Origin of the sequence: Limnohabitans sp. (assembly GCF_046052825.1) — a bacterium.
Classification (GTDB): domain Bacteria; phylum Pseudomonadota; class Gammaproteobacteria; order Burkholderiales; family Burkholderiaceae_C; genus Limnohabitans.
In genome coordinates this window covers 56,300-110,968 of record NZ_JAVLFP010000104.1, presented here as the reverse complement: position 1 = coordinate 110,968, position 54,669 = coordinate 56,300, and the positions used below count along the sequence as shown (strand labels likewise).

Sequence of the window (54,669 nt, the reverse complement as noted above, 5' to 3'; positions counted from 1 at the left end):
CGGTGCATGGGGTTGAGCATGTCCAGCAGCGACAGGTAGCGGTCCAGCGGCAGACCGTTCCAGGTGGGTGTGCCCACGTCTTCAAACGCCACATCGGGCTCTGCCCAGTTCACGTAGCGCACCTGGGCGCTGTCTGCATCGCGCACAAAGGTGCGCACCAAGCGTTGCGCGCTGCGCTGGCCTTGCAGGTGGGCCAGCAACGCCAGCAAAGGGCGTTCGCCGGCGTCCAGCGTGATGTAGTCCACAAAGTCAAACAGGCGCGGCTCAGACAAGTTGCGCAACTCGGTGTTGACAAAACCGCCACCCATGGCAATCACGGTGTGTGGGTGGTGCGCTTTGATGGTTTGCGCGATACGCAGCGCGGCATACACCGCCCCGGGAAACGGCACCGACAACAATACCAACTGCGGTTGGTGCTGCGCCATGCTTTGCAAGGTCAAGTCGTGCAGCACCTCGTCGACCAAGGTGGGCGCATCGGCCAAGGCTTGGGCCAAGGGCTCAAAGCTGGCTTGGCTGCTGGCCAGCGACTCGGCGTAACGCACAAACTCAAACCGTGGGTCCACCGCGTCGCGCAGCACATCGGCCAAATCGTTGAGGTACAGCGTGGCCAAATGGCGTGCGCGGTCTTGCTGGCCCAAGGCGCCAAAGGCCCAGGCCAACGAATCGCCACCTTCACCCTCTACGTCATACGCGTCCAGAGCAGCAAAGCGTAGGCCTTCAGGCAACAGACCTCGCCCGGCAATGCGGTGGCTCAGCGTGGCGTCGCGCCCTTGCAAAAAAGCAATCGTGGGGGCAATGGTGTGGTGGTAGCGCGTGAAGTGGTCGAGGAAAAAATTCACGCACGCACTGCGTGCCTCCACGGGCAAGGCCAGGGCACGCGCATGCACCCGCAGCAGGCCTTCGGGCGTGAACAAGGCCAGCACCAGTTTCAAGGCCAAGTCGTCTTGCACCGCATCCACCCCTTGGCCGCGCAAAAAACCCGTCAAGTACGCGGTGGACGGGTAGGGGGTGTTGAGCTGCGTCATCGGTGGGATGAGGCTCAACACGCGCAATGCGCGTGGGGCTTGAGGGCTGTTGTTCAAGGCAGAAGTGCTCGGTGCGGTGCGGTGGCCTTTGGCCTCGCCATGCGTTGCGTTCAGACGGGCAAGTAGCCTTCCACCGACAGGTAGCGTTCACCTGTGTCGTAGTTGAAACCCAACACGGTGGCACCGGCAGGCAACTCAGACAATTTTTGGGCAATGGCCGCCAATGTGGCACCCGACGAAATGCCCACCAGCAAGCCTTCTTCACGGGCGCTGCGGCGGCCGTATTCGCGTGCGGCTTCGGCGTCCACCTGAATCACGCCATCAAGTACAGCGGTGTCGAGGTTCTTGGGGATAAAGCCCGCGCCAATGCCTTGGATCGGGTGCGGTGCAGGCTGTCCACCCGAGATGACGGGCGAGGCCGCAGGCTCCACGGCAAATACTTTGAGCGCAGGCCATTTGGCCTTGAGCACGCGCGCCACACCGGTGAGGTGGCCGCCGGTGCCCACGCCTGTGATGATGGCGTCGAGGTGTGAAAAGTCGGCCAAGATTTCTTGTGCCGTGGTGCGCACGTGCACGTCGATGTTGGCTGGGTTTTCAAACTGCTGTGGAATCCAGGCGCCAGGTGTGGCGGCTGCCAGTTCTTGGGCGCGAGCGATGGCCCCCTTCATGCCTTTTTCACGCGGCGTCAAATCGAAGCTGGCGCCATAGGCCAACATCAGGCGACGGCGCTCGATCGACATGCTGTCGGGCATCACCAACACCAGCTTGTAACCCTTGACCGCAGCCACCATGGCCAGGCCCACGCCGGTGTTGCCCGAGGTGGGTTCGATGATGGTGCCACCTGGCTTCAAAGCACCCGATTTTTCAGCGTCTTCGACCATGGCCAGTGCGATGCGGTCTTTGATGGAGCCACCGGGGTTGGTGCGCTCAGACTTGATCCACACCTGGTGCGTGTCGCCAAACAAGCGCTGCATGCGGATGTGGGGGGTGTGGCCGATGGTGTCGAGAACGGTGTTGGCTTTCATGCGGGTCTCCTGGTCGTGTGTGATGGATGAATGATGATGGATGAATGTGGGGCAGATTGTGTCAGTGCCGGGCTTGATGGGTTCAGCGCTTGGCCATCAGTTGGTGTGCGAGGGCTTCGCCCACTTTGATGCCGTCCACTGCGGCCGACAAAATGCCGCCCGCGTAGCCAGCGCCTTCGCCAGCGGGGTAGAGCCCCGCCATGTTGGGGCTTTGCAGCGAGTGGTCGTCACGCGCCATGCGCAGCGGCGAGGAGGTGCGGGTTTCGACCCCCGTCATCACCGCGTCTCGCATGTCAAAGCCTTTGATCTTTTGGCCAAACACCGGCAAGGCCTCGCGCATGGCGGCAATGGCGTAGGAGGGCAAGGCGCTGTCCAAACTGACCATCTTCACGCCGGGTTTGTACGACGGCTCCACCGTGCCCAAAGCGGTAGAGGCGCGGCCCGCCACAAAGTCGCCCACCAACTGCGCAGGTGCTTCGTAGGTGCCCCCGCCTAAGGTGTAGGCATGCGATTCGAGTTGGCGCTGCAACACCATGCCAGCCAGCGGGTGAAAACCGCCCGGTGCGTCGCGGGTGTCGTGGCGCACGCTGTGCGGAATGTTGTGCCCCATGTCTTCGTCCAAGGCGGCTTCAAATGCTGCCGGGTCGGTGGGGTAGTCGCGTGGGTCAATGCCCACCACGATGCCCGCGTTGGCATTGCGTTCGTTGCGTGAGTACTGGCTCATGCCATTGGTCACCACGCGATGCGGCTCGCTGGTGGCTGCCACCACGGTGCCGCCTGGGCACATGCAAAAGCTGTACACCGCGCGGCCGTTAGCGGCGTGGTGCACCAACTTGTAGTCGGCGGCACCCAGCAAAGGGTGGCCGGCATGTTGGCCCCAGCGCGCACGGTCAATCACACTTTGTGGGTGTTCAATGCGCACACCCACCGAGAACGGCTTGGCTTCCATCGACACGGCATGGCGATGCAGCATGGTGAAGGTGTCACGTGCGCTGTGGCCCAAGGCGATCACCACGTGGTGCGCATTCAGTGTGTGGGTCTCGCCGCTGGTCAGATCAAACACGCGCAAGCCGCGCACTTGGCGTGGCTGGGTTGGGTTGTTGGTATGGAGGTTTGTGTAGGCTTGGGTGCTGGTGGCAGCCGGCGCGTCTTCGTACAGCAAGTCCACCACGCGCTGCTCAAAGCGCACCTCGCCCCCTAAGCGGATGATTTCTTCGCGCAGGCCTTCGACCACCTTCACCAGTTTGAAGGTGCCCACGTGCGGGTGCGCAGCCCACAAAATTTCTTCGGGTGCGCCAAAACGCACCAGCTCTTGCATCACCTTGCGGCCCAAGTGCCGAGGGTCTTTGATTTGGCTGTACAGCTTGCCGTCCGAGAAGGTGCCCGCACCCCCTTCGCCAAACTGCACATTGCTTTCAGCCTTGAGCACCTGCTTGCGCCACAAGCCCCAGGTGTCTTGGGTGCGTTGACGCACCGAGGTGCCGCGCTCGATCACGATGGGCTTGAACCCCATTTGCGCCAACACCAAGGCCGCAAAGATGCCGCAAGGCCCAAAGCCCACCACCACGGGGCGCTCACCCTCGGTGTCGCCCCAGTCGCCAGGGGCGTGGGCAGGGGGCTGCCAAGCCATGGCCGGTGTGGGGTGGATGTGGGGGTGCTGTGCGTGTTGGGCCAACAAGGCGGCCTCTTGCGTGGGGTCGGCCAGGGCGACGTCGACGATGTAGACCACCAGCAATTTTTTGCGCGCATCAAAGCTGCGCTTGAACACGTCCAAGGTGGCAATGGCAGAAGGTGCCAACCCCAAAGCCTGTGCCGCCATCTGCCGCAAGGTGTCTACGGGGTGGGGCACCGCATGGCGGTCAGCCTCGGTTTCTGCGGGCGCATCCGCTGCCCGGCGCTGGGGCAACGGCAAGTCGGACAGGGGGAGTTTGAGTTCAGAGAGTCGAATCACAAGCATGGGGCCCGTGGTGATCGGGCAAAGCGATGAGTGAGGCCGTGATTATCGGCGGATAATCGCCAGTGTGAAGCTCACCAGGCCGTCGCCGGTGCAGGCCGCAAGGTCAACGCGCAAGCGTTGGGCAGAAATGCCGCACTGGAGGAACGTCCGGACTGCATAGGACAGCGCAAGAGGTAACACCTCTCCACCGTGAGGTGAGGATCAGAGCAACAGAGACGAGCCGCTTGAGTGCGGGTGAAACGGGCAATCTCTGCGCGCAGCAATACCAAGTAGGCCAACGTTGAGGCGGTCCGCTGAGTTGGCGGGTAGGTAGCACCGAGCCGAGTGGGTGACCCTCGGCCCAGATTAATGACGGTCACGGGGTGGGCAACCGCCCTGCACAGAATCCGGCGTATCGGTGGGCTTCACACTTATTCTTAAACTGTCGTTAAAAAACCCCGCCACTCTTGCGAGTGGCGGGGTTTGATGCTTTTAAATCCTTAACTGGCTTGCGCCAGCGTGGGGATTAGAAAGAGTGGAATAGGCCAATGGCTGTGCCTTCGCGCTTGGCGAGGGTAGATGCAGTTGAAGCAACAGCGTTGTCTTCTGCCTTACCAGAGATGATGTAAGCCAGCGTGCGCTTGCTCAGGTCGTAGCGAACCCCCCATTGGCTAGACTTCAAGTCAGAAGTGGTTGCACCGAGTTCGTTCGTGATTTTGCCTGTGCCAGAAATTACGAAAGGACGGATGGCACCCAATGCGTACTCAGCACCAAATTGTTGGGCCTTGCTTTTGGTGTAAGTTGAACCCACAACTTCATCACGCTTACCGTTAGCCAAGCTGTATGTCAACTTGGCAGAGCCCAATTGGTAGCTACCAGCGAACTGGTCTAATTTGGCTTGGTAATTCTTAGCACCTGCACTGGCTTTGACTTCTGCACTTGCAGCAGCGAAGATGTTGGTGGCTGCACCAATGGCTTCGGCAGTCGTTGCTGAAGCATTGTTGGTCCAATCTGTGTGAGCGTAAGACGCATTCAAAGGACCATTCACATACTGTGCCAAGATGCTCCAACGGCGTTGTGTATCAGCCGTCTTACCACTGTTCGTTAATACAGTCGAGCTGTCAACGACTTCACGCGAAGCACCAGCGCCTTTAGACAAGGTGACTGTTGTGTTTGCAAATGTTGGCAAGATGTAGTTGATGCCGTTGGCACGTGTACCGCCGTAGTTGGCTTGATCGAGTGTGCCGTGTGCGAAGTCACCGCCAGGCTGCTCAGAGCCGAGGTGATAACCGCTGTTGGTGGACACTGTGTACAAGGCAGTGTATTGATAGCCCAAACGAACTTCACCCAATGCTTTGTCAGCATAGCTCACAAACGATTGACGGTTAGTTGCTGAGCTGTAAGCACGTCCAGGCATGTTTCCAGAAATTGAACCACCGTCAGGAATGGCCAAGCCGCCAGCAGCAGCGCGTGAGCTGAACAACTGACCTTCTGTCAAGTTGATGCCGTTTTCGATCACGAAACCTGCAGATTTACCGCCACCCAAGTCTTCCATACCGCGGAAGCCAATGCGGTTACCGGCTTGGTAGCCTTCTTGGATACCTTGCGTTTTACCCAACACGGTGCCGTTGCCAGCTGTGTGGGTTTTGGTTCCATAGGATACGTCAGCGATACCGTACAAGGTAACGCTTTGTGCGAATGCAGAGGTGGCTGCCAAAGCAGCCAGGGCAACGAGGGTTGTTGCACCATCAAACTCATTTTGCAAATTAAGTCATTGAATTAAAACAATAAATTAAATACAATGCCAAAATCATGAATTTTAATAAATTATGAACTATGAACAACAATTCAATTAAATCATCAAAAAGTATTAAATCTAAATATGAATGAATAATAATTAAAAAAAATCAGGAGGAAGATCGAGCATGGACCATTCTGTGGTGGGGGAACTTGCAGCCAACGAGGCTGACTTTGCGCCGCCTCGGTTTCGCAACGCGCCCATCAAATCCAGCGTCACCAGTGTGGAGGGCTTGCCCGATAAGCTGAAAATTTTCCGCATTGCCGGCAGCAAGTATTGGCAGGTGCGTTTGTACAACTTGGGGCGGTACATCTCGCGCAGTCTCAAAACCACCGACATCGACGAGGCCAAAGAGTTTGCACGCGTCTTTTTTGACAGCTTGCAAGAAGCGGGTGTTTACAAACTCAAAGTGCCCAAATCAAGCGCGTTGGGCGAGGCAGAAAACCAACGGCTTTTGTTCGATCTGGTTCAAGAGATCTTGCGCTCTGAAGAAGAAAAAGTGAAACGCGATGCCATCAAACATGGCTCGTACCTGATGACCAAAAACCGGCTCGAAGGCCACATCTTCACTTTCTTCAAGCAGCGTCCGTTGAACAAAATCAACACCATCACCTTGGAAGACTTTGTGTCGTATCTGACGCAAGAAGATTTATCTGCCGCCACGATTCAAGGCTATCTGGCGCATGTCAGAAAAGTATTGCTGTTGCTCAACCGCAAAGGGGTGCTGCAAGCCATACCCCCGTTCCCCAAGGTCACGTCGCAAGTGCATTCCAGAGGCGCCTTCACGGTGAGTGAGTACCAAGCGATTTTGAGAAAGTCCAAGCAGTTGCGCACGGTGGTGTATGCCAACTGGGTGGCCGATCGCAAGGTGTGGATCAAGAGCGCTTTCCACCAAATGCCTGTTGAGATGAATTGGTTGATTCGCTTCATGGTGTACACCTTCGTCAGACCCGGCGATATTCGGCAAATCAAAAACCGACACATCGAAATCATCCAAGGCAAGCACAACTATTTGCGGCTCAATTTACCCGAGGTCAAGCGTCACAACGCGGCCACAGTGAGCTTGGCGCCTGCGGTGAATGTGTACAAAAACCTGTTGGCCCACCAAATGGCCAGAGGCTATGGGCGCCCAGATGACTATGTGTTTTTTCCAGAAGAGACCAACCGACGTTTGATCTTGGACATTGTGGGTTGGTTGTTCAACTGGATCTTGTACGACCTCGACATCAAGCAAGGCCCGCATGGCATCGACCGCACCCTCTACAGTTTGCGCCACACCGCCATCACATTTCGCCTGATTTACGGCGGCAGCATTGACTTGCTGACCTTGGCCAGAAACGCCAGAACTTCTGTGGAGATGGTGGAGAAGTTTTACGCCAGCACCTTGTCTGCCGAGATGAACATTGCCTTGTTACACGGCAAGCGGCACTGAACGTCAATTAAGCAGACAACTCCCGGATTCGCTCCACATGCGCCAGCAACGAGCGCATGGCCACTGGCCACAAACGCGGTGGCACATCGTCGTAGGCCAGTTGCACCCAGTCGTCCATGCTGCCTTCGGGGTGGTGTTGCATGACGCCCAAAATTTTGGCCTCGCGCTTGAGGCGGTGGGCTTTGAGGTGGGCAATGCAGGCGCGAGCGTCATGGGGTTGGTCCCACAGATTGCCCAGCACGTAACCATGCGCGGGCAAGATGAACTCAATGCGGTCTTGCTCGCACGCCGCCAGCAGCTTGTCGAGCGAGTTCATGTAGTCGTTCATGTGGCCGTCGGGCGGGTCTACCACGGTGGTGCTGCCGTTGAGCACATGGTCGCCGCTGAACAACAAGCCGTCTTCTTCCAGCACCAAGCACAGGTGGTTGGCCGCGTGGCCGGGGGTGAGTAGCACGCGCAAGGTGTGGGTGGTGTCGCCGCTTTGCAGCACCAGCAATTCACCATCTTGCAGTTCGCGATCCGGCGTGAAGCTGCTGTGTGCACGGGCTGTGGGGGCTGAACTCAAGCCCAACACGGGCGGGCGGTGGCCATGCTGCTCGCACAGCGCTTGCAGCGGGGCAGCGCCGGGTGAGTGGTCGGGGTGGGAATGGGTGCACACGATGAGGCGGACGTTGCCGCCTGCGGCACGCCACAAGCGGTCCAGGTGTTCGAGGTCGGCAGGGCCAGGGTCGATGGCGATGAACCCTGTGTCGGGGTCTCCCACCAAATAGCTGTTGGTGCCAGGGCCGGTCATGACGCCAGGGTTGGGGGCAGTGAGGCGTTGCACATTTTTCAGCAGCCACACGGCTTGGTCGGTTTGCCAGTCGAGGTGGTGCACGATTTGGCCATCGGGGCTGGTCAAGGCCAGTTCGCCAAAAGGCGACTCGTGCTCCATGTGGCGCGACTCTTTGCCCGCCAACCAACCCGCACGGGGGCAACTGGTGAACCAAGGCTGCTCGTTGGCGCAAGCGGCCAACACGCTGTCGGCGTTGGTGAAGTGCTGCAAGCGTTCGAGCGTGCGGATGGTGGGAAAGATGATGAATAAGTCGCCGGCGGCATGGCGACTCAGGGCATCGGCGGGGCGCACCCACACCGGCTCGAATTGTTCTTTGTCGTCAGCCACCGGGGTTTGCCCCTCGGGCATGCGCGCCACCAAAAACGGCACGTCAAAGCGGCGCGGCAAGTCGCGGTCGGTGACCCAATGGGCCAGCAGAAAAACTTGGTCAGCCGCCAAGGTGAGGCCGTGTTGTTGACACTGGCGTGCAAAGTCGGCTGCGGGGGCATGGCGGTTCAGGGCGGCGATGTCGGCGTCGTCGGCCATGCGGCCATCGGCATGGCGCGCCAGCAAGATGCCTAGCTCTTCAAAGCTTTCGCGAATGGCCGCCACGGCTTGGGTCAACAGACCATCGCTTTGCGTGCTGCGACGCGCGGCCAGGGCGTGCGCTTGGGCATCGGCAGGGTCGATGCCGCCACCCGGAAACACGTAGGCGCCAGGCGCAAAGCTGGCGGTCATGGCGCGACGCGTCATGAGCACTTCCAGGCCTTGCGGGCCATCGCGCAACAACAGCACCGTGGCCGCAGGTCGCAGGGGAGCGCTGTCGCGCTGGGTGTGGAGGAGTTGGGTAGGTCTGACCATGGTCGGATTATGAGGAATGACAGCCTCGTATTTTCCCCATCCGTATTAGCCGCAGGCTTGGGGCCTCGTGGCTGACCAACAATTCTGGGATGAACATCAACCCATCCTTGGAGCGCCTCCCCATGAAACCTCGCACTTTGAAAGCCGCCATGGGGCTGGCTGTGGCCTGTGTCGCCTTGAGCCTGCCCATGTTGGCCCAAGCCCAAGCATGGCCGAGCAAACAAGCCATCAAACTGGTGGCGGTGTTCCCACCCGGTGGCTCGGTGGACCAGGTGGCCCGCATCATTGCGCAGCCGTTGTCGCAGCAACTGGGCCAAAGCGTGATTGTGGAAAACCGGGGCGGTGCCTCTGGCGTGATTGGCACGGCCGCTGTGGTGCAAGCCCCAGCGGACGGCTACACCTTTGCGGTGGTGTTTGACACCCATGGCGTGAACCCCAGCCTGAACGCCAGCATGCCGTTTGACAGCAAAAAAGACCTGCTGCCTTTGGTGCTGGTGGGCACCTCGCCCATGGTGCTGGCCACCAACGTCAACTCCGAATACAAAACCTTCGCCGACGTGATGGCGGCGGCCAAGGCCAAAAAGAATGTGAGCTTTGGCACCATCGGCAACGGCAGCTTGGGTCACTTGGCCATGGCTTTGCTGGCCAAGGATGCCGGTGTGGAGTGGACCCATGTGCCCTACAAAGGCGGCGGCCCGTTGATGAGCGATGCGGTGGCAGGCCATGTGCCTTTGTCCATTGGGTCGGTGTTTGTGACCAAGCCCCACATCGACAGCGGTCGCATGCGTCCGCTGGCGGTGACCAGCAGCAAGCGTGCCGCTGACTTACCCAACGTGCCCACCATCGCTGAGAACGGCTACCCGGGCTTTGAAGCCCCCGCGTGGTGGGCTGTGTTGGCATCGGCCAAAACCCCGCCTGAGATCGTCAAGCGCATGAACGAAGAGCTCAACAAAGTGCTCAAGAACCCCGATGTGGCTAAAAAGCTCGACGCACAAGGCATTGACATCTCGGGTGGCACACCTGAACAAGCCCGCACCTTCATCGAAAAACAAATGACCATCTGGGCCAAAGTGGTCAAAGACAACAACATCAAAGCCGATTGACGGCGCAGACGCGTCAGACGAAAAAGCCGCCCTTGGGCGGCTTTTGACTTCAAGGCATTGAAGCTCAGTGTTCGGGCGACACGCCCAGGGCCACCAAGAAACGCGCCACCATGTTGTAGGTGGCAATGGCGGTGGTCAACTCCACCAACTCGGTGGTGTCGAAGTGCGTTTTCAGTTGGTCAAACACCGCGTCTTCCACCTTCACGTCCAGGGTCATTTGCGCGGCGTACTGCACCACCAGGCGGCCGATTTCGTCCAGTCCGGCATCCGTGCTGGGGCGACGCGCATCGCCTTGCGTGATGCGGTTGAGCGCATCGAGTTCGGCTGGGGTGCCACCGGCTTTCAAGAAGTCGGGGGCATGGTGGTGGTACTCGTAGGTGGCGCCGGTCAGCAAAGCCACGGTGCAAATGCCCAACTCACGCAGCTTCCAGCTGGTGGGCAGGGCGGAGCGCACATTGCCCACATAGTGGTTCCAGCCGCGCGCCACAGGCTCGCTCCACAACAAGGCGCGGTCGAGGTTGATGAACGCGCCGCCGCGACGCTTCAAGACCGTGTCGATGAGGTCTTGGGGTTGGGGTTTTTGTTCGGGGGTCCAATCTGGAATGCGCATCGTGAGGCCTCGGTTAAAACAGGAATGACAAACAAGGCGGCGAGGATATACCGCGCGCCGTCTGTCCCTTGACCGCTGCGCGACAGCTGGCTGGCCGATAATCGGACTTATGCGAATTCGCTTTACCAAAATGCAAGGTGCAGGCAATGATTTCGTGGTCTTGGACGAGACCCGCGAACGTTTGAACCTGAGCCCCGCACACTACCGTTTCTTGGCCGATCGTCACTTTGGCGTGGGGGCCGATCAAATCTTGAGCGTGCGTCCAGCGCCGCAGCCCGATGTGGACTTTGAGTACGTCATCCACAACGCCGACGGTGGCGAGGTGGAGCAGTGTGGCAACGGCTCGCGCTGCTTTGTGCGCTTTGTGCGCGAGCAAGGCCTGACCGACAAAACCAGCGTGCGCGTCAAAGTGCATGGCGGCGTGATTGAGTTGCACCAACTGCCCAATGGACAGGTGAGGGTGGACATGGGCGCCCCGGTGTTCGATGCGCACCAAGTTCCCTTTGACCCGCACCATGCGCAAGCCGATGGGCCCCATGCCTGGTGGCTGACGCTCAGCGACGCCAGCACATGCCGCGTGGGCGTGGTCTCCATGGGCAACCCGCATGCGGTGCAGGTGGTGGACAACGTGAACAACGCGCCTGTGCTGACCCAAGGCCCGCTGATGGAACACCACGCAGCTTTCCCCAAGCGTGTGAATGCGGGCTTCATGCAAATCATCGACCGCCGCACCATCCGTTTGCGTGTGTTTGAGCGCGGTGCAGGCGAAACCTTGGCCTGTGGCACGGGTGCTTGTGCTGCCGTGGTCACGGGCATTCGTTGGGGCCTGTTAGACCCCGAAGTGCTGGTGCACACCCATGGGGGTGACCTCACCATTGCCTGGGCCGGTGGCGCCAGCTCGGTGCACATGACCGGCCCTGCAGACACTGTTTTTCACGGCGAAATCAACTTACCCGATACCTTATGACTGCCTCTGCCATGAACCCCATCACCGAAGACGACATCGCCAATTTTTTGGTGAACACGCCTGACTTTTTCAACCGCCATGCCGAGCTGTTGGCGGCGGTCCGCTTGACCAGCCCGCATGGCCAGCGTGCTGTCAGCTTGCAAGAGCGCCAGGCCGAGATGCTGCGCGAAAAAATTCGCGCCCTCGAATTGCGCATGATGGATTTGATGCGCCATGGCACCGAAAACGAGGTCTTGGTGGAGCGTCAACAGCGCTGGGTCAAAACTTTGCTGATGACCACCAACGCACGGGACTTGCCGCACACCATCGCCGATCAAATCCAACACGACTTCATGGTGCCCCAAGTGGCCATCAAGGTGTGGGGTGTGGCGGACAGCTTTCAGATCGAGCCTTTTGCGGTCGGTGTGAGCGACGCAGTGAAAGAGTTTGCGGCCGGTTTGACGGGCCCCTATGTGGGCTTGAACACCGCATTTGAAGCGGCGCAGTGGTTGGCCGAACCCAGTGCCGCGCAATCAGTGGCCTTGATTCCGCTGCGCGCCACCCAACTGGAAGACACGCCACACACGGCGGCCACGGCCCCGGTGATTGGGTTGTTGGTGCTGGCCTCGCCCGATGCCCAGCGTTACCACGAAGGCATTGGCACGGTCTTCATTGAACGCTTGGGTGACTTGGCCAGCGCGGCCTTGTCGCACCTGCGCTGAGCTGGCGCGGAGGGCCTGGCACATGGACTGGGTGGCCCGCTACCTCGACCATGTGCGTTTTGAAAAGCGCTTGGCCGAGCGCACGCTGGCGCTGTACACCCTAGACCTGCAAAAGCTTGCCGCCTACGCCGCCGAGGCCCAGGTTGCCCTGGATGCGGTGCAACCCACGCACATTCGCCGCTGGGTGGCACAGATGCACAGTGGTGGCCGAAGTGGTCGGGGCATTGCCTTGATTTTGTCGGGTTGGCGTGGCTTTTATGTGTGGATGGGGCGCCAAGGCCTGGTCCCCCACAACCCCGTGCAAGGCATTCGTGCGCCCAAAGCCCCTAAGCCTTTGCCCAAAGCCTTGAGCGTGGACGATGCGGTGCAACTCGCCGAGTTTGCCGGCGCCTCTGCCACGGACCAAGACCCTTGGCTGCGTTGCCGCGATGCGGCGATGGTGGAGTTGCTCTACAGCTGTGGCTTGCGGGTGGGCGAACTCACGGGCCTGGACGTACACGCCAGCACCCATGCCAAAGGATGGATTGATCTGCCAGCCGCCGAGGCCCATGTGTTGGGCAAGGGCAGCAAACGCCGCAGCGTGCCAGTAGGCCGCAAAGCCTTGGACGCTTTGCAAGCTTGGTACACCGTGCGCGCAGAGGGCTTGACGGCAGCCACCGCCGAACAGCCCGCGTTGTTCATTGGCCGTCATGGCACGCGTTTGAGTGCTCAGGCCATTTGGCAACGCTTGCGTCAGCGAAGTTTGCAAGCGGGGCTGGCTACGCCTGTGCATCCCCACATGCTGCGCCACTCGTTTGCCAGTCATGTGCTGCAGTCGAGCAGCGATTTGCGGGCGGTGCAAGAGCTGTTGGGACACGCCAACATCAGCACCACGCAGGTGTACACGCGCTTGGACTTTCAGCATTTGGCGCAGGCGTATGACGCGGCGCATCCACGAGCGCGTAAAAAGTAATTGCCCCGCCTCACTTTTAGGTTGCGTGGCGGTGCCGTGCGCTAGGTCTTATCCACGTGTTCGCGACCCTTAGGTGGACCGGTACACGCCACGCCAGCTGTAACCCGAAGCCAAGGTGTGGTGCGGGGCTCGATGCGGCGCCATCAGGCGCTTCGGCGACGTTAAGCCGCAGCGGGCCCCGCACCGCGCCTTGGCGCAGCGAATGAAATAAGCCAAGACCCAAGAGGCAAGAGCCGCAAAGCCCAATACCGAAGCAACGACAATAACGGGCTATGAAAACGATTCGACTCAAAGACGGCAAAGAACGCTCAGCCCTCAGAAGCCACCCCTGGATTTTTGACAGTGCCATTGCCAAAGGCGGTGCCGACCCAGGAGAGACCGTGCGCGTCGAGGCCCACAGTGGCAGCTTCTTGGGTTGGGCCTCCTTCAGCCCAAGCTCCAAAATTCGCGCCCGCATCTGGAGCTTTGACGAAAGCCAACGCATCGATGCCGACTTCTTCAACGCCGCCATCCGCCGCGCCATTGCGGCCCGCAGCCGGTTTGACATCCAAAGCAATGGCTTGCGCTTGATCCACGGCGAATCTGACGGTTTACCCGGCCTGATCGTTGACCGCTACGACGACACCTTGGTGGCCCAGTTCCTCTCCAGCGGCACCGAGCGTTGGAAACATGAGATTGCCGACGCCTTGCTGGCGCAAACCGGCCTCACCAAGCTGTTTGAACGGTCTGATTCAGGCGTGCGTGGCTTAGAAGGCTTGCAGCCCGTCACCGGCTGGCTGCGCGGCGAAGGGCCCACCGCCATCATCTTGCGCGAACACGAATGGCAGTTGTCACTCGACATCGCCGAGGGGCACAAAACGGGGTTTTATTTGGACCAGCGCGACAGCCGCAAGAAATTTGCCGACTACACCCGCCGCTTGCAGTTCCAGCGCGTGCTCAACTGCTATTGCTACACCGGGGGTTTCACGGTGGCGGCTTTGGCGGGCGGGGCGGCGCATGTCACGTCCATCGACTCTTCAGGCCCTGCCATTGAGCGTGCCCGCGCCAACGTGGCTTTGAATGGGTTTGACGCCGAACGCACCACCATGATGGACGCCGACGTCAACGGCTCGTTGCGCGAGTTCTACAAAGAAGGGCGCACGTTCGATGCCATCGTGCTTGACCCTCCCAAGTTCGCGCCGTCTGCTGCGCATGCCGACCGTGCGGCACGGGCCTACAAAGACATCAACCGTTTGGCTTTCAAAATTTTGGAGCCCGGTGGCGTGCTGTTCACCTACAGCTGTTCGGGCGGCATTGGTGCCGAGCTGTTCCACAAAATCGTGGCGTCTGCGGGCACCGATGCCCATGTGGACGGTTTCATCAGCGAGCGCATGCAAGGCGCGCCCGACCACCCCATGACCTTGACCTTCCCTGAGGGTGAATACCTCAAGGGTTTGGTGGTCATGAAGGCGGCCAACCTGGTGGACAGACCCAGCCGCGCCACAATACACGCCGATCCTGTTCTCTAAAAATCTCACAAGGCTTTCTCATGTTGATCCCCGCCACCATCCTGACCGGCTTTTTAGGCTCGGGCAAAACCACACTCTTGAAGCGCGTGCTGACCGAAGCCCACGGACAAAAAATTGCCATCATCGAAAACGAGTTCGGTGAAGAAAACATTGACAACGACATCTTGGTATCGGACACCAACGAGCAAATCATCCAAATGAGCAACGGCTGTGTGTGCTGCACCATCCGCGAAGACTTGCGCACCACGCTGCAACTGCTGGCCGCTAAAAAGCGCAAGGGGCTGCTTGACTTTGAACGTGTGGTGATTGAGACCACCGGTCTGGCCGATCCAGGGCCTGTGGCGCAAACCTTTTTCATGGACGATGAGATTGCCGAGAGCTTTTTGCTCGACTCCATCTTGACCCTGGTGGACGCCAAGCACGCGGCACAGCAACTCAATGACCGCCAAGAGGCGCGTCGCCAAGTGGGCTTTGCCGATCAGATTTTCATCAGCAAGTCCGACCTGGTGTCGCCTCAAGAGCTGGACGCTTTGCAGCACCGTTTGAAGCACATGAACCCCCGCGCACCGCAAAAAGTGGTGCATTTTGGCGAGGTCACCTTGGCCGAGGTGTTTGATTTGCGAGGCTTCAACCTGAACGCCAAACTCGACATCGACTCCGACTTTTTGTCGGATGACGCCCACCACGAACACCACCATGGTGAGCATTGCGACCACCCCTCGCACGCCCACGACCATGCCCACCATGACCATGAGCACGGCGAGCATTGCGACCATCCGTCGCACGCCCATGAACACGGCCAAGGTCACCACCATCACCACGACGATGACGTCAAGAGCTTTGTTTTCAAGTCCCAGCGTGCGTTTGACCCCGCCAAGCTGGAAGACTTCTTGGGCGCCATCGTCAACATCTACGGTCCCAAGATGCTGCGCTACAAAGGTGTGCTCAACATGAAAGGCACCGAGAAAAAAGTGATCTTCCAAGGTGTGCATCAGCTCATGGGCAGCGATTTAGGCCCTGATTGGGGCGCAGATGAGGAGCGCATCAGCAAAATGGTTTTCATTGGCATTGATTTGCCCAAAGACATCTTGTTGCAGGGTTTGGAAAATTCGCTGGTGTGAAAAATGGCCCGTGTGGTCTAGCGCACAGACTGTTCAGCCTTTGTGGCTACAATCCCGCGCGCCAGACCAAAGCCGTGCCGCGCCAGTTCTTGAATGCGGCACACTGGGGATGAGACCGGGTTGATTCAACTCAACAGGATGAAATAGACCCGATCAACCACCCTTCGCACAGCCACGTGCGGCAACGGCCTGCCAGGAGACAAACCGTGAACGCCAAAGCCCGCAAACCCGCTTCTAAAAAGCCTGCGCCTGCCAAAAAAGCGGGTAAAACTGGTGCAACGCCCAAAGCGGTTGCGAAAAAAATCGTGAAAAAACCTGTGCCTGCCAAACCCGTGGCCAAGGCTGCGGCCAAGCCGGTCAAGTCTGTGGTGAAAAAGCCTGTGGCCAAGAAGGCTGCCGCCAAAACGCCGCTGAAAAAGGCCGCCGCCAAGCCAGCCGTCAAAAAAGCCGTGCCGCCGAAAGCAGCGCCTAAGAAAGCCGCTCCTTCAAAGGTGCTCGCCAAGCCTGTCGTCAAAAAGGCGGTCAAATTGACGCCAGCCAAGCCTGTGTCTGCCAAGAAAGCCACGCCAGCCAAAGCCCAAGCGGTCAAAGCCGCCGTGAAGGTGACCGCCCCCAAAAAGGCAGCGGCCAAACCGGTGGTCAAAGCGCCGACCAAAACCCCCGCTAAAAACACAGCGAAAGCGCCTGTCAAAGCGGCGGCCAAGCCTGTTGCGCGCCCCGCAGCTGTAGTCAAACAGCCCAAAGCCGCCAAGGTCAAGGTGAAGGCTGACAAAGTGGTGGCTGCGCCAGCGCCTGTGGTGCATGTGGTACCCGTCATCCCCGGTTACACCCCGGTGGTGCACAAGAAAAACTCCAGAGCAGCCAAGATGGCTGCCCTGGTGCCACCACCGCCTGCTGCGGTGGTGGTGACCAACGCTGCCAAATCGAGCTTCATGCCGATGACCGCTCCTTCTGTTCCCTCGATCGTGCCTGTGATACCTCAAAAAGACGCCAAACTTGCCAACAACTGGAAAACCAAAACCGCAGATCAGCTCACCGATGCAGAAGTCATCGCCATGCCTGACAGCGAGTACATGAACGACATTCAAATGGCGTTTTTCCGCATCAAGCTGAGCAAACTCAGGGATGAGGTGCTGACCAACGCCAGCGAAACCACCGAGCACTTGCGCGAGGACACCGTTGTCACGCCAGACCCTGCAGACCGAGCCACGATCGAAGAAGAGCATGCGCTGGAATTGCGCACCCGCGACCGTGAACGCAAACTGCTCAAGAAGATCGAGCAGTCCATTCACCGCATCGATGGCGGCGACTACGGCTATTGCGATGAGACGGGTGAAGCCATCGGTGTCGGCCGCTTGCTGGCACGCCCAACGGCCACTTTGTCCCTCGAAGCGCAAGAACGCCGGGAACTGAAGCAAAAAATGTTTGGTGATTGATCATTTTTTTCATTTTGAATGCCACAAGCAGGCCAAACGCCTGCTTTTTTTTGGCCGACTTTTTCTTGATAAGCCACTTTGAGTGCTTGTGCTAAGTGCTTCATTTGTAACGTTTTTTGTCTTTCTGGATATTTCTCGAAACCGCTGTAAGTCCTTGATTTCATTGAAAAAAGTTAGAAATTGCCTCGTGAGATGAGGTTTTCCTGATACAGTGCAAATAAGTGCAATTAAGTGGGGGAAAGTGCCTTTGGCCTCTCCATTTGCCTGCTGTCGCTGTTTTTTAGGAAGGTAGCCCGTGTTTCAGGGAGCTTCATCGCTGAGTCTTGACGCCAAAGGTCGTTTGTCGGTGCCGACACGGCATCGTGACGTCTTGAGCGCGACGGCTGCTGGGCAACTCACCATCACGCGCCATCCCCATGGCTGTTTGATGGTCTTCCCCCGCCCCGAATGGGAGAAGTTCCGCGAGCGCATCGCGGCCTTGCCCATGAGCGCACAGTGGTGGAAGCGCATCTTCTTGGGTAATGCCATGGATGTGGAGATGGACGGTACCGGCCGGGTGTTGATTTCCCCTGAGCTGCGCACCGCGGCGGGCATCAGCAAAGACACCATGTTGCTTGGCATGGGCAACCACTTCGAGTTGTGGGACAAGGCCACCTACGAAGCCCAAGAAGCCCAAGCCATGCAGGGCGACATGCCCGATGTCTTCAAGGAATTCTCTTTTTAAAGGCAGACGGTGGACACGGCATGCACGCACACCACCGTTCTTTTGCGCGAAGCTGTCGAGGCCCTCGACATTCAGCCCGATGGAACGTACGTCGACGCGACCTTTGGGCGCGGTGGGCACAGCCGTTTGATCTTGTCCAAGCTCTCGCCTCAGGGGCGGTTGATTGCCTTCGACAAAGACCCCGAAGCGATTGCTGCGGCGCAGAGCATCCAAGACCCCCGTTTTTCCATCCGGCATCAAGGCTTTGCCGACCTGGGCGAGTTGCCGGTGGGCTCAATCGACGGGGTGTTGATGGATTTGGGGGTCAGCTCGCCCCAAATCGACACGCCCGAGCGGGGCTTTTCTTTTCGATTCGACGGTCCCTTGGACATGCGCATGGACACCACCCGTGGCCAGAGCGTGTCCGAGTGGTTGGCCGATGCAGAACTCCAACACATTGCGGAGGTGATACGTGAATATGGCGAAGAACGGTTTGCTCAACAGATTGCAAAGGCGATTGTTGCTCGCCGACAAGAACGGGGCGTTCCTACAAGCACCTCTGAACTGGCCCAGCTCGTGGCTGACACGGTCAAAACCCGCGAGCCGGGCAAGGACCCTGCAACGCGCACATTTCAGGCTTTTCGGATTTTCATCAACGCCGAGCTTGAGGAGTTGCAACAAGCGCTAGACGCTTCGTTGCAGGTGCTCAGCCCAGCAGGAAGATTGGCCGTGATCAGTTTCCACTCGTTGGAAGACCGCATCGTCAAACAATTCATCGCGAAACATTCACGCGAGGTGTATGACCGTCGCGCACCGTTTGCGCCGCCCCAAGTGATGGCGCTGGCGTCCATCGGGCGCATCAAACCCAGTGTGGAAGAGGTCGCCGCCAACACGCGTTCACGCAGTGCCATGTTGCGTGTGGCCAAGCGGCTGGGCGAGGGGACGGCGCCATGACGCGCATCGGCGTGGTGTTGTTTTTGGCGGTGCTCTTGAGTGCCTTGTTCGTGGTGCGCACCCAGTACGAGTCGCGCTCACTCACCACCGAGCTCGATCGTGCCACCAGCGAAGCGCGCCGCTTAGACATTGAATACGACCGCTTGGATGTGGCGCGACGCGCACAAGCCACACCCCTGCGGGTTGAAAAGCTGGCTCGCGAGCAATTGCACATGCGCACCATCACGCCGGCCATCACCCATTACGCCACGCTGCCTGCTGGGGTGGCTGCTTCTGTTCAGGGCAAGCCATGAGCCGTCGCAGCGTTCAATACGCCACCAGCCCTTTGCTTGCGAGCAAAACGCCCGTTTGGCGCAGCCAATTTGTGGTGGCTTGCATCGCCTTGGGCTTCATTGGCTTGGTGGCACGTGCAGCCTATGTGCAGGTGATTGACAACGCCTTCTTCAAGCGCCAGGGTGCGGTGCGTTTCATCCGAACCTTGGATCTGCCTGCCAACCGGGGACGGATTTTGGACCGCAATGGCCACATCTTGGCCTCCAGCGTGCCCGTGCCCAGCGTGTGGGCCAGTCCTGAAGATGTAGACCGTGACCCTGTCAAGCTCAAAGCCTTGGCCAAGTTGTTGGGCATGACGCAGGCCGAGTTGGACAAAAAGTTGCAAGACGAGGACAAAAACTTTGTCTGGGTCAAACGCCAAGTGGACGAGTCGGTCGGCAAAGACATTGACGCCCTCAAAATCAAAGGCGTCTACACCCGCAAAGAGTACAAGCGCATCTACCCTGAGGGTGAGGCGGTGGCCCACGTGGTGGGCTTCACCAATGTCGAGAACTTGGGTCAAGAAGGGGTAGAGCTCACCTTCAACAAAGAGCTGGGTGGCAAAGCGGGCACGCGTCGCGTGATCAAAGACCGGTTGGGTCGCGTGGTGGAAGACATTGGCGAAATGGTCCCGCCCATCGATGGCCGTGATTTGGAGTTGAGCATCGACAGCAAGGTGCAGTACTTTGCTTACGAAAAAATCAAAGAAGCCGTCATCAACAACAAGGCGGCGGCGGGCAGTGTGGTGGTGCTTGACATCAAGACCGGTGAAATTCTGGCCTTGACCAATTACCCCAGTTACGCGCCTGACAAGCGCGGCAATTTGACCGGCGCGCAGCTGCGCAACCGTGCGCTCACCGACACCTTTGAGCCCGGCTCCACCATGAAGCCGCTGGTGATTGGCTTGGCGCTGGAAAAAGGCATCGTCAAACCCGAGACCATGATCCAAACCGCACCGGGTAAGTTGCAAATGGGCTCGGCGGTGATTTCTGACTCGCATGCCCACGGCTTGATCAGCGTGAACGAAGTCATCCAAAAATCCAGCAACATTGGCACGGTCAAAATTGCGTTGCAAATGCAGCCCCACGACATGTGGGAAGTGTTCACCCAAGTGGGCTTAGGCCAGAAGCCGCAAGTGCCTTTCCCGGGTGCCGTCTCGGGCAAGGTGCGGGCCTACAAAACCTGGAAGCCGATTGAACAAGCCACCATGAGCTATGGCTATGGCCTGTCCACCAGCTTGTTTCAACTCGCCCAGGCCTACAGCGTGTTTGCCCGCGACGGTGAGTTGGTTCCCGTGAGCCTGCTCAAAACCCATGACAACATCAGCGGTGCACGCGTGTTCTCGGTTGCCAATGCCACCGCCGTGCGTCACATGTTGCACTTGGTCACAGGGCCCGGTGGCACGGCCCCCAAAGCCCAGACCATGGGCTACTCGGTGGGTGGCAAAACGGGGACCGCGCACAAGGTCGAAGGCCGTGGCTATGCGGGTAAAAAATACCGCGGTTTTTTTGTCGGCATCGCCCCGATCGACAACCCCCGCATCGTGGTGGCTGTGATGGTGGACGAGCCCACCAACGGGATGTACTTTGGCGGCGATGTAGCGGCCCCGGTGTTCAGTCAAACCGTGCAGCAGACGCTGCGCATGATGGGCGTGCAGCCCGACATGGCGGTCAAGCCCCAAGTGGTGGCCAAGGCTGAGAAGGAGGAGTTCTGATGCGACACCTCCACAGCCCCCAAGAAGCCGCCCAGTGGCTGCATGCCCAAGTGCGCGGCGAGTTGCACACCGACAGCCGCCGGGTCACCACCGGCGACGGGTTCATCGCCTGGCCCGGTGCTGCCAGTGACGGTCGTCGCCATGTGCCTGCGGCCTTGGCCCAAGGCGCTGCCGCATGCTTGGTCGAACACCAAGGTGTGGAGGCCTTCCAAGATGCCTTCCACGGTGCAAAGAAGCCGGGCGTGTCTGACGCCATGGCTGCGTCCCACGCGTTGGCCAGCTACACCGATTTGAAAGCTGCCAGCGGCCCCATCGCTGCGGCTTATTACGAACAACCCAGCCGCGCGTTGGACGTCTTGGCCATCACAGGCACCAATGGCAAAACCTCCACCGCTTGGTGGTTGGCCCATGCGCTGGGGTGCGTGGGTCAGCGCTGTGCGGTGGTGGGGACCTTGGGTGTGGGCGAAGTCGGCCAACTGGAAGTCACCGGCATGACCACGCCAGACCCCGTGTTGTTGCAAGCCCGCTTGCGTGACATGGTCACACAGGGTGTTCAGGCCTGTGCCATCGAAGCGTCCTCCATCGGCTTGGCCGAACATCGCTTAGACGGAACCCAAGTTCGGGTGGCCCTGTTCACCAACTTCACGCAAGACCACCTCGACTACCACGGCAGCATGGCCGGTTACTGGCAGGCCAAAACAGCCTTGTTCAACTGGCCGGGTCTGCAAGCCGCCGTGGTCAACACCGACGACGCCTATGGCGCGCAACTGGCCCAGCAGCTCAGCCTTCGCCAAGATCTGGTGCTCTGGACCGTTGGCATCGCGGCCGACGCCCCCCAGCCCGACGCGCCCATCACCGCACAGCACGCGCCTGCCACAGGCCTGAGTTTTGAGGCAGCAAGCCGGGTGCAGCATCTGCAAGCTACACAGGTGCGCCATGGCGCGCGAGGGCTGAGTTTTGATGTGCTTGAAGGCGAGCACCGTCACACCTTGCACACCAGCTTGGTGGGCCACTACAACGTGAGCAATGTGTTGGGCGTGATCGCTTGTCTGCGTGCCTTGGGCCACAGCCTGGCCCAAGCGGTGCAGGCCTGTGCCGATTTGCCCGCCGTGCCAGGGCGCATGCAAGCCCTGGGACAGATCGGGCAGCCTTTGGTGGTGGTGGACTATGCCCATACGCCAGATGCGGTGGTGCAAGCACTCCAGGCGCTGCGCCCCTTGGCCAGCACACGGGGTGGCGCCTTGGTGTGCGTGCTGGGTTGTGGCGGTGATCGCGACCAGGCCAAGCGTCCCCTGATGGCCGCAGCGGCTGAGCAATACGCCGACCGTGTGGTGCTCACCAGCGACAACCCGCGCAGCGAAGATCCCCAGGCCATCCTCACTCAGATGCTGCAGGGCTTAACGCGCCCGGCAGACAGTTGGCAGATGCTCGACCGAGCCCAGGCCATCGCCTGCGCGGTGCGCGAAGCCAGCGCACTCGACGTGGTGTTGGTGGCCGGCAAAGGCCACGAAGACCACCAAGACGTACAGGGCGTCAAACTGCCTTTCAGCGACGTGGCGCAAGCCCAAGCAGCTTTGCAGCAATGGAGGGCACATGTCTGACATGAACCTCAGCCTGCAACGCATTGCCAGTTGGTTGCCCGGCGCACATGGGGTGGGAGATGCCGCTGTCTGCATTCAACGGGTGCACACCGACAGCCGCAGCTTGCAAGCGGGTGATTTGTTTGTCGCCTTGCAGGGCGAGCGCTTTGATGCCCATGACTTCTTGCCCCAAGCCGCAGCCAGCGGTGCCGTAGCCGCGTTGGCCCAGCACGGGCTAGAGGCAGCGCAACTGCCAGGCGTGGAAGTGCCAGACAGCCGCCGTGCCTTGGGACAGTTGGCGCAGGGCTGGCGTGCCCAGTTTGACTTGCCCCTGATTGCCGTGACCGGCAGCAACGGCAAAACCACCGTGACCCAAATGATCGCCAGCATCTTGCGTGCAGGCTGGGGTGACAACGCCTTGGCCACCCAAGGCAATTTGAACAACGACATTGGCGTGCCCCAAACCTTGTTGCGTTTGCGCGCCCACCACCGCTGCGCGGTGGTGGAGCTGGGCATGAACCACCCGGGCGAAATTGCCGGCTTGGCTGCGATGGCGCACGCCAGCGTGGCCTTGGTCAACAACGCCCAACGCGAGCACCAAGAATTCATGGCCACGGTTGATGCGGTGGCGCAAGAAAACGGCGCCGCCCTCAGTGCGTTGCCCGCCACTGGGGTGGCCGTCTTTCCGGCGCACGACCGCTACACGCCCTTGTGGCAAAGCTTGGCTGGCGCGCGCCGCTGCATGCGTTTTGCCATGCGTGCCTCGCACGCGGGTGAAGCGCCTGCCGAGGTGGTGTTGCACCAAGCGGTGTGGGCCAACGACCACTGGGACGTCCAGGTGCACACCCCCGCAGGCCTGATGAGCACCCCACTGCACATCGCCGGCCGCCACAACGTGGGCAATGCCTTGGCCGCAACCGCGTGTGCCTTGGCCGCAGGTGTGACGCTGGATGTGATTGCCCAAGGCCTGTCGGCCTTTGAGCCCGTCAAAGGCCGCTCGCGTGCTTTTGGTGTGGTGTGCCAAGGACAAGCCATCACTGGGGTGGACGACACCTACAACGCCAACCCAGACTCGGTGCGCGCTGCCATCGACGTGTTGGCCGAGTTGCCCGGCCCGCACTTGCTGGTGTTGGGTGACATGGGCGAGGTGGGCACGCAAGGGCCCGAATTCCACCTAGAAGTGGGCCACCATGCGCGCGACTCAGGCATCGAACACGTGCTGTGTTTGGGCGATCTGGCCGCCTCGACCGCGCAGGCCTATGGCCCCACGGCGCGGCACTTTGCCTCGATGGAAGCTTTGACCGCGCAGGTGTTGCAAGCCTTGCCCCAGGTGGGCAGCGTGCTGGTCAAGGGCTCGCGCTTCATGAAGATGGAACGTGTGGTCGACGCCATCCAAGCCTGCCACGACAACAAGAACGACAAGAACAACCAGGAGACCGCCCCATGCTGCTGACGCTGGCCCAATGGCTGCAAACCCTCTCGCCAGAGTTTGGTTTTTTCCGGGTGTTTCAGTACCTCACCTTCCGTGCCGTGATGGCGGCAGTGACCGCGTTGATGATTGGCTTGATCGCCGGTCCGGCCGTCATCCGGCGTTTGACCGCCTTGAAAATTGGCCAACCCATCCGCGAATACGCCATGCAAAGCCACTTGGTCAAAAGTGGCACCCCCACCATGGGCGGTGTGTTGATCTTGATTGGCATTGCTGTGTCCACGTTGTTGTGGGCCGACTTGAGCAACCGCTTTGTGTGGATCGTGATGATCGTCACCTTTGGCTTTGGCGCCATTGGCTGGGCCGACGATTGGCGCAAGGTGGTGCGCAAAGACCCCGAGGGCATGCCGTCACGCGAAAAATACCTGTGGCAGTCCTTGATTGGTTTGTTGGCGGCCCTCTATTTGGTGTTCAGCATTTCCGAAAGCAGCAACCTGCGCGTGTTGGAGTTGTTCTACACCTGGGTCAAGTCAGGCTTTGATGTGAGCTTGCCGCCCAAAGCCGGTTTGTTGCTGCCCTTCATCAAAGAGGTGAGCTATCCCCTGGGTGTGTTCGGCTTTGTGATCATGACCTACTTGGTCATCGTCGGTTCGAGCAATGCCGTGAACTTGACCGATGGGCTCGATGGCTTGGCCATCATGCCGGTGGTGATGGTGGGGTCGGCCTTGGGCGTGTTTGCCTACGTGACCGGCAGTTCGGTGTATTCGAAGTACCTGCTGTTTCCCTACATCCCCGGTTCGGGCGAGTTGATGATCTTCTGCGCCGCCATGGCCGGCGCTGGCTTGGCCTTTTTGTGGTTCAACACCCATCCTGCACAAGTCTTCATGGGCGACGTGGGGGCATTGGCGCTGGGTGGCGCTTTGGGCACCATCGCGGTCATCGTGCGGCAAGAAATTGTGCTGGCCATCATGGGGGGCATTTTTGTGGTGGAGGCCTTGTCGGTCATGCTGCAAGTGAGCTACTTCAAATACACCAAGAAAAAATATGGCGAAGGGCGACGCATTTTGAAAATGGCGCCGCTGCACCACCACTTTGAAAAGACCGGTTGGAAAGAAACCCAGGTCGTGGTGCGTTTTTGGATCATCACCATGCTGCTGTGCCTGGTGGGTCTGTCGACCTTGAAGCTGAGGTAAGACGCCGATGCTGCAACTCCACAACCAATCGGTGCTGATCCTGGGCTTGGGTGATTCCGGCCTGGCGATGGCGCGTTGGTGTGTGCGCTGCGGCGCACAGGTGCAGGTGGTCGACACCCGCGAGGTGCCACCTCAGCTGGCCCTGTTGCGCGCCGATTTGCCGCAGGTCAGCTTTGTTCACAGCGCCTTCGCGGCCAGCTTGGTCGACGGTCAGGACGTGCGTGCCGTGTTCAAAAGCCCCGGCCTGTCGCCTCAGGCGGTGGCCCCGGTGTGGCAAGCGGCGCAAGCCGCTGGCTTGTGGGTGGGCACCGAATTGACCTTGTTTGCCCAAGCCTTGCACGACTTGCAAAGCACCCAGGCCTACCACCCCAAGGTGTTGGGCATCACCGGCACCAACGGCAAAACCACCGTCACCTCGCTCACCGGACAACTGTTGGAGCGGGCTGGACTGCGCGTGGCCGTGGCCGGCAACATTGGCCCCACGTTGTTGGACACCTTGGCGCAGGCCCTCGACCAAGCCGCTGCCGATGCGGCTGTGGCTCAGCAAGCTGAACAAGCGCAAGCGGCCAAAGAGCAAGCCGAGTTGGATGTCCAACAAGCCGCACAACACGCTGCGGATCAACTCGCCGCACAGCAGGCGGCAGAGCTGGCCGCACAGCAACAGGCAGAACACCTCGCAGCGCACGCTGCGCTGACCGACGAGGATGCGCAACACACAGCATCTGCCTTGGAAACACAGGGTGAGCTGTTGCCCGATGCGGCGTCTGAACCTGCTGCGCCATCTGAATTGGACGTTGCCGCCAGCACAGACGACCCGCCCTACGAGGTGGACTTGCCACCCTTGGTGCCGCCACCCCCACCGCCCGCAGACCACCCGCATCTGCCCCAGGTGTGGGTGCTGGAGTTGTCCAGCTTTCAGCTCGACGGCGTGGACAACTTCGAGCCCACCGCCGCCACGGTGCTCAACCTGAGCCAAGACCACCTCGACTGGCACGGCGACATGCATGCCTATGGCGCCGCCAAAGCCCGCATCTTTGGTGCCCAAGGTGTGATGGTGCTCAACCGCGAAGACCCGGTGGTGCTGGCGATGTTGCCGCAACCGGTGCGAGTCAAATTGCAACGCCCGCAGGTGCGTGCCCATGTGACCTTTGGTGGCGATCTGCCGCAACGCCCCGGTGACTACGGCATTGAAAACATGAATGGCATGACCTGGTTGGTGCGTGCCCTAGAGGCCGACGAGACGCGCCGCAAAAAGCGTGTCAGCAGCCCAGACGACGAAGAGGAAATTCACATCCAGCGTTTGATGCCCGCCGACGCGTTGCGCATCCGGGGCCGCCACAACGCCTTGAATGCCTTGGCTGCGTTGGCCTTGGCCAGCAGCACCGGAGCCAGCTTGGCGCCCATGTTGTATGGCCTGCGCGAATACACCGGTGAACCGCACCGCGTGGCGCCCGTCACCGTGCTGCAAGGCGTGGAATATTTTGACGACAGCAAAGGCACCAACGTCGGCGCCACGGTGGCGGCCATCCAAGGTTTGGGCGCTGACCGTCGCTTGGTGGTGATCTTGGGTGGCGACGGCAAAGGCCAAGACTTTGCGCCGTTGTTCAACCCCGTCAGCCACCATGCGCGTGCCGTGGTGTTGATTGGCCGTGACGCGCCTTTGTTGCGAGTGGCCTTGCAAGACAGTGGTGTGCCCTTGCACGACGCCGCGTCATTGCCCGAGGCCGTGACCTTGTGTCACCAACTCGCGCAATCGGGCGACGCGGTGTTGCTCTCCCCTGCGTGTGCCAGCCTGGACATGTTCCGCCATTACGCCCACCGCGCTGAGGTGTTTGTCGATGCGGTGCAGGCCCTGGCGATTGCGCATGGAGGTGCCCTGTGACGGCAGCCACTTTAGGCAACAAGCCAAGTCTGGGCGCGCGACTCATGCAGGGCCTCAACGCACGTGTGGCCCGTTGGACGGGCGCAGAACCCCATGCTGGCTTAGACGCTTTGCCGGTTCGCGTGCATGGCACCGAGTTCACCCGCACCGGGGCCGCACCCGTGGATGTCAAAGGCTTTGACCAGCCCTTGGTCTGGGTCACCTTTGCCTTGCTCATGGTGGGCTTGGTCATGGTCTATTCGGCCTCCATTGCCATGCCTGACAACCCCCGCACGGGCGCGTACTACACCCAAACCCATTTCTTGATGCGCCACACCTTGTCGCTGTGCGTGGCCTTTGTGGCTGCCTTGTTGGCGTTTCAGGTGCCGCTCAACACCTGGGAGCGGGTGGCGCCTTGGGTGTTCATCATCTCCATCGTGCTGCTGATGGCGGTGCTGCTGCCGTTCATTGGCAAAGCCGTCAATGGGGCGCGGCGCTGGATTGGTTTGGGCTTCATGAACTTCCAACCTTCAGAGTTGGCCAAGTTTGGCGTGTTGCTGTATGCGGCCAACTACATGGTGCGCAAGATGGACGTGAAAGAGAAGTTTTTCAAAGCCGTCACGCCCATGGGCGCGGCGGTGTTCATCGTCGGCTTGCTGTTGTTGGCCGAACCCGACATGGGCGCTTTTTTGGTGATCGCTGTCATTGCCATGGGCATCTTGTTCTTGGGCGGCGTCAACGCGCGCATGTTCTTCTTGATCGCGGCGGCCCTGATTGGCGTGTTCGGTTTGATCATTGCGTCGTCCGAGTGGCGGCGCGAACGCATCTTTGCTTACCTGGATCCGTGGAGCATGGAGCATGCGCTGGGCAAGGGCTACCAACTCTCGCACTCGTTGATCGCGATTGGCCGGGGTGAGATTTTTGGCGTGGGTTTGGGCGGCAGTGTGGAGAAACTGCACTGGTTGCCTGAAGCCCACACCGACTTCTTGCTGGCTGTGATTGGCGAAGAGTTTGGATTTGTGGGCGTGGTGGCCATCATTGGCATGTTCATGTGGTTGACCCGCCGCATCATGTACATCGGTCGCCAAGCCATTGCCATGGACCGCGTGTTTGCTGGATTGGTGGCGCAAGGGGTGGGCATTTGGATGGGCTTTCAGTCCTTCATCAACATTGGTGTGAACTTGGGCGCGCTGCCCACCAAAGGCCTGACCTTGCCGCTCATGAGCTACGGTGGCTCGGCCATCTTGCTCAACCTCATCGCCATCGCCGTGGTGCTGCGGGTGGACTTTGAGAACCGGGTCTTGATGCACGGAGGACGTCTATGAACGCGCCTCGCACAGCCCTGGTCATGGCCGGTGGCACCGGTGGCCACATCTTCCCTGGCTTGGCCGTGGCGGAGTTGCTGCGCAGCCAAGGCTGGCAAGTGCATTGGCTGGGTGCGCCTGCACCGAGCATGGAGAGCCAGTTGGTGCCGCCGCGCGGTTTGGCTTATGAAACGGTGCAGTTCTCAGGCGTGCGCGGCAAGGGCTTGGCCACTTTGGCTTGGCTGCCCTTCAAGTTGCTGCGCGCCTTCTGGCAAAGCCTGTGTGTGATGCGCCGTGTGCAGCCCGACGTGGTGCTGGGCTTGGGGGGTTACATCACCTTCCCCGCTGGGTTGATGGCCGCTTTGTGCGGCAAGCCCCTGGTGCTGCACGAACAAAACTCGGTCGCGGGCATGGCCAACAAAGTTTTGGCCACCGTGGCCAAACGGGTGTTCACCGCCTTCCCTGGCGTGATGCCCAAGGGGCAATGGGTGGGCAACCCGCTGCGCGAAGGGTTTGTCACACAAGCTGCCCCCGCAGAGCGATTTGCCCACCGCACGGGACCTTTGCGCTTGTTGGTGGTGGGCGGCAGCTTGGGCGCGCAAGCGCTCAACACGGTGGTGCCACAAGCGCTGGCCTTGATTCCGGTGAACCAACGCCCCCACGTGGTTCACCAAAGCGGCGCCAAACAAATTGACGCCCTGCGCGAGGCCTATGCCCAAGCGGGTGTGCAGGCCGAGTTGACGCCTTTCATTGACGATACCGCGCAGGCGTTTGCCGACGCCGATGTGGTGATTGCCCGCGCCGGCGCGAGCACCGTGACCGAACTGGCAGCGGTGGGTGTGGCCGCGATCTATGTGCCGTTTCCCCATGCGGTGGACGACCACCAAACCACCAACGCCCGCTTCTTGGTGGATGCGGGGGGGGGGTGGCTGATTGCACAAGCGCAACTGGAGCCGCAAGACTTGGCCAACCGTTTGCAATTTTTGACCCGTCGCACGCTGCAAGCCTGCGCAGAAAAGGCGTATGCCATGAGAAAAGTAGATGCCGCCCACACCGTGGTAGCGGCCTGTCAGGCTTTGGCCAGCGAGGGGCGTGTGCGATGAAACACGCCATTCGCCACATCCATTTCGTGGGCATCGGTGGGGCCGGCATGAGTGGCATTGCCGAGGTGTTGCTCAACCTGGGGTATGTCGTGTCGGGCTCTGACTTGTCGGACAGTGCGGCGCTCAAGCGTTTGCATGCCCTGGGCATTGAGACCCATGTCGGACACGCGGCCACGCACATCACAGGCGCCGACGCGGTGGTCACGTCCACCGCCGTGCAAGCCGACAACCCCGAGGTGGTGGCGGCACACGCCAAGCTCATCCCGGTGGTGCCCCGTGCGGTCATGTTGGCCGAGTTGATGCGTTTGAAGCAAGGCGTGGCCATTGCAGGCACCCACGGCAAAACCACCACCACCAGCTTGGTGGCCAGCGTCTTGGCCGAAGCGGGCATGGACCCGACGTTTGTGATTGGCGGGCGTCTCAACAGCGCCGGGGCCAATGCCAAGTTGGGGTCGGGCGAACACATCGTGGTGGAGGCCGACGAGTCAGACGCCTCGTTCTTGAACCTGTTGCCCGTGATGGCGGTGGTGACCAACATCGACGCCGACCACATGGACACCTATGGCCATGACTTCAACCGACTCAAGGGTGCTTTCATTGAGTTCTTGCACCGCATGCCGTTTTATGGCGCGGCCATTTTGTGCACCGACGATGCGGCCGTGCGCAGCATCTTGCCCGAGGTCTCGCGCCCCATCACCAGCTATGGCTTCAACGAACAAGCCCAAGTGCGTGGCGTGAATGTGCAGGCCGACAACGGGCGCATGCGCTTCACCGTGCAGCGGCGCAATGGCGTGACCTTGCCCGATCTGGACATCACCCTCAACCTTGCGGGCGAGCACAACGTGCTCAACGCTTTGGCGGCGATTGCGGTGGCGGTGGAGTTGAACGTGCCCGATGAGGCCCTGGTCAAAGCCTTGGCCGAGTTCAAGGGCGTGGGCCGACGCTTCCAGCGCCATGGCGAGGTGGCGGCCAAACACGGCGGCCACTTCACCTTGATCGAAGACTACGGCCACCACCCGGTCGAGTTGGCGGCCACTTTGGCGGCGGCACGTGGCGCTTTCCCAGGTCGACGCTTGGTGTTGGCGTTTCAGCCACACCGCTACACCCGCACGCGGGACTGCTTTGAAGACTTTGTGCAAGTCATGGTCCGGGCCGACGTGCTGTGGCTGGCCGAAATTTATGCCGCTGGCGAAACACCCATTCCGGCTGCCGATGGTCGCGCTTTGTCGCGTGCCATGCGCGTGGCAGGCCATGAAGCCCTGGTCTTTGTGGATGACATTCAAAAAATGGCCCAAGTCATTGCCGACAACGCCCAAGACGGCGATGTGGTGATGTGCATGGGCGCAGGCTCCATCGGTCAAGTGCCCGCCCAGGTGTTGGCACTGACCCCCACCCAGAGTTGATGGCATGAACCGCGTGAATCCAACATTCGATGTGCAAACCGCCAAAGTGGCGGTGTTGATGGGCGGCCACTCGGCAGAGCGCGAGGTCTCGCTCATGTCGGGCAGTGGCGTGCTCAAAGCGTTGCAATCCCAAGGCGTGAATGCCTTGGCGTTTGATCCGGCCGAGCGCAGCTTGGACGATGTGCAGCGCGAAGGCTTCACCCATGCATTCATCGCCTTGCATGGCCGCTATGGCGAAGATGGTTCGGTGCAAGGTGCGCTGGAGTTGCTGGGCATTCCCTACACCGGCTCGGGTGTGATGGCCTCGGCCATGGCCATGGACAAGGTGATGACCAAGCGGGTGTGGACGGCGGTGGGTTTGTCGACCCCCGGCTATGTGTGGCTCGATGCCGATGAACAAACCCCCGAAAAAGTAGCGGCTGTCCCCGCGCAACTGGGTTTGCCACTGATCGTCAAGCCGCCGCGTGAAGGCTCGTCGATTGGCATGACCCGTGTGACCGATGCCGCGCAGATGGCAGACGCTGCGGCCCTGGCCACGCGTTACGACCCCGATTTGTTGTGCGAAGAGTTCATCACCGGGGAAGAGTTGACCTGTCCCGTGCTGGGCAGCGGTGCAACGGCTTATGCCTTGCCTGTGGTGCGCATTGCGGCACCCGATGGCGCGTACGACTACAACCACAAGTACTTCACCGATGACGTGAAGTACCACTGCCCCAGCGGCTTGCCCGCTGAAGAAGAACAGGCGGTCCAACGCTTGGTGGTGGCGGCCTACCGTGCTTTGGGTTGCCGTGGCTGGGGCCGCGCCGACATCATGTTGCGCGCCAGCGACCGCAAACCCTTTTTGCTGGAGATGAACACCTCGCCCGGCATGACCAGCCACTCGTTGGTGCCGATGTCGGCACGGGCGGCAGGCATCAGTTACGAAGACCTGTGCTTGCGTTTGTTGGCCAGTGCCACGCTGGACCATCCGGGAGGCGTGTTGCGCCCATGAGCACCCGCTACACCACCCACATGCGCCCACGCCCCGCGGTAGACACCTCGGTGGTGGTGCCATTGGATGTGCGTTTGATGCATGTGGCGTCGTCGCTCATGTTGATCGCTGTGGTGGTGGCCGCTTTGGCGGCAGGGGTGTGGGCTTTGGTGCGTTTGCCTGCGTTTGCGCTGACGGGCATCACCGTGTTGGGGGATGTGGCACACAACAACGCCGTGACCTTGCGTGCCAATGTGGCAGCGCGTTTGACCGGAAATTTCTTCACTGCCGATTTGGCCCGCGTGCGTGCTTCCTTTGAGGCTGTCCCTTGGGTGCGCAGTGCCAGTGTGGCGCGCGAGTTTCCCAACCGCTTGCGCGTGACGCTGCAAGAGCACAACCCCGTGGCGTATTGGGGTGAGGACGGCGACTCGCGCATGGTCAACAGTTTTGGCGAAGTGTTCGAGGCCAACGTGGGTGAGTTGGATGACGAGAAGATGCCGCGCCTGAGCGGGCCCGACAGCCAGTCCAAGCAGGTGTTGGCGATGTACCGCAGTTTGGCCCCCGTGTTTTCGCAGCTGAGCTTGGCGCTGGAGAGTTTGGAGTTGACGGGTCGCGGCAGTTGGCGCGCCCGCGTGGCGCATGGCGCTGTGATTGAGTTGGGCCGTGGCAACACGGCAGAGGTGATGGTGCGCATGCAGCGTTTGGCACAAACGCTGGTGCAAGCCACCCAAAAGTTAGGACGCAAGGTGACGGCCATTGAGTCGGCCGACCTGCGTTACGACAACGGTTATGCGTTGCGGCTGCGCGGGGTGAGCACGACTGACGTGCCCGCTCTGCGCTGACGGATGGCGCAAGAGCAGAGAAAGAACGAGGCAGTTATGGCAAGAGATTACAAAGATTTGGTGGTCGGCTTAGACATTGGCACAGCCAAGGTCATGGTGGTCGTGGCCGAAGTCATGCCAGGCGGTGAGCTCAAACTCGCAGGCCTGGGTGTGGCGCCGAGCAACGGCCTCAAACGCGGCGTGGTGGTGAACATCGACGCCACCGTGCAAAGCATTCAGCAGGCCTTGAAAGAAGCCGAGCTGATGGCCGACTGCAAGATCACGCGGGTCTACACCGGCATCACGGGCAGCCACATCCGTGGCATCAACTCCACGGGCATGGTGGCGGTGAAAGACAAAGAGGTGACGGCGGCTGACGTGGCGCGTGTGGTGGAAACGGCCAAGGCCATCAACATCTCGACCGACCAGCGCTTGCTGTTGGTGCAGCCGCAAGAGTTTGTGATCGACAACCAAGATGTGCGCGAACCGATTGGCATGAGCGGCATCCGCCTCGAAGCCAAGGTGCACATCGTGACGGGCGCACAAAGCGCCGCAGAAAACATCATCAAGTGTGTGCGCCGTTGTGGCTTGGATGTGGACCGCTTGATGCTCAACCCCTTGGCCTCTAGCCTGTCGGTATTGACCGATGACGAGCGCGAGTTGGGTGTGGCCCTGGTGGACATTGGCGCGGGCACCACCGATGTGGCGATCTTCACCAACGGTGCCATCCGCCATACCGCGGTGATCCCCATCGCCGGTGACCTGATCACCAGTGACATTGCCATGGCCTTGCGCACGCCCACCAAAGACGCCGAAGACATCAAGGTCGAGTCGGGCTTTGCCAAGCAGTTGTTGGCCGACCCCGATGTGCAGGTCGAAGTGCCGGGCTTGGGCGACCGCGCGCCACGCATGTTGAGCCGTCAGGCTCTGGCAGGCGTGATCGAGCCACGGGTGGAAGAAATTTTCTCGCTGGTGCAGCAAGTCATCCGTGAGTCGGGCTACGAAGAGGTGTTGTCATCGGGCATTGTGTTGACCGGTGGCAGCGCGGTGATGCCCGGCATGGTGGAGTTAGGTGAAGACATTTTCTTGAAGCCTGTGCGTCGCGGCATTCCGCAGTACAGCAGCGCCTTGGCCGACATGGTGTCGCAGCCTCGCGCGGCCACCGTGATGGGCTTGCTCGAAGAAGCGGGCATCGACCGCATGCGCGGTGTCAAGGTGTCGCAAAAGGGTGGTTCGGTCAAATCGGCCATGGACCGCATCAAAGACTGGTTTGTGGGGAATTTTTAATCATGATTCCTCCTTCATTGCTTTATCTGGCGCGCGGCAGTCCGCCGCCAGGGCACCGTGGTCGACGATGGCGACCTGGTGCGGCACATGCACCGCCTACGTAGAAAGGGCGAGATGCACCACAACAAGCAAAACATGAATTCAAGGCAACTGCAAATTTTTAGATCGACAGGAGAAACAACATGAGCATCGAAATGATCGAAGTTGAAGCATTCAACTCAGGCACCCAAATCAAGGTCATTGGGGTGGGCGGTGGCGGCGGCAACGCGGTCGAGCACATGATCAGCTCTGGCGTGCAAGGCGTAGAGTTCGTCTCGGCCAACACCGATGCACAGGCCTTGCGCGTGAGCAACGCCCACCGCGTGATTCAGCTCGGCTCGACGGGCTTGGGCGCTGGCAGCAAACCAGAGCGCGGCCGTGAAGCGGCTGAGGCTGCGATTGACGACATCCGCATGGCGCTGGAAGGCACCAACATGTTGTTTGTCACGGCAGGCATGGGCGGCGGCACCGGCACCGGCGCAGCCCCCGTGGTGGCGCGGGTGGCGCGTGAGATGGGCATCTTGACCGTGGGTGTGGTGACCAAGCCGTTCGAATTTGAAGGCAGCCGTCGCATGGCCAATGCTGAAATAGGCCTGGCCGAACTCGAAGCCAACGTGGACTCGCTGATCGTGGTGCTGAACGAAAAGCTGATGGACGTGCTGGGCGACGACGCCAGCCAAGACGAAGCCTTTGCGTTTGCCAACGACGTGTTGAAAAACTCGGTCGGCGGCATTGCCGAAATCATCAACGTGGAAGCTTTGGTGAACGTCGACTTTGAAGACGTGCGCACCGTGATGAGCGAAACCGGCAAAGCCATGATGGGCACGGCAGTGGCCAATGGCCCAGACCGCGCGCGCATCGCCGCCGAACAAGCCGTGGCTTGCCCGCTGCTGGAAGGCGTGGACATGTCAGGCGCCAAGGGCGTGTTGGTGCTGATCACCGCAGCCAAAGGTGGCTTGAAGTTGTCGGAGTCGCGCGAGGCCATGAACACCATCCGCAAGTTCGCATCGCCCGAAGCGCATGTGATTTACGGCACCGCTTACGACGAAAACTTGGGCGACCAAATTCGCGTCACGGTGGTGGCCACGGGCTTGGCCGGTGGCCGTCGTGCTGCCCCTCAGTTGCAAGTGCTGCGCACGGGCACCGACGGCGTGGGCATGCCCATGCACGCCAACAACGCCTCGCCTGCGGGTGTGCTGGCTGCTGCCAGCGCAGGGCTGTCGGGTTTGGCGGCTGGTTTGGGGGTGGGGGCTGCACCTGCGGCCACGCAACCTGACTACGCCAACATGGCCGTCCCCAGCGTGTGGCGCACCAACCGCACCCAGGCTGCGGCCAAGGTGGACGCGCTGTCGTCAGGCGGCATGGACGACTATGAAATTCCAGCCTTCTTGCGCAAGCAAGCGGACTGAGTGTTTCATCGTTTCTATCAAGGCCATTGAAACAAACCCGGCCCCCTGCACAGGGGGCTCGGTAAAATTCGTCCTGTGCTGAAACAACGAACCCTTCAATCCCTCACCAAAGCGGTGGGCGTCGGCCTGCACAGCGGTCAGCGTGTGGAGCTGACCCTGCGCCCGGCGCAACCCGACACGGGCATCGTGTTCCGTCGGGTCGATTTGCCGCTGCCGGTGGACATTCCCATCAGCGCGGTGGCGGTGACGGACACCCGGCTGGCCTCGACCATCTCCAATGCGGGTGCCAAAGTGTTCACCGTCGAGCACTTGATGTCGGCATGCGCAGGTTTGGGGCTGGACAACCTGTACATCGACATCACGGCCGAAGAGGTGCCCATCTTGGACGGCTCGGCTTCGTCGTTTGTGTTCTTGCTGCAAAGCGCGGGCATCGTGGAGCAAAACGCACCCAAGCGTTTCATCCGTGTCACCCAGCCCGTGGAGGTGCGCGAAGGAGATGGTGCCAACGTGAAGTGGGCCCGCTTAGACCCCCACCATGGCTACAAGCTGAGCTTTGAGATTGACTTTCACCACCCGGCGGTGGACTCCACCGGCCAGCGCGTGGTGTTTGACATGGACACCGGTAACTATGTGCGCGACATTGCCCGTGCCCGCACCTTTGGCTTCACGCGCGATGTCGAAATGATGCGTGCCAATGGCCTGGCCTTGGGCGGCGGCTTGGACAATGCCATCGTGATGGACGACTACAAGGTGTTGAACAGCGACGGGCTGCGCTACGACGACGAGTTTGTGAAACACAAAATCTTGGACGCGATGGGCGACTTGTATTTGATCGGCAAGCCCTTGTTGGCCGCTTACTCGGCGTTTCGTTCAGGCCACGCCATGAACAACAAGCTGCTGCGTGAACTCTTGAGCCGCCCCGACGCCTACGAGGTGGTGACCTTTGAAGACGCGCGCAAAGCGCCACCGGGTTTGGCGCAGCTCGCGCCAGCTTGGTGAATATTCCCCGCTGGGGCGGTCTCAAAGTCATACCACCTGAGGCTGCTGGCCTGAAATTTACGCGTGCAAATGTGTAGACAAATGGGTATGATCTGTGCATGAAAGTGTCAGGTTTTGACTGGGACGATGGCAACTGGCCCAAGTGTGGCAAGCACGGTGTTTCAAAGTTGGACATTGAACAGGTGCTCAGGGGTTACCCAGCGGTCATGCCTGACCCGCATCCCGACGAACCTCGAATGCGGGCTATTGGCAAAACCCAACAAGGCCGTTATGTTTTTTTGGTCTTCATGATTCGCGATGCAGGCCATGAAACTTTGATACGCCCGATCAGCGCCCGTTACATGCACGCCAAGGAGATCGCTCATTATGAAAACCAAAGCTAAGACCCAACCCATGCCGTCGCTCAAAACCGACGCGCAAGCCGAGCAGTTTGTGGCGAAGGCCGATTTGTCGCAATACGATCTGTCGGGCTTCAAAGCCACACGGTTCGAATTTGAGCCCAAGGCGGCGGCGCTGAACATGCGATTGCCTCAGAAATTATTGGATGCACTCAAGCTCAAAGCGCAAGCGCAAGGTATGCCTTACACGCGTTATGTGCGCTTGTTGCTGGAAAACGATGTAGCTTGAGCGCTATGACACAGCGCCTGGCGAAGTGCTAGCAATCGGAGGCCGCTCAGCGACTGCGCCCCGCCTTGTACATGCCGCTGGTGGCGCGCGCCAAACCTGTGGCGGCCGCCAAGCGTGCCATCGAGTGCCCTGCATGGGCGTGGGTGATGGCCAGCCCTAGGGCGTCAGCCGCATCGGGGCCGGGCAAGCCCGGCAGATTCAACAACCGTTTGACCATTTCTTGCACCTGCGCCTTCTTGGCCAGGCCATGACCCGCCACAGCTTGTTTCATTTGCAAGGCGGTGTATTCCGCCACGGGCAGGTTGCAGGTCACCAAGGCCGTGACGCACGCACCACGTGCCTGACCCAGCAGCAAGGTGGCTTGTGGGTTGACGTTGACAAAGACAATCTCCACCGCCGAAGACTCGGGTTGGTAACGCGCCACCACTTCGTGGATGCCGTCGAACAACACCTTCAGGCGCTCAGGCAAGTTGCCTTGCACTTGCTTGTCGGTGCGGATGGTGCCGCTGGCGATGTAGTGCAGTTGCTGGCCGTCTTTTTCTACCACCCCAAAACCTGTGGTGCGTAAGCCGGGGTCAATGCCAAGGATGCGCATGGTCGTTCAAGGCAGTTGTGCGCCGCCCATGCGGGCCACGATGATGGCGGTGCGGCCGGCGAGGTACTCAGACTGCGGGAACTTTTGGTAATGCTTGGGGCGTGGCAGCATCACGGCCAAGCGGGCTGCTTCCCACGGGGCCAGTTGCGCCGCGGGCTTGCGAAAGTAATGCTGCGCGGCGGCTTCGGCACCGAAAATGCCTTCGCCCCATTCCACATGGTTGAGGTAGATCTCCAGGATGCGCCGTTTGTCGAGCATGGCTTCGAGCATGAGGGTCAGCACAAACTCTTGGCCTTTGCGCAGCAAGGTGCGTTCGCCAGAGAGGAAGAGATTTTTGGCCAGCTGTTGGGTGATGGTGGAGCCGCCCACCACTTTGGGTGGGCGTGATGTGTTCGAGGCGGCGCGGCTGGCTTGCAGCTCTGCTTTGGCATTTTTGACCCAAGCTTTTTCAATCGCGTCCCACTGCACGCCGTCGTGTTGGGCAAAGATGTCGTCTTCAGACACGATCACCGCGCGCTTGAGGTGGTTGGAGATGCTGCTGTAGGGCACCCAGTCTTGGCGCCAAGGCAAATGCCCTTGGGTGCTCACAATGCGCCAGGCCTCAGAGCGTTCAAAGGCGGTGGATTCAGGTGCCAGGCGCGCCATCAGGGCAATGCGTGCCAAAAAGAAAACTTGCAAACCCAGCCACGCGACGAGCACCAGCAACAGCCAACGCCACAGGGGGGAGGTGCGAGAGAACGTGATCACGGCGCGCCTTCCCCACCGCGTGTTTGCAAGGTGTTGTTGCGGCTGAAGATGAAGCGTGAGACAACGGCCAGTTGATCGGCTTGTTGGCGCATGGCTTGGGTGAAGCCGCCAAAAGGCCCGGCGCTGGTGGCAATGGCTTGGGCGCGACGGTCCAAGTCCGCCTGACCTGAGCCTTGGACCACTTCGGTGCTCAGCACACGTCCGTCGGTGTTGACAGTGATGACCATGGTGAGTTCACCGTAGAGTTTTTGTCCGCCGCGCTCTGGAAAGTACAAGGTCCCGCGCTCTTCAATCTTGCGCCGCAGGGCATCGTAGTACTGGGCATAGGCCGCTTCGCGGGTGGCGGGGCTGATGTAGTGCTTGCGCGGGCGTGCATTGTCTTGGTCGATGCGCTGTTCAATCTCAGCCAGCAGCTTGAGCAGTTGTCGGCGTTTTTCTTCCAGAACCTCTTGGGCTGGGTCGGCCTTTTTGGGTTGCGGTGGGGGCAGTTGGGCCAGCAAGTCTTTCACCTGTGCCAGCAGCAAAGCCTGTTGTTTTTGCAGCGAGGCCATTTGCTTTTGCATGGCGTCTGCACTGTCGCCCGCGGTGGTGGTGGCGGCCGAGGGCAGGGGCGACGCCGCACGTCCGCTGCGTTGCTCACCGCCTCCTGCCAGCTGAGTTTGTGCCAGAGCTTGGGCCTTGTCGGGCGCAGCAGACACCAGCCGTGTGTTGACCAAGATCACATCGAGCGGTGTGTCTTTGAACAAGCGATCAAACTGCGCGGGCGCTGCAAGGCGCAAACTCAGCAGCGCAGCGTGCACGCCCATTGAAATGGCCAAGGCCCATTGCAAACGGGTGACGCGCTGCAAGACGCTCACGCTGGGGCCACCTCCGCAGCCGATGCATCGCCCATGTCGACCGCAATGGCGATGGGTCCGGCGGCTGCGCTGTCGTCTTCGTCTTCTGCGGGCTCGGCACTGTCGTTGCTTTGGGGCTGGTCGGCGTCGAGCAGGGACATGAAGTGGCCGCTGACGTCCAGGGTGATGTCGTCGATCGCACCCAAGCGCAGTTGCACGCGCGCACCGCGCTGAAGCTCACTGTTGCCCAGCACGGGCAAGACCAGTGGCAGGGTGTCGGCGCGCGCCATGGGCGGCTGGCCTGGGAAAGTTTTGAACACCGTGGCGGTGAGCTCGGTGATGTGGTGCTGCTTGAGGTATTGCAGCGTCCAAAAGCGCTCCATGCCCGCCTGGTAGCCGTTGTAAGCGCTGTAGGCACTGTCAAAGGCCGAGATGATGGAGAACAACTCGGCATCTTTGGGCTTGAACGGTGCAGCCAAAGCGGCGGTGTTGCCATGTTTGGCGCAAGCAATGATTTGCCATTGGTTGACCAGGTCGGTGTAGCGGCGCAGGGGCGAGGTGCTCCAGGCATAGCTGGGCACGCCAATGCCGGCGTGGGGCAGTGCTTTGGTGCCCATGCGCACTTTGACACCCGGCAACAGACTGGCTTGGCTGCGGTAGATGCCGGGCACGCCCAGTTCGTTCATCCAGTTGCCCCAGGTGCTGTTGGCCAGAATCATGGCTTCAGCCACCATCAGGTCGAGCGGCGCGCCGCGTTGGCGCACGCTGATTTGTACCTGTTCGTGGCCAGTGGGTGCGAGCCCATGGTTGCGATCTTGGTCTGGACCGGCCACAAGCCGGAAGTTGTAGTCGGGCCGATTGAAGTTTTCGGGCTTGCCGCGCACCACCTCGCGCTGGGCTTTGAGGTGTTGGGCCAAACGGAACAAGAACGCCAGTTGTGCGCGTGGCATGGCGGGTTCTGGTGTGCCTTGGGTGTGTTGGAAGCTGGGGTCGTTGAGCCAAGCTTCGGTGACGATGGCATCCAGCTGGTCGTGGCGCAGGTTGGCCGCAATCGGCACGCGCTCGACGCGTGTGGCGGTGTGTTGAATGCTCAGCGTGGCTTCGTCAAAAGTCACATACAGCGACACCGCCGGGCAGTCACGCCCCTCTTGCAGGGTGTAGGTTTGCACCACCGCATCGGGCAGCATGGTGACTTTGTAGCCGGGCATGTACACCGTGGACAGACGTTGGCGACCCAATTGGTCGATGGCGTCGCCTGGTTTCAACGCCAAGCCGGGTGCCGCGATGTGAACGCCCAGAGTGACGTGCCCCGTGCCCAAGCCCTGCACCGACAAGGCGTCGTCGATCTCGGTGGTTTGGGAGTCGTCGATGGAGTAGGCCTGCACCTGGGCCAGTGGCAGTTCGTCGGCAATGGCGGGGGCTTGCATGGGAGCGAAGCCCGTGCCTTTGGGAAAGTTGTCGAACAAAAAACGCTGCCAGTGGAACTGGTAGGCCGAGGTGATGGCACCGGCTTGTTGGAGCAGGGCCAGGGGTGCGGTTTGGGTGGCGCGCGCGGCGTCGACCACGGCTTTGTACTCGGGTGCGTTTTTGTCGGGCTTGAACAAAATCTTGTAGAGCTGGGCTTGAATCGGCTCTGGGCATTGCCCATCCGCCAGTGCCTGGGCCCAGCTGTTGATTTGTTCTTGGATTTGTTTTTTCTTCTCGATCGCAGCCAAGGCTTGCTGGATCACTTCAGCGGAGGCTTTTTTGAAGCGGCCTTTGCCCGCGCGACGAAAGTAATGCGGCGCTTCAAACAGGCGCAGCAGGGCGGCGGTTTGTTCGGTCAGTGTGGCTTGGGCGCTAAAATATTCACGCGCCAAATCGGCAAAACCAAATTCGTCTTCGGGGGCGAACTCCCAAGCCAAGTCCAGCTCGATGGTGGCGCTCAAGGCAAGTGCCTCGCGCATCAACTCGGTGGGCGAGGGTTTCTCGAATTTAAGCAGCAGCTGAGCTGCCTTCACCTTCACCCGTTTGCCGGATTCCAGCTCAATTTGGGCCGAGCTCTCTGCTTCGGAGAGCACCCGACCGGTCTGGAATTTGCCAGCTTCTTCAAACAATGCGTACATGGGTGCAATTGTCCCATGCCTGCCTTGCACCGCGGCCCGATGCTGCGGCTCGATGTGACGCGGAATCAAGACAGGCCGAGGAAGGCCAATACCGTGGGGATGTGTTGCTCAAAGTCGCTCAAGGCGTGGTCGCCGCCTTCAAGAACTGTTTGCTGAGCGCCTGCATAGCGGGCGGTCATTTCGCGCCAGTCGAGCACCTCATCACCTTTCGCGATGAGGGCCATGAAGCGTTCGGGGTGCGCCAAAGGGCCGACGGCCAAGGTGCGCAGTTCGTCCACAAATTCGGGGGCAAAGAAAAAACGCTCATCTGGGTCATGCCAGCTGGTTTGCTCGCCGATGTAACGGCTCAAGTCGCGGGCCGGGTCCACCGCAGGGTTGAGCAAGACCGCACGCCAGCCGCGCTGGGCGGCGATCCAGGTGGCGTAAAACCCGCCCAGCGAAGAGCCGATCACGCCCGAGGTGGCTGCGGGCCAGCGGGCGGTGCCCTGGGCGATCCATGCGGCAGCCGCTTGCGGCGAGGGCGGCAACTGCGGACACCACCACTGCACCTGCGGAAACCGCTCGGCCATCAGTGCCGCCATCTGGCGGGCCTTGGTGGACTGAGGGGACGAGCGGAAACCGTGCAGGTAGAGCAAGTGGGTGGTGACCATGCGCTCATGCTAGCAGTGGACGGGTCGGGGGATAATCGCGCGAGATGTCCAACGCCCTCCAAAACCCCAGCCTGCTACAACGCCTGATGCCCTTGCTCAAGGGCTTTGACGGCCCGTTGGCGTTTGGGGTTTTCTTGTTGGCATGCGCAGGCTTGTTGATCATGTATTCGTCGGGCTTTGCCAACGGTGCACGGTTTGTGGACCATGGGCGCAACATGCTGTTGGCCGGTTTCATCATGTTCATGGTGGCGCAGGTGCCGCCCCAGCGTTTGATGGCCTTGGCCGTGCCGCTGTACACCGTGGGGGTGGCTTTGCTGGTGGCCGTGGCACTGTTTGGCTTGACCAAGAAGGGGGCGCGGCGTTGGTTGAATGTGGGCGTGATCATTCAGCCCAGCGAGATCATGAAGATCGCCATGCCCTTGATGCTGGCTTGGTGGTTTCAAAAGCGAGAAGGTCAGCTGCGTCCGCTGGACTTCTTCGTGGCAGGTTTGTTGTTGATCGTCCCGTTGGCGTTGATCGTCAGGCAACCTGATTTGGGCACGGCCATTTTGGTGCTGTCTGCTGGCTTGGCGGTGATTTTCTTTGCGGGCTTGAGCTGGTATTTGATTGTTCCGCCCATCTTGCTGGGCTTGGTGGGCGTGGTGCTGATCGTGGTGTTTGAGCCCACCTTGTGCGCCAATGGTTTTCGTTGGCCGCTGCTGCATGACTACCAACAGCAACGCATTTGCACCTTGCTCGACCCAACCCGCGACCCTCTGGGCAAAGGCTTTCACATCATCCAGGGCATGATCGCCATTGGCTCGGGTGGGTTTTGGGGCAAGGGTTTCATGCAAGGCACCCAAACCCATTTGGACTTTATTCCTGAACGCACCACCGACTTTGTGTTTGCCGCTTTTGGTGAAGAGTTCGGCTTGGTGGGCAATTTGATGCTGATTGGCAGCTTTGTCTTTTTGATCTTGCGTGGTCTAGCCATTGCGGTTGAGGGCCCCACCTTGTTTGCCCGCTTGTTGGCAGGCAGCATCACCCTGAGCTTTTTTGTCTATGCCTTTGTCAACATGGGCATGGTGAGCGGCATCTTGCCGGTGGTGGGCGTGCCTTTGCCGTTCATCAGCTATGGCGGCACCGCCATGGTGACCCTGGGGCTGGGCTTAGGCATTTTGATGTCGGTGGCCAAGGCCAAGCAGCTGGTGCAGTCCTGAGCTTGGGGGCGCCACACCCTGTGGAGCTAAGGGTTGTTGGGTGACTCCTACAATCGCGCCATGATTTCACGCGAACCCACCCTCGAACGTTTGGCCATTGCCCAAAGCTTGTTGCTTGAGCCCTTTGGCTTGGACGAGTCCCATTTGACCCGCACTTTGGCCGAGATTCGGGCCCACAAAGTGGATGACGCCGATTTGTACTTTCAGTACACCCGCTCAGAAGGCTGGAGTTTGGAAGAGGGCATTGTCAAAACCGGTTCTTTCAGCATTGACCAGGGTGTGGGTGTGCGTGCTGTGAGTGGTGAAAAAACAGCGTTTGCCTATTCCGATGACATTTCCGAGGCCTCGTTGATGGACGCGGCCCGCACGGTGCGCACCATTGCGGCGGCATCCAAGGGTGGGCGGGTCAAGGTGCCTTCGCGGCGCGTGGCCACTAGCCGTTCGCTGTACCGTGACCTCGACCCGATTGCCTCGCTCGACAGCACCCAAAAGGTGGCTTTGTTGGGTCGGGTGGAAAAGATGGCACGCGCCAAAGACCCGCGTGTGTCACAAGTGATGGCCGGTTTGGCCAGCGAGTACGACGTGGTGATGGTGGTGCGCGCTGACGGCACCTTGGCTGCCGATGTGCGCCCCTTGGTGCGTTTGAGTGTGACGGTGATCGCTGAGCAAAACGGCCGCCGTGAAATGGGTTCAGGCGGCGGTGGTGGTCGTTTTGGTTTGGACCATTTCGACGACGCACTGGCTCAGAGCTATGTGGACGAAGCCGTCAAAGCGGCCTTGGTGAACTTGGAGGCGCGGCCTGCACCTGCCGGTGAGATGAGTGTGGTGCTGGGTTCGGGTTGGCCGGGCATTTTGTTGCACGAGGCGATTGGACACGGCTTGGAGGGCGACTTCAACCGCAAAGGGTCAAGCGCTTTCAGTGGTCGAATTGGCCAACGCGTGGCTGCCAAAGGGGTGACGGTGTTGGATGACGGCACCTTGCCCGACCGTCGTGGTTCTTTGAATGTGGACGACGAAGGACACGCCAGTCAGCGCAATGTCCTGATTGAAGACGGTATTTTGAAGGGCTACATCCAAGACAGCATGAATGCGCGCTTGATGGGCGTGAAGCCCACAGGCAATGGCCGTCGCGAGAGCTACGCCCATGTGCCTATGCCGCGCATGACCAACACCTACATGCTGGGGGGTGACAAAGACCCCCAAGAAATTGTGGCCAGTCTGAAAAAAGGTTTGTACGCGGTGAACTTTGGCGGTGGCCAAGTCGACATCACCTCGGGCAAGTTTGTGTTTTCCACCTCGCAAGCGTATTGGGTAGAGAACGGCAAAATCCAATACCCAGTCAAAGGCGCCACCTTGGTGGGCAATGGCCCCGATGCCTTGACCCGTGTGAGCTTGATTGGCAACGACATGGCGCTCGACAGCGGCGTGGGCACGTGTGGCAAAGAGGGGCAAAGTGTGCCCGTGGGGGTGGGTCAACCGACCCTGCGCATCGACGGTTTGACGGTGGGCGGAACGGCTTAAACCCTGTGCTATATTCGGAGCCATGGGTCCCACACGTTTTTATTTTGCTTACTTTTTTATCTCACGCCCCAACGGCGGTCGAGAGATCTGAACGTATTTGAAACAAACGCTCTGAACTCCCCAACCAACCGCCGCAACCCCGGCGGTTTTTTTTGGCCTAATTTTTCATTTTTTCAAACTTCAGGACGAGACCATGAAACCCCACACCGCTTATCCAAGCCACGTTGAAAACACCAGTCAAACCGACGATCAACGTATCAAGGACATCACCGTGCTGCCTCCGCCCGAACATTTGATTCGCTTCTTCCCGATTCAGGGCACTCCTGTGGAGAAGCTGATCACCCACACCCGTAAGACCATTCACAACATCATGCACGGCAGCGATGACCGACTGTTGGTGGTGATTGGCCCATGTTCGATTCACGACCCTGCGGCGGCGATTGACTACGCACGTCGCCTGCAACCTTTGCGGGAAAAGTACGCTGACACGCTTGAGATCGTGATGCGCGTTTACTTTGAAAAACCACGCACCACGGTGGGTTGGAAAGGCTTGATCAATGACCCGTACTTGGACGAGAGCTACCGCATTGACGAGGGCTTGCGCATAGCCCGGCAACTCTTGATTGAAATCAACCGCTTGGGCTTGCCTGCTGGCAGCGAGTTTTTAGATGCCATCAGCCCACAATACATCGGCGACTTGATTTCGTGGGGCGCGATTGGTGCGCGCACGACCGAGAGCCAAGTGCACCGTGAATTGGCGTCTGGCATCTCTGCCCCGATCGGTTTCAAAAATGGCACAGACGGCAATATCAAGATCGCGACCGATGCGATTCAAGCTGCCGCTGGCGCGCATCACTTTTTATCGGTCCACAAAAACGGCCAAGTGGCGATTGTGCAAACCAAGGGCAACAAAGATTGCCATGTGATTTTGCGCGGTGGCAAAGCGCCCAACTACGACGCCGCCAGTGTGACCGCCGCCTGCCAAGAGTTGGCCAAGGCCAAGTTGCCTGCCAGTTTGATGGTCGATTGCAGCCACGCCAACAGCAGCAAGCAACACGAACGTCAACTGGTGGTGGCGCGTGACATTGCTGAGCAAATCAGTGGCGGCTCACACCAGGTGTTTGGCGTGATGATTGAAAGCCATATTCAAGGGGGTGCACAAAAATTCACGCCCGGCAAGGACGATGTGTCTCAGCTCGAATACGGCAAGAGCATCACCGATGCATGTCTCGACTGGAATGACTCGGTGGCATCGCTGGACGTGTTGTCGCAAGCCGTGGCTGCGCGTCGCAAGGGTTGAGCAACACGGGACCACATCGTGTGGCCCGTCATGGCGTCATTGCGTCAGCGCGGCCAACAACTTGGCGTGAATGCCGCCAAACCCGCCATTGCTCATGCACAGCACGTGGTCGCCTGGTTGAGCTGCGGCCACCACCTGGGCGATCACTTCCTCCACACTCGCGCCTACACAGGCGCGCGCGCCCATGGGCTGGAGTGCTTGTGCTGCATCCCAATCCAAGCCTCCTGAATGACAAAACGCCAAGTTGGCATCTTCCAAACTCCAGGGCAGTTGGGACTTCATGGTGCCCAGCTTCATGGTGTTGCTGCGCGGTTCGAACACCGCCAAGATGCGTGCCTTGGGCCCGACTTGGCGGCGCAAGCCGTCGACGGTGGTGCGAATGGCGGTGGGGTGGTGGGCGAAGTCGTCGTAGACCGTGATGTCTGCGCCCCCGCGTGGAATGCGGCCCCGCACTTCCATGCGGCGGCGCACATTTTGAAACTCGCTGAGAGATGCAGCGGCTTGAGTAGGCGACACGCCCAGATGCTCGGCCGCTGCAATCGCCGCCAAGGCGTTGAGTTGGTTGTGCACGCCGCTGATGTCCCAGTGCACGCGGGCGACTTCTTGGCCATGGCGCAGCACCCCAAAACTGTCGGGCTCGCCCTGGATAGACCAGCCCACGGATGCCAGTTCGCTGGCGTGCGCGCCAAATGGGGCCACTTCGCTCCAGCAACCTTGAGACAGCACACGACCTAAGCTTGCTTCGTCGGCATTCACCACCAAACGACCGCTGGCAGGTACCGTGCGCACCAAGTGGTGGAATTGGCGTTCGATGGCTGCGAGGTCGTCAAAGATGTCGGCGTGGTCGAACTCCAGGTTGTTCAAAATGGCGGTGCGCGGCCGGTAGTGCACAAACTTGCTGCGCTTGTCAAAGAACGCGGTGTCGTATTCGTCAGCTTCGATCACGAAGGGCGTGCGTCGCTGTGCCGCGACGTCTTTGGGAGGGCTCAGGCGGCCCAGCCGGGCCGATGTGCCAAAGTTCAGGGGCACGCCCCCTACCAAAAAGCCGGGCTCCAGCCCCGCCGCTTGAAGAATCCAAGCCAGCATGGAGGAGGTGGTGGTTTTGCCGTGCGTGCCAGCCACGGCCAGCACATGGCGGGGCTGGTCTGTGTGGTGCAACACCTGCTCCGCCAACCATTGGGGACCGCTGGTGTAGGGCGCACCCTGCTCCAATATCGCTTCCATGAGTGGAAATTTCGGGGTCCCATCCGCCAACCGTGCCCGTGACACCACATTGCCAATCACAAAGACATCAGGCTTGAGGCGCATTTGGTCGACATCAAATCCCTCGATCAGCTCGATGCCCAGGCTTCTCAGTTGGTCGCTCATCGGGGGGTAAACGCCAGCGTCGCAGCCGGTGACTTGGTGGCCTGCTTCGCGCGCCAGGGCGGCCAGACCGCCCATGAAGGTGCCGCAGATTCCTAAGATGTGTATGTGCATGGGGGGATTTTAGGTGGGGGACAATGGGCCACTTATGAACAGTCTGTCGCAAGAAATCGCCGCAACCGCAGCCCGCATGGTGGTGGAAGAAGGCTTGGAGTACGGTGTGGCCAAACGCAGAGCCGTCAAGCAGATGGGGTTGCCTGCACGCACCGCCTTGCCTGGCAACGATGCGGTGGAAGATGAGGTGCGCGACTACATCGAGGTGTTTTGCGCCGAGACACAAGCCGCCGAGCTGTTGGCCTTGCGGCAACTCGCCTTGGGATGGATGGCGCGAATGGCTGAATTCCGGCCCCATCTCAGCGGTGCCGTGTGGCGGGGTACGGCGACTGCGTTGTCCGATATTTACCTGCAATTGTTTTGCGATGACTCCAAATCAGCAGAGATTCGACTGATTGACCATCAGGTGCGCTACGAGGTCAGCACCGTCCAAGGCTTCCATGGTGAAACGGTGGACGCACTGAGTGTTTTGGCTACAGCCCCAGGATTGAATCAACGAACCTGGGTGCATTTGATGGTGTACGACCACGACGACTTGCGCGGGGCATTGAAACCGGATGCGAACGGAAGAAGTACCCGGGGTGATTTGGCTGCATTAAAGAGGTTGATAGGGGAATTTGAATGACGATGAATACATCTCGCCGGCGGGCTTTGTATGCTGGCGTGGCTGCTGTGGCCGCTGTGTCCGGCGCTGGTGTCGCTTGGCAGCGCCAACGCGAGGGCAAGGGCGAGGGCGTGCTCTCCCCCTTGGTCTTGGCGCGTTTGTGGGCCTCTGAGTTCGACTCGCCATCGGGGGAACTTTTGAAGATGTCTCGCTTTCAAGGGGGGGCGGTGGTGATCAACTTTTGGGCGACCTGGTGTCCCCCTTGTGTGGAGGAGATGCCTTTATTAGAGCGCTTCTTCCAACAAAATGCATCCAAAGGTTGGCAAGTGATAGGTTTGGCGATTGATCAACCCACGCCCGTGCGTCGGTTCTTGGGGCAGTTTCCCGTCAGTTATCCGATTGGACTTGCAGGTTTTGGCGGGACCGAGCTAGGGCAACTGCTGGGTAATTCAGAGGGTGGCTTGCCCTTCACCGTGGTGTTGACCCCTCATGGTGGGTTGAAATACCGAAAAGTTGGTAAATTAAGCGAAGATGATGTGAAAAGCTGGGCCTGATATTTAATTTTTAGTGTAAATTCAGGGATCTTTCGCAACAAATAGGATGTAGTTATGGATTTGAGAAAACTCAAGACCTTGATTGACTTGGTCTCGGACTCGAATGTCTCTGAACTCGAAATCACCGAGGCTGAAGGCAAGGTTCGCATTGTCAAGAGTGCTCCAACTCCTGTGGCTGTGGTGACTTCTGTGCCCGCACCCGTGGCTGCTGCACCTTCGCCTGTGGTGACCGCTGCCCCAGCCGCCGTTGTGGCCGAGCCCGTTGTTGCGGTAGGTCACACAGTCAAGTCGCCGATGGTGGGAACTTTCTACCGTTCATCGAGCCCTGGCTCCAAAGCCTTTGTGGAAATTGGCAGCCAAGTCAAAGAGGGCGAGACCATTTGCATCATTGAAGCGATGAAGATCTTGAACGAGATTGAGGCTGACAAATCCGGCACGATCACACAAATCTTGGCTCAAAACGGTCAGGCTGTGGAATACGGCGCACCTTTGTTGGTGATCGAGTAACGGACGAAGCTTTCATGTTCAAAAAAATTCTGATCGCCAACCGTGGCGAAATCGCCTTGCGCATCCAGCGCGCTTGTCGCGAGATGGGTGTGCAAGCGGTGATGGTGTATTCCGAAGCAGATCGAGAAGCTAAATACGTGAAATTGGCCGACGAAGCCGTTTGTATTGGTCCAGCGGCATCTTCTTTGAGCTACCTCAATATGCCGGCCATCATTGCGGCGGCTGAAGTCACAGACGCTGAGGCCATTCACCCTGGCTATGGTTTTTTGAGCGAAAACGCAGACTTTGCCGAGCGGGTCGAGAAAAGCGGTTTTCAATTCATTGGCCCCACGCCCGAGTCGATCCGCATCATGGGCGACAAGGTGTCGGCCAAGCAAGCCATGATCAAAGCAGGGGTTCCCTGTGTGCCTGGCTCTGAGGGCGAATTACCTGACGACCCTGTCCAAATCCGCCGCATCGCGAAGTCTGTGGGCTACCCTGTGATCATCAAAGCAGCCGGTGGCGGTGGCGGTCGCGGCATGCGTGTGGTTCACACCGAAGCGGCGCTGATCAACGCGGTGCAAATGACCAAGGCTGAAGCGGGCGCTGCATTTGGCAACCCGGCTGTTTACATGGAGAAGTTTCTCCAAAATCCGCGCCACGTCGAAATTCAAATCTTGGCTGACAAGTTCAAAAATGCCGTGTATCTGGGTGAGCGCGATTGTTCGATGCAGCGTCGCCATCAAAAGGTGATTGAAGAAGCGCCTGCCCCTGGTATTCCACGCAAGCTGATTGAAAAAGTGGGGGACCGTTGTGCCGCAGCTTGCAAAAGGATCGGTTACCGCGGAGCGGGTACCTTTGAGTTCTTGTACGAGAACGGTGAGTTCTATTTCATTGAAATGAACACCCGCGTACAGGTGGAGCACCCTGTGACCGAGTACATCACGGGCATTGACATCGTCAAGACGCAAATCATGGTGGCTGCGGGTTTGAAATTGCCTTTCACACAGCGTGACATCGTGATCCGTGGCCACTCGATTGAATGCCGCATCAATGCCGAAGATCCGTTCAAGTTCACCCCTTCTCCCGGACGCATCACCATGTGGCACGCGCCCGGTGGTCCTGGTGTGCGGGTGGATTCGCACGCTTACACCAATTACTTTGTACCGCCTAACTACGACTCGATGATTGGAAAAATCATTGTTCACGGTGATACCCGTGAACAAGCGTTGGCCCGCATGCGCACCGCATTGGATGAAACCTTGGTCGAGGGCATCAGCACCAACGTGCCGTTGCATCGCGAGTTGATGGTGGATGCCAAGTTCATGGCAGGCGGCACCAACATCCACTACTTGGAGGAGTGGCTTGCCGCTCACAAGCGTTGATGGTTGAGCTGCGACTTCTTTGCCCAGAGGCGCATGTGGAGGCAGTGTGCGATGCGCTGGATGCATTGGCTGCTTTGAGTGTGTCGGTCGAAGATGCCGATGCACAAACAGATGCCGAGCAGGCCCTGTTTGGTGAGCCTGGTATGCCCCCGCCCAAGGAGGGTTGGCAGCGTTCTCGCATCATCGCTTTGTTCTCTGACCGTGCCGCTGCCGATGACGCCAGTCGTTTGTTGGCCCCACAAGATTTCTTTGTCGGATGTCAGCATCTGGGCATACAAGAAGTGGCCGAACAAGATTGGGTCCGTTTGACGCAATCTCAGTTCGCACCGGTCGAGATCACGCCTGAGTTTTGGATTGTGCCAACTTGGCACGAACCCCCTGCGCAGGCCACACATGTGATTCGCTTGGACCCGGGCTTGGCGTTTGGTACCGGCACGCACCCGACGACGCGCATGTGTTTGCGCTGGATCGCGACCCATGACGTCTCACAGCAGCGCGTGTTGGATTACGGCTGTGGTTCTGGTATTTTGGCCATTGGTGCGGCGCTTCATGGCGCAACGCGCGTGGATGCTGTGGACATCGATGAAGCGGCAGTGACCTCGACGTTGCTCAATGCCGAAGCCAACCGCGTCCAACTCCATGCCGGTTTTCCTGATCAAGCGACAGGTCTTTACCAAACGGTGCTGGCTAATATTTTGGCCACGCCCCTCAAGGTGCTCGCGCCTTTGTTGCGACAGCATGTGCAGACGGGTGGGCATTTGGTGTTGGCTGGCATCTTGGAGCGTCAAGCCCAAGAGCTCATCGATGCCTATGCGCCTTACTGCGCACTGCAAGTCAGTGACAGCGAGGATGGCTGGATTTTGATGACGGCGCATTGCTGATGGACATCACCCACTGCCCCGAATGCAGCACTGCTTTCAAGGTGTCGCCTGAGCAGTTGGCCTTGGCCAGTGGGTGGGTTCGTTGCGGTCGCTGTGGCGCGGTGTTTGAGGCGCAGCATCATTTTTCGGCCCCGATGCCGTCACAGCCCCCGCCAGCCCCAGCGCCAGAGCCAGAGCCAGAGCCAGAGCCGTTGCAGGACGGATGGGATCATGAGGCCAGTTGGATCACGAGCTTGGATGAGCCAAAGCCAGCGGGGCAAGCCGCTATCGCTCAAACCAGTCCGCCACCCCAGCCGACACGCTCACAAATCACCTGGCTGATCGCTTGCGGCGTGATGTTGCTGCTGTTCGCATGGCAAGTCATTGTGTCGCAAAGACATCTTCTGGCTGCTGAAGAGCCGAGCTTGAAACCTTGGCTGGAGGTGTTGTGCGCACCTTTGGCCTGTGAGGTGGAGTGGCCGCAAGAGCCGCATTCGATTCAAATCGAAAACACCAGCTTCAACGAAGATCCAGAAGGTGGTTATGCCCTCCAAATTCGCCTGCGCAACACGCAGCACCATCCCGTGGCCACACCGTACCTGGAGCTCAGCTTGATCGACTTGCAAGATCAAGTGGTGGTGCGTCGCGTGTTCTCGGTTCAAGAGATGGGCTTACCCGAGTCCTTGGCGGCTTTGCGCGACGCACGTGCCACGATCCATTTTGATTTGGATGCCAAAGTGAGTGACCATGTGTCTGGTTTTCACGCTTTGATTTTTTACCCTTGATTGAGAAAGTATTGATATGGCTTCGCTGATTTGTGGCTCGCTTGCATTTGACACCATCATGAGTTTTGAAGGACGCTTTGCTGAGCAAATCTTGCCAGACCAATTGCACATTTTGAATGTGTCGTTTTTGGTGCCCGCTTTGCGACGCGACTTTGGGGGCTGTGCGGGCAACATTGCCTACAGTTTGAAAATCTTGGGCGGGTCACCTTTGCCCATGGCGACACTGGGGACCGATGGCAGTGATTATTTTCAGCGGCTCAAAGACTTGGGCATTCCGACCGAGTTTGTGCACCAAGTCGAAGGCACGTACACCGCCCAAGCCATGATCATGACGGACCGTGACAACAACCAAATCACAGCCTTTCACCCCGGTGCCATGATGCAAGCGCACACCTTGCAGATTGAAAAGCGCAGCGACATCAAACTGGGCATCATCTCGCCCGATGGTCGTGACGCCATGCTGCAGCATGCCGAGCAATTCAAGAAAGCCGACATTCCTTTTGTGTTCGATCCAGGCCAGGGCCTGCCTATGTTTGACGGCTCCGAATTGGCGCACTTCATTGACCAATCGACGTGGGTCACCGTCAATGACTACGAGGGCAAGATGTTGTGCGACCGAACGGGCCTGAGCAGCGCAGACATTTCCCGCCGCGTTCAAGGCTTGATCGTCACGCTGGGTGCAGAGGGCTGCGACGTTTGGATCGATGGTGAAAAAACCTGGGTCCCCCCAGTCAAGGCTCAGGCGGTGGTCGATCCCACAGGCTGTGGAGACGCATGGCGCGGCGCTTTGTTGTTTGGCTTAGAGCAAGGCTGGTCACTGGCGAAATGCGCCGCTTTGGGCAATCAAGTGGGGGCACTGAAGATCGCCCAACGGGGACCGCAAAACTACACCCTTGAATCCTTGGCCATCGCTTGATCCCTTAACACGGCCCAACGGGCATGGGCAGTGGCGCTTGCACTGACTTGCAAGTGCTTGCGCTTAGAGGTCAGGCCGCGCACCAAGGTCACTTGGTTTTTAGGCACTTTGAGTGTTTCTGCCAGCCACACCGTCAAGGCTGTGTTGGCCTTGCCGTCTACCGGTGGTGCATGCAAGCGCACCCGCAAGGCGCCATCGTGCATACCATCGGCTTGGGTGCGTGATGCATTGGGAATCACGTGGATCTCCACCATCACCGCGCCATCTTTTTGTACGCGCATAAAACTCAATGTAGGCTGCGTCATGGCATCACATTCATTCACGCCATGAAAAAGCCCGAAGCCTTGCGACTTCGGGCTTGAGCTGACGGAAGAACCGTCACCACTGATCGTGAAATCAGGGCTTGCTGGCGGTCGGAAACGGCCACGCAGCTTGAGGGTTCAGCGTCGTCTGCGCAGGGGCAGCGGGTGCTTTCGCAGCTTTCTTGGCGGCTGGTTTTTTGGCGGCTTTCTTGGCAGCAGGCTTTTTAGCAGCTGGTTTCTTGGCAGCAGCTTTTTTCGCTACTTTTTTAGCAGCAACTTTTTTGGCTGCTGGCTTTTTAGCAGCTGCTTTTTTAGCAACAGGCTTCTTAGCAGCAACTTTTTTGGCTGCTGGCTTTTTAGCGGCTACTTTTTTAGCAACAGGCTTCTTAGCAGCAACTTTTTTAGCTGCTGGCTTTTTAGCTGCTACTTTTTTAGCGGCCGGCTTTTTAGCGGCTACTTTTTTGGCTGCGGGCTTTTTGGCCACAACAGCTTTCTTTGCGGGGGCCTTTTTAGCGGCCGGTTTTTTTGCAGTTGCCATTTTTATATTCTCCTAGATCAAGTTGAGATCATTGGGTGAAAAGCACTTCGCATCTGTTGGATGCATGCGAAGCGATTCATGGCGCTGGACCCGGGTCCAACCCCATGAACACAGTGAGTCAGACACACCACCTCGAATTGGGTGTTTGTGTGTGTGTCGGACAAATCGGTTGTCATCGTGTGTGTGGCATCAATCCCACGACAGAGCACCACCAGATTGGTACTCGATCACACGGGTTTCAAAGAAATTGCGTTCCTTTTTGAGGTCGATCATCTCGCTCATCCAGGGGAAAGGATTCTCTTCATTGGGAAACAGCTGCTCCAAACCAATCTGGGTGGCGCGGCGGTTGGCAATGTAGCGCAAGTAACCCTTGAACATGGAGGCATTCAAACCCAGCACACCGCGTGGCATGGTGTCTTCGGCATAGCGGTATTCGAGTTCCACCGCTTTCATGAACAAGTCCTTGATTTCTGCTTTGAAATCAGCGGTCCACAGATGTGGGTTTTCGAGCTTGATGGTGTTGATCAAGTCAATGCCAAAGTTGCAGTGCATAGACTCATCGCGCAAGATGTACTGGTACTGCTCGGCAGCACCTGTCATTTTGTTTTGGCGACCCAGTGCCAGAATTTGTGTGAAGCCCACGTAGAAGAACAAGCCTTCCATCAAGCATGCAAAAACAATCAAAGATTTCAACAGCGTTTGATCGGTTTCAGGTGTGCCCGTGTGGAAATTGGGATTCATGATCGCGTCAATGAACGGGATCAGGAATTCGTCTTTGTCACGGATTGACTTCACTTCATGGTAAGCGTT

General features: G+C 59.4%; 50 protein-coding genes, 1 other RNA gene and 1 pseudogene (1 of these 52 running past the window's edge). 37 read left to right on the top strand and 15 right to left on the bottom strand.

The features are described 5' to 3' along the window. The 3 genes and pseudogenes from ACKWJN_RS17110 to ACKWJN_RS17100 all read right to left on the bottom strand — a co-directional run. Window positions 1-1,025 (bottom strand): annotated as a pseudogene (locus ACKWJN_RS17110) (radical SAM protein); the annotation flags it as partial. A 110-nt stretch (window positions 1,026-1,135) separates the two neighbouring features. Beyond that, a complete protein-coding gene (gene cysK / locus ACKWJN_RS17105; RefSeq protein WP_408598913.1) occupies window positions 1,136-2,050 on the bottom strand; it encodes a cysteine synthase A in 915 nt (304 codons plus the stop codon). Between the two features lie 82 nt (window positions 2,051-2,132). Continuing rightward, complete coding sequence (locus ACKWJN_RS17100; protein WP_408598918.1) at window positions 2,133-4,001, bottom strand: NAD(P)/FAD-dependent oxidoreductase; 1,869 nt, start codon at window positions 3,999-4,001, stop codon at window positions 2,133-2,135. Between the two features lie 72 nt (window positions 4,002-4,073). On the opposite strand from ACKWJN_RS17100, the gene rnpB reads away from it, so the two are divergent. After that, window positions 4,074-4,417: RNase P RNA component class A (gene rnpB, locus ACKWJN_RS17095), an RNA gene on the top strand. Between the two features lie 95 nt (window positions 4,418-4,512). On the opposite strand, the gene ACKWJN_RS17090 is transcribed toward rnpB, so the two are convergent. Further along, window positions 4,513-5,751: a porin gene (locus tag ACKWJN_RS17090; RefSeq protein ID WP_408598911.1), complete on the bottom strand. Its 1,239-nt coding sequence runs from the start codon at window positions 5,749-5,751 to the stop codon at window positions 4,513-4,515. Window positions 5,752-5,911: 160 nt separating this feature from the next. Here ACKWJN_RS17090 and ACKWJN_RS17085 point away from each other — a divergent pair, with 160 nt between their 5' ends. Continuing rightward, on the top strand, window positions 5,912-7,216 hold the full coding sequence (locus ACKWJN_RS17085) for a phage integrase SAM-like domain-containing protein (RefSeq protein WP_408598909.1): 1,305 nt from the start codon (window positions 5,912-5,914) through the stop codon (window positions 7,214-7,216). A gap of 7 nt (window positions 7,217-7,223) precedes the next feature. On the opposite strand, the gene ACKWJN_RS17080 is transcribed toward ACKWJN_RS17085, so the two are convergent. Then, a complete protein-coding gene (locus ACKWJN_RS17080) occupies window positions 7,224-8,891 on the bottom strand; it encodes an MBL fold metallo-hydrolase (protein WP_408598908.1) in 1,668 nt (555 codons plus the stop codon). 122 nt (window positions 8,892-9,013) lie between these two features. On the opposite strand from ACKWJN_RS17080, the gene ACKWJN_RS17075 reads away from it, so the two are divergent. Continuing rightward, on the top strand, window positions 9,014-9,994 hold the full coding sequence (locus ACKWJN_RS17075) for a tripartite tricarboxylate transporter substrate binding protein (RefSeq protein ID WP_408598906.1): 981 nt from the start codon (window positions 9,014-9,016) through the stop codon (window positions 9,992-9,994). Between the two features lie 64 nt (window positions 9,995-10,058). Here ACKWJN_RS17075 and ACKWJN_RS17070 read toward each other — a convergent pair whose 3' ends face one another. Continuing rightward, complete coding sequence (locus ACKWJN_RS17070; RefSeq protein ID WP_408598904.1) at window positions 10,059-10,604, bottom strand: carboxymuconolactone decarboxylase family protein; 546 nt, start codon at window positions 10,602-10,604, stop codon at window positions 10,059-10,061. Window positions 10,605-10,713: 109 nt separating this feature from the next. On the opposite strand from ACKWJN_RS17070, the gene dapF reads away from it, so the two are divergent. The 24 genes from dapF to ACKWJN_RS16950 all read left to right on the top strand — a co-directional run bounded on the left by dapF (window position 10,714) and on the right by ACKWJN_RS16950 (window position 36,997). Beyond that, window positions 10,714-11,571 carry a diaminopimelate epimerase gene (gene dapF / locus ACKWJN_RS17065; RefSeq protein ID WP_408598902.1) on the top strand — a complete coding sequence of 286 codons (858 nt, stop codon included), beginning with the start codon at window positions 10,714-10,716 and terminating at the stop codon, window positions 11,569-11,571. Window positions 11,572-11,582: 11 nt separating this feature from the next. Then, window positions 11,583-12,272, top strand: a complete 690-nt coding sequence (locus tag ACKWJN_RS17060; RefSeq protein ID WP_408598901.1) for a DUF484 family protein — start codon at window positions 11,583-11,585, stop codon at window positions 12,270-12,272. Between the two features lie 22 nt (window positions 12,273-12,294). Next, entirely contained in the window at window positions 12,295-13,224 is a 930-nt protein-coding gene (locus ACKWJN_RS17055) for a tyrosine recombinase XerC (RefSeq protein WP_408598899.1), read from the top strand. 272 nt (window positions 13,225-13,496) lie between these two features. Beyond that, entirely contained in the window at window positions 13,497-14,732 is a 1,236-nt protein-coding gene (locus ACKWJN_RS17050) for a class I SAM-dependent rRNA methyltransferase (protein ID WP_408598897.1), read from the top strand. A 20-nt stretch (window positions 14,733-14,752) separates the two neighbouring features. Beyond that, window positions 14,753-15,853, top strand: a complete 1,101-nt coding sequence (locus tag ACKWJN_RS17045) for a CobW family GTP-binding protein (protein ID WP_408598895.1) — start codon at window positions 14,753-14,755, stop codon at window positions 15,851-15,853. 206 nt (window positions 15,854-16,059) lie between these two features. Next, the gene (gene dksA, locus ACKWJN_RS17040) at window positions 16,060-17,289 is read left to right on the top strand and encodes an RNA polymerase-binding protein DksA (RefSeq protein ID WP_408598893.1); all 1,230 of its coding nucleotides are present in this window, start codon (window positions 16,060-16,062) and stop codon (window positions 17,287-17,289) included. A 295-nt stretch (window positions 17,290-17,584) separates the two neighbouring features. Continuing rightward, a complete protein-coding gene (gene mraZ / locus ACKWJN_RS17035; RefSeq protein ID WP_108359773.1) occupies window positions 17,585-18,013 on the top strand; it encodes a division/cell wall cluster transcriptional repressor MraZ in 429 nt (142 codons plus the stop codon). 9 nt (window positions 18,014-18,022) lie between these two features. Then, window positions 18,023-18,946, top strand: a complete 924-nt coding sequence (rsmH, locus tag ACKWJN_RS17030) for a 16S rRNA (cytosine(1402)-N(4))-methyltransferase RsmH (RefSeq protein WP_408598891.1) — start codon at window positions 18,023-18,025, stop codon at window positions 18,944-18,946. Then, a complete protein-coding gene (gene ftsL, locus ACKWJN_RS17025) occupies window positions 18,943-19,239 on the top strand; it encodes a cell division protein FtsL (RefSeq protein ID WP_408598889.1) in 297 nt (98 codons plus the stop codon). The genes rsmH and ftsL overlap by 4 nt, the downstream gene beginning before the upstream one ends. After that, complete coding sequence (locus ACKWJN_RS17020) at window positions 19,236-20,972, top strand: peptidoglycan D,D-transpeptidase FtsI family protein (protein WP_408598888.1); 1,737 nt, start codon at window positions 19,236-19,238, stop codon at window positions 20,970-20,972. The genes ftsL and ACKWJN_RS17020 overlap by 4 nt, the downstream gene beginning before the upstream one ends. Next, window positions 20,972-22,573 (top strand): UDP-N-acetylmuramoyl-L-alanyl-D-glutamate--2,6-diaminopimelate ligase, encoded by a 1,602-nt coding sequence (locus ACKWJN_RS17015; protein ID WP_408598886.1) that lies wholly within the window; start codon window positions 20,972-20,974, stop codon window positions 22,571-22,573. Before ACKWJN_RS17020 ends, ACKWJN_RS17015 begins: the two co-directional genes overlap by 1 nt. Next, a complete protein-coding gene (murF, locus tag ACKWJN_RS17010) occupies window positions 22,566-24,005 on the top strand; it encodes a UDP-N-acetylmuramoyl-tripeptide--D-alanyl-D-alanine ligase (protein ID WP_408598885.1) in 1,440 nt (479 codons plus the stop codon). Before ACKWJN_RS17015 ends, murF begins: the two co-directional genes overlap by 8 nt. Next, window positions 23,996-25,174, top strand: coding sequence for a phospho-N-acetylmuramoyl-pentapeptide-transferase (mraY, locus tag ACKWJN_RS17005; protein ID WP_408598883.1), 1,179 nt, complete (start codon window positions 23,996-23,998; stop codon window positions 25,172-25,174). Before murF ends, mraY begins: the two co-directional genes overlap by 10 nt. A gap of 7 nt (window positions 25,175-25,181) precedes the next feature. Then, complete coding sequence (murD, locus tag ACKWJN_RS17000; RefSeq protein ID WP_408598881.1) at window positions 25,182-27,056, top strand: UDP-N-acetylmuramoyl-L-alanine--D-glutamate ligase; 1,875 nt, start codon at window positions 25,182-25,184, stop codon at window positions 27,054-27,056. A 44-nt stretch (window positions 27,057-27,100) separates the two neighbouring features. Next, window positions 27,101-28,360: a putative lipid II flippase FtsW gene (ftsW, locus tag ACKWJN_RS16995; RefSeq protein ID WP_408598917.1), complete on the top strand. Its 1,260-nt coding sequence runs from the start codon at window positions 27,101-27,103 to the stop codon at window positions 28,358-28,360. Continuing rightward, the gene (gene murG / locus ACKWJN_RS16990; protein ID WP_408598879.1) at window positions 28,357-29,442 is read left to right on the top strand and encodes an undecaprenyldiphospho-muramoylpentapeptide beta-N-acetylglucosaminyltransferase; all 1,086 of its coding nucleotides are present in this window, start codon (window positions 28,357-28,359) and stop codon (window positions 29,440-29,442) included. The genes ftsW and murG overlap by 4 nt, the downstream gene beginning before the upstream one ends. Continuing rightward, on the top strand, window positions 29,439-30,845 hold the full coding sequence (gene murC, locus ACKWJN_RS16985; RefSeq protein WP_408598877.1) for a UDP-N-acetylmuramate--L-alanine ligase: 1,407 nt from the start codon (window positions 29,439-29,441) through the stop codon (window positions 30,843-30,845). The genes murG and murC overlap by 4 nt, the downstream gene beginning before the upstream one ends. 4 nt (window positions 30,846-30,849) lie before the next feature. Further along, window positions 30,850-31,836, top strand: a complete 987-nt coding sequence (locus tag ACKWJN_RS16980; RefSeq protein WP_408598876.1) for a D-alanine--D-alanine ligase — start codon at window positions 30,850-30,852, stop codon at window positions 31,834-31,836. Continuing rightward, window positions 31,833-32,657 (top strand): cell division protein FtsQ/DivIB, encoded by an 825-nt coding sequence (locus tag ACKWJN_RS16975; RefSeq protein ID WP_408598874.1) that lies wholly within the window; start codon window positions 31,833-31,835, stop codon window positions 32,655-32,657. The genes ACKWJN_RS16980 and ACKWJN_RS16975 overlap by 4 nt, the downstream gene beginning before the upstream one ends. Before the next feature lie 36 nt (window positions 32,658-32,693). Next, a complete protein-coding gene (ftsA, locus tag ACKWJN_RS16970; RefSeq protein ID WP_408598872.1) occupies window positions 32,694-33,923 on the top strand; it encodes a cell division protein FtsA in 1,230 nt (409 codons plus the stop codon). Window positions 33,924-34,105: 182 nt separating this feature from the next. Further along, complete coding sequence (gene ftsZ / locus ACKWJN_RS16965) at window positions 34,106-35,371, top strand: cell division protein FtsZ (protein WP_408598870.1); 1,266 nt, start codon at window positions 34,106-34,108, stop codon at window positions 35,369-35,371. Window positions 35,372-35,446: 75 nt separating this feature from the next. After that, window positions 35,447-36,370: a UDP-3-O-acyl-N-acetylglucosamine deacetylase gene (gene lpxC / locus ACKWJN_RS16960; RefSeq protein ID WP_408598869.1), complete on the top strand. Its 924-nt coding sequence runs from the start codon at window positions 35,447-35,449 to the stop codon at window positions 36,368-36,370. Between the two features lie 98 nt (window positions 36,371-36,468). Beyond that, window positions 36,469-36,753 (top strand): BrnT family toxin, encoded by a 285-nt coding sequence (locus ACKWJN_RS16955; RefSeq protein WP_408598868.1) that lies wholly within the window; start codon window positions 36,469-36,471, stop codon window positions 36,751-36,753. Next, complete coding sequence (locus ACKWJN_RS16950; protein WP_408598866.1) at window positions 36,737-36,997, top strand: BrnA antitoxin family protein; 261 nt, start codon at window positions 36,737-36,739, stop codon at window positions 36,995-36,997. The genes ACKWJN_RS16955 and ACKWJN_RS16950 overlap by 17 nt, the downstream gene beginning before the upstream one ends. Window positions 36,998-37,043: 46 nt before the next feature. Here the strand turns inward: ACKWJN_RS16950 and ruvC are convergent, their stop codons facing one another. The 5 genes from ruvC to ACKWJN_RS16925 form a co-directional block, all read right to left on the bottom strand. Continuing rightward, window positions 37,044-37,592, bottom strand: coding sequence for a crossover junction endodeoxyribonuclease RuvC (gene ruvC, locus ACKWJN_RS16945; protein ID WP_408598865.1), 549 nt, complete (start codon window positions 37,590-37,592; stop codon window positions 37,044-37,046). 6 nt (window positions 37,593-37,598) lie between these two features. Beyond that, on the bottom strand, window positions 37,599-38,339 hold the full coding sequence (gene mtgA / locus ACKWJN_RS16940) for a monofunctional biosynthetic peptidoglycan transglycosylase (RefSeq protein ID WP_408598863.1): 741 nt from the start codon (window positions 38,337-38,339) through the stop codon (window positions 37,599-37,601). After that, the gene (locus ACKWJN_RS16935) at window positions 38,336-39,145 is read right to left on the bottom strand and encodes an energy transducer TonB (protein ID WP_408598915.1); all 810 of its coding nucleotides are present in this window, start codon (window positions 39,143-39,145) and stop codon (window positions 38,336-38,338) included. Before ACKWJN_RS16935 ends, mtgA begins: the two co-directional genes overlap by 4 nt. Window positions 39,146-39,192: 47 nt before the next feature. Continuing rightward, window positions 39,193-41,280 carry a ribonuclease catalytic domain-containing protein gene (locus ACKWJN_RS16930; RefSeq protein ID WP_408598862.1) on the bottom strand — a complete coding sequence of 696 codons (2,088 nt, stop codon included), beginning with the start codon at window positions 41,278-41,280 and terminating at the stop codon, window positions 39,193-39,195. A 65-nt stretch (window positions 41,281-41,345) separates the two neighbouring features. Continuing rightward, window positions 41,346-41,930 (bottom strand): YqiA/YcfP family alpha/beta fold hydrolase, encoded by a 585-nt coding sequence (locus tag ACKWJN_RS16925; RefSeq protein WP_408598860.1) that lies wholly within the window; start codon window positions 41,928-41,930, stop codon window positions 41,346-41,348. A 44-nt stretch (window positions 41,931-41,974) separates the two neighbouring features. Here ACKWJN_RS16925 and rodA point away from each other — a divergent pair, with 44 nt between their 5' ends. The 3 genes from rodA to ACKWJN_RS16910 all read left to right on the top strand — a co-directional run bounded on the left by rodA (window position 41,975) and on the right by ACKWJN_RS16910 (window position 45,950). Then, window positions 41,975-43,129, top strand: a complete 1,155-nt coding sequence (rodA, locus tag ACKWJN_RS16920) for a rod shape-determining protein RodA (protein WP_408598859.1) — start codon at window positions 41,975-41,977, stop codon at window positions 43,127-43,129. 60 nt (window positions 43,130-43,189) lie between these two features. After that, the gene (gene tldD / locus ACKWJN_RS16915) at window positions 43,190-44,650 is read left to right on the top strand and encodes a metalloprotease TldD (RefSeq protein WP_408598857.1); all 1,461 of its coding nucleotides are present in this window, start codon (window positions 43,190-43,192) and stop codon (window positions 44,648-44,650) included. A gap of 193 nt (window positions 44,651-44,843) precedes the next feature. Further along, window positions 44,844-45,950 carry a 3-deoxy-7-phosphoheptulonate synthase gene (locus ACKWJN_RS16910; protein ID WP_408598855.1) on the top strand — a complete coding sequence of 369 codons (1,107 nt, stop codon included), beginning with the start codon at window positions 44,844-44,846 and terminating at the stop codon, window positions 45,948-45,950. A gap of 36 nt (window positions 45,951-45,986) precedes the next feature. Here the strand turns inward: ACKWJN_RS16910 and mpl are convergent, their stop codons facing one another. Next, window positions 45,987-47,429 carry a UDP-N-acetylmuramate:L-alanyl-gamma-D-glutamyl-meso-diaminopimelate ligase gene (gene mpl, locus ACKWJN_RS16905; RefSeq protein ID WP_408598853.1) on the bottom strand — a complete coding sequence of 481 codons (1,443 nt, stop codon included), beginning with the start codon at window positions 47,427-47,429 and terminating at the stop codon, window positions 45,987-45,989. A 34-nt stretch (window positions 47,430-47,463) separates the two neighbouring features. On the opposite strand from mpl, the gene ACKWJN_RS16900 reads away from it, so the two are divergent. Genes ACKWJN_RS16900 through ACKWJN_RS16870 form a run of 7 tightly spaced genes read left to right on the top strand, consistent with a single transcriptional unit; the run spans window position 47,464 to window position 53,019 of the window. Further along, on the top strand, window positions 47,464-48,054 hold the full coding sequence (locus tag ACKWJN_RS16900; protein ID WP_408598851.1) for a hypothetical protein: 591 nt from the start codon (window positions 47,464-47,466) through the stop codon (window positions 48,052-48,054). A gap of 2 nt (window positions 48,055-48,056) precedes the next feature. Beyond that, window positions 48,057-48,587: a TlpA family protein disulfide reductase gene (locus ACKWJN_RS16895; protein ID WP_408598849.1), complete on the top strand. Its 531-nt coding sequence runs from the start codon at window positions 48,057-48,059 to the stop codon at window positions 48,585-48,587. Window positions 48,588-48,641: 54 nt separating this feature from the next. After that, entirely contained in the window at window positions 48,642-49,094 is a 453-nt protein-coding gene (accB, locus tag ACKWJN_RS16890) for an acetyl-CoA carboxylase biotin carboxyl carrier protein (protein WP_408598848.1), read from the top strand. A 14-nt stretch (window positions 49,095-49,108) separates the two neighbouring features. Continuing rightward, on the top strand, window positions 49,109-50,458 hold the full coding sequence (gene accC / locus ACKWJN_RS16885) for an acetyl-CoA carboxylase biotin carboxylase subunit (RefSeq protein ID WP_408598847.1): 1,350 nt from the start codon (window positions 49,109-49,111) through the stop codon (window positions 50,456-50,458). Next, window positions 50,458-51,339, top strand: a complete 882-nt coding sequence (prmA, locus tag ACKWJN_RS16880) for a 50S ribosomal protein L11 methyltransferase (RefSeq protein ID WP_408598845.1) — start codon at window positions 50,458-50,460, stop codon at window positions 51,337-51,339. The genes accC and prmA overlap by 1 nt, the downstream gene beginning before the upstream one ends. After that, complete coding sequence (locus ACKWJN_RS16875; RefSeq protein WP_408598844.1) at window positions 51,339-52,103, top strand: zinc-ribbon and DUF3426 domain-containing protein; 765 nt, start codon at window positions 51,339-51,341, stop codon at window positions 52,101-52,103. Before prmA ends, ACKWJN_RS16875 begins: the two co-directional genes overlap by 1 nt. Window positions 52,104-52,119: 16 nt before the next feature. Continuing rightward, entirely contained in the window at window positions 52,120-53,019 is a 900-nt protein-coding gene (locus tag ACKWJN_RS16870) for a carbohydrate kinase family protein (protein ID WP_408598843.1), read from the top strand. On the opposite strand, the gene ACKWJN_RS16865 is transcribed toward ACKWJN_RS16870, so the two are convergent. From ACKWJN_RS16865 to ACKWJN_RS16855, 3 genes are all read right to left on the bottom strand, one after another. Next, a complete protein-coding gene (locus tag ACKWJN_RS16865) occupies window positions 52,989-53,324 on the bottom strand; it encodes a DUF167 domain-containing protein (RefSeq protein WP_408598841.1) in 336 nt (111 codons plus the stop codon). The genes ACKWJN_RS16870 and ACKWJN_RS16865 overlap by 31 nt on opposite strands. Before the next feature lie 91 nt (window positions 53,325-53,415). Next, a complete protein-coding gene (locus ACKWJN_RS16860; protein ID WP_100145343.1) occupies window positions 53,416-53,859 on the bottom strand; it encodes a histone H1-like DNA-binding protein in 444 nt (147 codons plus the stop codon). A 189-nt stretch (window positions 53,860-54,048) separates the two neighbouring features. Next, window positions 54,049-54,669, bottom strand: the 3' portion of a protein-coding gene (locus tag ACKWJN_RS16855; RefSeq protein ID WP_408598839.1) for a ribonucleotide-diphosphate reductase subunit beta. 576 nt of this gene lie beyond the right edge of the window; 621 of the gene's 1,197 nt are visible here — the last part of the coding sequence; its start codon lies off the right edge, out of view — the gene reads right to left on this strand; it ends in the stop codon at window positions 54,049-54,051.

Coding starts and splice junctions, on each gene's coding strand:
- cysK (WP_408598913.1), bottom strand. CDS start 2,050: ATGAAAGCCAACACCGTTCTCGACACCATCGGCCACACCCCCCACATC.
- ACKWJN_RS17085 (WP_408598909.1), top strand. CDS start 5,912: ATGGACCATTCTGTGGTGGGGGAACTTGCAGCCAACGAGGCTGACTTT.
- ACKWJN_RS17080 (WP_408598908.1), bottom strand. CDS start 8,891: ATGGTCAGACCTACCCAACTCCTCCACACCCAGCGCGACAGCGCTCCC.
- ACKWJN_RS17075 (WP_408598906.1), top strand. CDS start 9,014: ATGAAACCTCGCACTTTGAAAGCCGCCATGGGGCTGGCTGTGGCCTGT.
- ACKWJN_RS17070 (WP_408598904.1), bottom strand. CDS start 10,604: ATGCGCATTCCAGATTGGACCCCCGAACAAAAACCCCAACCCCAAGAC.
- dapF (WP_408598902.1), top strand. CDS start 10,714: ATGCGAATTCGCTTTACCAAAATGCAAGGTGCAGGCAATGATTTCGTG.
- ACKWJN_RS17060 (WP_408598901.1), top strand. CDS start 11,583: ATGAACCCCATCACCGAAGACGACATCGCCAATTTTTTGGTGAACACG.
- ACKWJN_RS17055 (WP_408598899.1), top strand. CDS start 12,295: ATGGACTGGGTGGCCCGCTACCTCGACCATGTGCGTTTTGAAAAGCGC.
- ACKWJN_RS17050 (WP_408598897.1), top strand. CDS start 13,497: ATGAAAACGATTCGACTCAAAGACGGCAAAGAACGCTCAGCCCTCAGA.
- ACKWJN_RS17045 (WP_408598895.1), top strand. CDS start 14,753: ATGTTGATCCCCGCCACCATCCTGACCGGCTTTTTAGGCTCGGGCAAA.
- ftsL (WP_408598889.1), top strand. CDS start 18,943: ATGACGCGCATCGGCGTGGTGTTGTTTTTGGCGGTGCTCTTGAGTGCC.
- ACKWJN_RS17020 (WP_408598888.1), top strand. CDS start 19,236: ATGAGCCGTCGCAGCGTTCAATACGCCACCAGCCCTTTGCTTGCGAGC.
- ACKWJN_RS17015 (WP_408598886.1), top strand. CDS start 20,972: ATGCGACACCTCCACAGCCCCCAAGAAGCCGCCCAGTGGCTGCATGCC.
- murF (WP_408598885.1), top strand. CDS start 22,566: ATGTCTGACATGAACCTCAGCCTGCAACGCATTGCCAGTTGGTTGCCC.
- mraY (WP_408598883.1), top strand. CDS start 23,996: ATGCTGCTGACGCTGGCCCAATGGCTGCAAACCCTCTCGCCAGAGTTT.
- murD (WP_408598881.1), top strand. CDS start 25,182: ATGCTGCAACTCCACAACCAATCGGTGCTGATCCTGGGCTTGGGTGAT.
- ftsW (WP_408598917.1), top strand. CDS start 27,101: ATGCAGGGCCTCAACGCACGTGTGGCCCGTTGGACGGGCGCAGAACCC.
- murG (WP_408598879.1), top strand. CDS start 28,357: ATGAACGCGCCTCGCACAGCCCTGGTCATGGCCGGTGGCACCGGTGGC.
- murC (WP_408598877.1), top strand. CDS start 29,439: ATGAAACACGCCATTCGCCACATCCATTTCGTGGGCATCGGTGGGGCC.
- ACKWJN_RS16980 (WP_408598876.1), top strand. CDS start 30,850: ATGAACCGCGTGAATCCAACATTCGATGTGCAAACCGCCAAAGTGGCG.
- ACKWJN_RS16975 (WP_408598874.1), top strand. CDS start 31,833: ATGAGCACCCGCTACACCACCCACATGCGCCCACGCCCCGCGGTAGAC.
- ftsA (WP_408598872.1), top strand. CDS start 32,694: ATGGCAAGAGATTACAAAGATTTGGTGGTCGGCTTAGACATTGGCACA.
- ftsZ (WP_408598870.1), top strand. CDS start 34,106: ATGAGCATCGAAATGATCGAAGTTGAAGCATTCAACTCAGGCACCCAA.
- ACKWJN_RS16955 (WP_408598868.1), top strand. CDS start 36,469: ATGAAAGTGTCAGGTTTTGACTGGGACGATGGCAACTGGCCCAAGTGT.
- ACKWJN_RS16950 (WP_408598866.1), top strand. CDS start 36,737: ATGAAAACCAAAGCTAAGACCCAACCCATGCCGTCGCTCAAAACCGAC.
- ruvC (WP_408598865.1), bottom strand. CDS start 37,592: ATGCGCATCCTTGGCATTGACCCCGGCTTACGCACCACAGGTTTTGGG.
- ACKWJN_RS16935 (WP_408598915.1), bottom strand. CDS start 39,145: ATGGGCGTGCACGCTGCGCTGCTGAGTTTGCGCCTTGCAGCGCCCGCG.
- ACKWJN_RS16930 (WP_408598862.1), bottom strand. CDS start 41,280: ATGTACGCATTGTTTGAAGAAGCTGGCAAATTCCAGACCGGTCGGGTG.
- ACKWJN_RS16925 (WP_408598860.1), bottom strand. CDS start 41,930: ATGGTCACCACCCACTTGCTCTACCTGCACGGTTTCCGCTCGTCCCCT.
- rodA (WP_408598859.1), top strand. CDS start 41,975: ATGTCCAACGCCCTCCAAAACCCCAGCCTGCTACAACGCCTGATGCCC.
- tldD (WP_408598857.1), top strand. CDS start 43,190: ATGATTTCACGCGAACCCACCCTCGAACGTTTGGCCATTGCCCAAAGC.
- ACKWJN_RS16910 (WP_408598855.1), top strand. CDS start 44,844: ATGAAACCCCACACCGCTTATCCAAGCCACGTTGAAAACACCAGTCAA.
- mpl (WP_408598853.1), bottom strand. CDS start 47,429: ATGCACATACACATCTTAGGAATCTGCGGCACCTTCATGGGCGGTCTG.
- ACKWJN_RS16900 (WP_408598851.1), top strand. CDS start 47,464: ATGAACAGTCTGTCGCAAGAAATCGCCGCAACCGCAGCCCGCATGGTG.
- ACKWJN_RS16895 (WP_408598849.1), top strand. CDS start 48,057: ATGAATACATCTCGCCGGCGGGCTTTGTATGCTGGCGTGGCTGCTGTG.
- accB (WP_408598848.1), top strand. CDS start 48,642: ATGGATTTGAGAAAACTCAAGACCTTGATTGACTTGGTCTCGGACTCG.
- accC (WP_408598847.1), top strand. CDS start 49,109: ATGTTCAAAAAAATTCTGATCGCCAACCGTGGCGAAATCGCCTTGCGC.
- prmA (WP_408598845.1), top strand. CDS start 50,458: ATGGTTGAGCTGCGACTTCTTTGCCCAGAGGCGCATGTGGAGGCAGTG.
- ACKWJN_RS16875 (WP_408598844.1), top strand. CDS start 51,339: ATGGACATCACCCACTGCCCCGAATGCAGCACTGCTTTCAAGGTGTCG.
- ACKWJN_RS16870 (WP_408598843.1), top strand. CDS start 52,120: ATGGCTTCGCTGATTTGTGGCTCGCTTGCATTTGACACCATCATGAGT.
- ACKWJN_RS16865 (WP_408598841.1), bottom strand. CDS start 53,324: ATGACGCAGCCTACATTGAGTTTTATGCGCGTACAAAAAGATGGCGCG.
- ACKWJN_RS16860 (WP_100145343.1), bottom strand. CDS start 53,859: ATGGCAACTGCAAAAAAACCGGCCGCTAAAAAGGCCCCCGCAAAGAAA.